The organism is Flavilitoribacter nigricans DSM 23189 = NBRC 102662, assembly GCF_002646595.1.
Classification (GTDB): domain Bacteria; phylum Bacteroidota; class Bacteroidia; order Chitinophagales; family Saprospiraceae; genus Flavilitoribacter; species Flavilitoribacter nigricans.
In genome coordinates this window covers 230,687-288,357 of sequence record NZ_PDUD01000010.1, presented here as the reverse complement: position 1 = coordinate 288,357, position 57,671 = coordinate 230,687, and the positions used below count along the sequence as shown (strand labels likewise).

Annotated in this window: 35 protein-coding genes (2 of these 35 running past the window's edge); 11 read left to right on the top strand and 24 right to left on the bottom strand. The window is 53.3% G+C overall.

Translation table 11 applies throughout. The annotated features are described in order from the left end of the window. Positions 1-1,780 carry the 3' portion of a DNA topoisomerase (ATP-hydrolyzing) subunit B gene (gene gyrB, locus CRP01_RS07305; protein ID WP_099149360.1) on the top strand. 197 nt of this gene lie to the left of the window's left edge, so 1,780 of the gene's 1,977 nt are visible here — the last part of the coding sequence; its start codon lies off the left edge, out of view; its stop codon occupies positions 1,778-1,780. Between the two features lie 115 nt (positions 1,781-1,895). Here gyrB and CRP01_RS07300 read toward each other — a convergent pair whose 3' ends face one another. Both CRP01_RS07300 and CRP01_RS07295 read right to left on the bottom strand, forming a co-directional pair. Continuing rightward, the gene (locus CRP01_RS07300; RefSeq protein ID WP_099149359.1) at positions 1,896-2,870 is read right to left on the bottom strand and encodes a polyprenyl synthetase family protein; all 975 of its coding nucleotides are present in this window, start codon (positions 2,868-2,870) and stop codon (positions 1,896-1,898) included. Between the two features lie 181 nt (positions 2,871-3,051). Then, complete coding sequence (locus tag CRP01_RS07295) at positions 3,052-4,941, bottom strand: purple acid phosphatase family protein (protein ID WP_099149358.1); 1,890 nt, start codon at positions 4,939-4,941, stop codon at positions 3,052-3,054. Positions 4,942-5,671: 730 nt separating this feature from the next. Here CRP01_RS07295 and CRP01_RS07290 point away from each other — a divergent pair. After that, complete coding sequence (locus tag CRP01_RS07290) at positions 5,672-6,955, top strand: serine hydroxymethyltransferase (protein WP_099149381.1); 1,284 nt, start codon at positions 5,672-5,674, stop codon at positions 6,953-6,955. A 143-nt stretch (positions 6,956-7,098) separates the two neighbouring features. Here CRP01_RS07290 and CRP01_RS42965 read toward each other — a convergent pair whose 3' ends face one another. The 4 genes from CRP01_RS42965 to CRP01_RS07275 all read right to left on the bottom strand — a co-directional run bounded on the left by CRP01_RS42965 (position 7,099) and on the right by CRP01_RS07275 (position 11,717). Next, entirely contained in the window at positions 7,099-7,221 is a 123-nt protein-coding gene (locus tag CRP01_RS42965) for an autophagy-related protein 27 (RefSeq protein ID WP_233752641.1), read from the bottom strand. A 130-nt stretch (positions 7,222-7,351) separates the two neighbouring features. After that, positions 7,352-9,493, bottom strand: coding sequence for a peptidylprolyl isomerase (locus CRP01_RS07285; protein ID WP_099149357.1), 2,142 nt, complete (start codon positions 9,491-9,493; stop codon positions 7,352-7,354). Between the two features lie 190 nt (positions 9,494-9,683). Beyond that, positions 9,684-10,376: a response regulator transcription factor gene (locus tag CRP01_RS07280; protein WP_099149356.1), complete on the bottom strand. Its 693-nt coding sequence runs from the start codon at positions 10,374-10,376 to the stop codon at positions 9,684-9,686. Between the two features lie 66 nt (positions 10,377-10,442). Further along, positions 10,443-11,717: a sensor histidine kinase gene (locus CRP01_RS07275; protein ID WP_099149355.1), complete on the bottom strand. Its 1,275-nt coding sequence runs from the start codon at positions 11,715-11,717 to the stop codon at positions 10,443-10,445. A 188-nt stretch (positions 11,718-11,905) separates the two neighbouring features. On the opposite strand from CRP01_RS07275, the gene CRP01_RS07270 reads away from it, so the two are divergent. Both CRP01_RS07270 and CRP01_RS07265 read left to right on the top strand, forming a co-directional pair. Then, positions 11,906-13,675, top strand: a complete 1,770-nt coding sequence (locus tag CRP01_RS07270; protein ID WP_099149354.1) for a helix-turn-helix domain-containing protein — start codon at positions 11,906-11,908, stop codon at positions 13,673-13,675. Positions 13,676-13,747: 72 nt separating this feature from the next. After that, positions 13,748-14,395 (top strand): CatB-related O-acetyltransferase, encoded by a 648-nt coding sequence (locus CRP01_RS07265; protein WP_394337757.1) that lies wholly within the window; start codon positions 13,748-13,750, stop codon positions 14,393-14,395. A gap of 34 nt (positions 14,396-14,429) precedes the next feature. Here CRP01_RS07265 and CRP01_RS07260 read toward each other — a convergent pair whose 3' ends face one another. The 5 genes from CRP01_RS07260 to CRP01_RS07240 all read right to left on the bottom strand — a co-directional run bounded on the left by CRP01_RS07260 (position 14,430) and on the right by CRP01_RS07240 (position 21,283). After that, positions 14,430-15,959 carry a SulP family inorganic anion transporter gene (locus tag CRP01_RS07260; RefSeq protein ID WP_099149353.1) on the bottom strand — a complete coding sequence of 510 codons (1,530 nt, stop codon included), beginning with the start codon at positions 15,957-15,959 and terminating at the stop codon, positions 14,430-14,432. A 205-nt stretch (positions 15,960-16,164) separates the two neighbouring features. Further along, the gene (locus tag CRP01_RS07255) at positions 16,165-16,884 is read right to left on the bottom strand and encodes a M15 family metallopeptidase (RefSeq protein WP_233752640.1); all 720 of its coding nucleotides are present in this window, start codon (positions 16,882-16,884) and stop codon (positions 16,165-16,167) included. 116 nt (positions 16,885-17,000) lie between these two features. After that, entirely contained in the window at positions 17,001-18,836 is a 1,836-nt protein-coding gene (locus CRP01_RS07250; RefSeq protein ID WP_099149352.1) for a cation:proton antiporter, read from the bottom strand. Between the two features lie 63 nt (positions 18,837-18,899). Next, positions 18,900-19,565, bottom strand: coding sequence for a 16S rRNA (cytidine(1402)-2'-O)-methyltransferase (gene rsmI, locus CRP01_RS07245; protein WP_099149351.1), 666 nt, complete (start codon positions 19,563-19,565; stop codon positions 18,900-18,902). 50 nt (positions 19,566-19,615) lie between these two features. Next, positions 19,616-21,283 (bottom strand): UxaA family hydrolase, encoded by a 1,668-nt coding sequence (locus tag CRP01_RS07240; protein ID WP_099149350.1) that lies wholly within the window; start codon positions 21,281-21,283, stop codon positions 19,616-19,618. Positions 21,284-21,444: 161 nt separating this feature from the next. Here CRP01_RS07240 and CRP01_RS07235 point away from each other — a divergent pair, with 161 nt between their 5' ends. Further along, positions 21,445-21,690, top strand: a complete 246-nt coding sequence (locus tag CRP01_RS07235) for a hypothetical protein (RefSeq protein ID WP_099149349.1) — start codon at positions 21,445-21,447, stop codon at positions 21,688-21,690. Between the two features lie 80 nt (positions 21,691-21,770). Beyond that, positions 21,771-22,505, top strand: a complete 735-nt coding sequence (locus CRP01_RS07230; RefSeq protein ID WP_170110266.1) for a class I SAM-dependent DNA methyltransferase — start codon at positions 21,771-21,773, stop codon at positions 22,503-22,505. 17 nt (positions 22,506-22,522) lie between these two features. Here CRP01_RS07230 and CRP01_RS07225 read toward each other — a convergent pair whose 3' ends face one another. The 8 genes from CRP01_RS07225 to CRP01_RS42745 all read right to left on the bottom strand — a co-directional run bounded on the left by CRP01_RS07225 (position 22,523) and on the right by CRP01_RS42745 (position 41,991). Further along, a complete protein-coding gene (locus CRP01_RS07225) occupies positions 22,523-23,143 on the bottom strand; it encodes a DNA-3-methyladenine glycosylase I (RefSeq protein ID WP_099149347.1) in 621 nt (206 codons plus the stop codon). After that, positions 23,144-24,229 (bottom strand): LptF/LptG family permease, encoded by a 1,086-nt coding sequence (locus CRP01_RS07220; RefSeq protein ID WP_099149346.1) that lies wholly within the window; start codon positions 24,227-24,229, stop codon positions 23,144-23,146. Positions 24,230-24,334: 105 nt separating this feature from the next. Then, positions 24,335-25,423: an LptF/LptG family permease gene (locus CRP01_RS07215; RefSeq protein WP_099149345.1), complete on the bottom strand. Its 1,089-nt coding sequence runs from the start codon at positions 25,421-25,423 to the stop codon at positions 24,335-24,337. A 90-nt stretch (positions 25,424-25,513) separates the two neighbouring features. Continuing rightward, positions 25,514-26,776, bottom strand: a complete 1,263-nt coding sequence (locus CRP01_RS07210) for an N-acetylmuramoyl-L-alanine amidase (protein WP_099149344.1) — start codon at positions 26,774-26,776, stop codon at positions 25,514-25,516. Positions 26,777-26,833: 57 nt separating this feature from the next. Further along, positions 26,834-27,403 carry an aspartyl/asparaginyl beta-hydroxylase domain-containing protein gene (locus CRP01_RS07205; RefSeq protein ID WP_099149343.1) on the bottom strand — a complete coding sequence of 190 codons (570 nt, stop codon included), beginning with the start codon at positions 27,401-27,403 and terminating at the stop codon, positions 26,834-26,836. A 159-nt stretch (positions 27,404-27,562) separates the two neighbouring features. Further along, complete coding sequence (locus tag CRP01_RS07200; RefSeq protein ID WP_099149342.1) at positions 27,563-28,579, bottom strand: PorP/SprF family type IX secretion system membrane protein; 1,017 nt, start codon at positions 28,577-28,579, stop codon at positions 27,563-27,565. 69 nt (positions 28,580-28,648) lie between these two features. Beyond that, on the bottom strand, positions 28,649-31,186 hold the full coding sequence (locus tag CRP01_RS07195) for a T9SS type B sorting domain-containing protein (RefSeq protein ID WP_099149341.1): 2,538 nt from the start codon (positions 31,184-31,186) through the stop codon (positions 28,649-28,651). Positions 31,187-31,209: 23 nt separating this feature from the next. Continuing rightward, positions 31,210-41,991, bottom strand: a complete 10,782-nt coding sequence (locus CRP01_RS42745; protein WP_099149340.1) for a Kazal-type serine protease inhibitor domain-containing protein — start codon at positions 41,989-41,991, stop codon at positions 31,210-31,212. A 610-nt stretch (positions 41,992-42,601) separates the two neighbouring features. On the opposite strand from CRP01_RS42745, the gene CRP01_RS07185 reads away from it, so the two are divergent. The 3 genes from CRP01_RS07185 to CRP01_RS07175 all read left to right on the top strand — a co-directional run bounded on the left by CRP01_RS07185 (position 42,602) and on the right by CRP01_RS07175 (position 50,207). Further along, positions 42,602-45,763 carry a SusC/RagA family TonB-linked outer membrane protein gene (locus CRP01_RS07185; RefSeq protein ID WP_099149339.1) on the top strand — a complete coding sequence of 1,054 codons (3,162 nt, stop codon included), beginning with the start codon at positions 42,602-42,604 and terminating at the stop codon, positions 45,761-45,763. An 84-nt stretch (positions 45,764-45,847) separates the two neighbouring features. Continuing rightward, the gene (locus tag CRP01_RS07180; protein ID WP_099149338.1) at positions 45,848-47,386 is read left to right on the top strand and encodes a RagB/SusD family nutrient uptake outer membrane protein; all 1,539 of its coding nucleotides are present in this window, start codon (positions 45,848-45,850) and stop codon (positions 47,384-47,386) included. A 442-nt stretch (positions 47,387-47,828) separates the two neighbouring features. Beyond that, the gene (locus tag CRP01_RS07175) at positions 47,829-50,207 is read left to right on the top strand and encodes an APC family permease (protein WP_099149337.1); all 2,379 of its coding nucleotides are present in this window, start codon (positions 47,829-47,831) and stop codon (positions 50,205-50,207) included. A gap of 122 nt (positions 50,208-50,329) precedes the next feature. On the opposite strand, the gene CRP01_RS07170 is transcribed toward CRP01_RS07175, so the two are convergent. The 5 genes from CRP01_RS07170 to CRP01_RS07150 form a co-directional block, all read right to left on the bottom strand. Then, entirely contained in the window at positions 50,330-52,021 is a 1,692-nt protein-coding gene (locus tag CRP01_RS07170; RefSeq protein WP_099149336.1) for a hypothetical protein, read from the bottom strand. 276 nt (positions 52,022-52,297) lie between these two features. Then, positions 52,298-53,266 carry a threonine ammonia-lyase gene (locus CRP01_RS07165; RefSeq protein WP_099149378.1) on the bottom strand — a complete coding sequence of 323 codons (969 nt, stop codon included), beginning with the start codon at positions 53,264-53,266 and terminating at the stop codon, positions 52,298-52,300. A gap of 79 nt (positions 53,267-53,345) precedes the next feature. Further along, positions 53,346-54,368: a N(4)-(beta-N-acetylglucosaminyl)-L-asparaginase gene (locus CRP01_RS07160; RefSeq protein ID WP_099149335.1), complete on the bottom strand. Its 1,023-nt coding sequence runs from the start codon at positions 54,366-54,368 to the stop codon at positions 53,346-53,348. Positions 54,369-54,424: 56 nt separating this feature from the next. Continuing rightward, the gene (locus tag CRP01_RS07155; protein ID WP_099149334.1) at positions 54,425-55,156 is read right to left on the bottom strand and encodes a YqjF family protein; all 732 of its coding nucleotides are present in this window, start codon (positions 55,154-55,156) and stop codon (positions 54,425-54,427) included. A 117-nt stretch (positions 55,157-55,273) separates the two neighbouring features. Further along, positions 55,274-56,200 carry an OmpA family protein gene (locus tag CRP01_RS07150; RefSeq protein WP_099149333.1) on the bottom strand — a complete coding sequence of 309 codons (927 nt, stop codon included), beginning with the start codon at positions 56,198-56,200 and terminating at the stop codon, positions 55,274-55,276. 154 nt (positions 56,201-56,354) lie between these two features. On the opposite strand from CRP01_RS07150, the gene CRP01_RS07145 reads away from it, so the two are divergent. Together CRP01_RS07145 and CRP01_RS07140 are read left to right on the top strand one after the other, a co-directional pair. After that, entirely contained in the window at positions 56,355-57,536 is a 1,182-nt protein-coding gene (locus tag CRP01_RS07145; RefSeq protein WP_099149332.1) for a carboxypeptidase-like regulatory domain-containing protein, read from the top strand. Between the two features lie 77 nt (positions 57,537-57,613). Then, a protein-coding gene (locus tag CRP01_RS07140) for a hypothetical protein (RefSeq protein WP_099149331.1) crosses the window boundary here: on the top strand, positions 57,614-57,671 show its beginning. 158 nt of this gene lie beyond the right edge of the window; the window shows 58 of its 216 coding nt (coding positions 1-58); it begins with the start codon at positions 57,614-57,616; its stop codon lies off the right edge, out of view.

Here is a 57,671-nt window from a genome sequence, read left to right as displayed (position 1 = left end):
TTGCAGCAAGATCATCGTGATCATCCATCCGGATAATTCCATAAGTGTACAGGACGACGGCCGGGGTATTCCTACGGGCATGCACAAGAAGCTGCAAAAATCAGCTCTGGAAGTGGTAATGACCGTACTGCACGCCGGTGGTAAGTTCGATAAAGATACCTACAAGGTTTCCGGTGGTCTGCACGGGGTAGGGGTATCCTGTGTAAACGCACTGTCTTCCCACCTGCGTGCCGAAGTGCACCGCGAGGGCCAGATATTCGTACAGGAATACGCTATCGGTAAGCCACTGGCTGACGTGAAAGTGATCGGAGAAGCCGATGATACCGGAACGAAGGTGACCTTCAAACCGGACGCAGATATCTTCGAGACGCTGGAATACAAGTTCGAGACCCTGGCTCATCGCCTGCGCGAACTGGCTTACCTGAACCGCGGTCTGCAGCTGGAGCTGATCGACGAGCGGGTAAAGGAAGATGACGGTTCTTTCAAAAAAGCGTCCTTCTACTCCGAAGGTGGTCTGAGAGAATTTGTCGAGTACCTCGATGAAGGTAAACAGGGCCTGATCGATAAGCCGATCCACGTCGAAGGCGAGGAAGACAACGTAGAAGTTGAAGTAGCGCTTCACTATAATACGTCCTTTAAGGAGAATATTTACTCCTTCGTTAACAATATCAATACGCGCGAGGGCGGTACCCACGTACAGGGCTTCCGCCGGGCGGTTAACCGGGTGTTCTCCAAATATGCCGAAGACAACGGCATGTTCAAGAAACTGAAATTTAAAGTTTCCGGTGAAGACTTCCGGGAAGGCCTGACGGCGATCGTTTCGGTCAAAGTGCCCGAACCGCAGTTTAAAGGTCAGACCAAAGGCGAACTCGGTAACTCGGAAGTGAACGGTATCGTTTCCCGGACGGTTGGGGAGATCCTCGGCCACTACCTGGAAGAGAACCCGACGGCTGCCCGTAAGATCATCGATAAGGTGATCCTGGCGGCTACGGCCCGCCACGCTGCCCGCAAGGCCCGCGAAATGGTACAGCGCAAAAACGTGCTGACCGGTGGTGGCCTGCCGGGTAAACTGGCTGATTGTTCGTCCAAGGATCCCGGCGCCAGTGAGATCTTCCTCGTGGAGGGTGATTCGGCCGGTGGTACCGCCAAGCAGGGTCGCGACCGGACCTTCCAGGCTATCCTGCCGCTGCGCGGTAAGATCCTGAACGTAGAGAAAGCGCTGGAGCACAAGATCTACGATAACGAGGAGATCAAGAATATCTTTACCGCCCTCGGGGTGCGGATCGAAGAAGCGGAAGACGGCGACCGGAAGCTCAACCTGGAAAAACTGCGTTACCACAAGATCATCATCATGTGTGATGCCGACGTCGATGGTAGTCACATTACTACGCTGATCCTGACTTTCTTCTTCCGGTACATGCACGAACTGGTCGAGCAGGGCTATATCTACATTGCAGCCCCGCCGCTGTACATGGTGAAAAAGGGTAAGCAATTCCGGTACTGCTGGACCGAAGAAGAGCGGAAAGCGGCCATTGCCGCCTACTCCAAAGGAGAGAACGATACTTCCGTGAAGATCCAGCGATACAAAGGTTTGGGTGAGATGAACGCCGAACAGTTGTGGGAAACGACCATGGACCCCGAATCGCGTATTCTGAACCGCGTAACCATTGACGATGCAAAAGAAGCTGATCGCATTTTCTCCATGCTGATGGGGGATGAAGTACCGCCGCGGCGTGCCTTCATCGAAGCTAACGCTAAATATGCGAAAGTAGATGTATAAAAGACCGGCCGGATAGCCCCGTAGCGGGATAGCCGGCGGATAAATAAAAAGCGCCACGTGAGGACATCCTCCGTGGCGCTTCTGTTTTTTAGGGATATAGATAGCAAAGGGTTGTTTATTTTTCCCGGTCCGTGACGAATATTACCAGGTCTTCCAGGGATTGGCGGACTTCCGATTCCGGGAATTCGTGCAGCAGTTCAAAAGCTTCACTTCGGAAGCGCAGCATGGCTTTCTGGGCGTATTCGAGCCCGCCGCTATTGCGGACGAAATCGATAACTTCCCGTACTTTTTCCTGGTCCTCGTTGTGCCGCCGGATCATATTGATGATCTTCCTCCGCTGGCTTTTCTCCGCCTGGTTGAGGGCGTAGATCAGCGGTAGGGTCATTTTCTTTTCCTTGATGTCGATCCCCAGCGGTTTGCCCACATCATCGGTGCCGAAGTCAAAAAGATCATCGCGGATCTGAAAAGCGATCCCGATCTTTTCCCCGAAGATCCGCATCCGTTGGATGAGCGCTTCTTCATTGGTGGTAGATGCCGCTCCGGCCGCGCAGGCGGAAGAGATCAGAGAGGCGGTCTTCTGGCGAATGATCTCGTAGTAGACCGCTTCGTCAATATCCAGTCGCCGGGCTTTTTCCAGTTGTAACAGTTCGCCTTCGATCATGGCTTTGACCGCTTCGGTCAGTATCTCCAGGAGGTGGAATTGTTTATTTTTTAGGGAGACCAAAAGTCCCTGGGATAAGAGGTAATCCCCGACCAGTACGGCGATCTTATTTTTCCAAAGTGCATTGATCGAAAAGAAACCCCGCCGCTCGAAGGAATCGTCCACCACATCGTCGTGGACCAGGGATGCCGTGTGGAGCAATTCTACCAGGGAAGCGGCCGTGTAAGTGGCTTCGCCTACTGCTCCGCAGAGTTTGGCGGAGAGAAAAACGAACATCGGCCGCACCTGTTTCCCTTTCCGGCGAACGATGTAATACGTGATCCGGTCCAACAGGGGTACAGGGCTGCGCATGGCCTCACGAAAATGCTCTTCAAAAGCCTGTAGTTCTTCCGCGATCGGTTCCTGGATACTCTGCAGGGAATTTCCCATACCTCTTAGTTTAAGCTGTTCAGCTGGGCCTGTCCGCCGGTTTTAGTTCAATAAGTGATAATGAATACGATTGAGAACGAGGAAAGTTCGTTCTATTCGGGCGAATAGCTGTATTTCGGAGGCCAAAGCTACAAAACTTAAACTAATACTCCGGCGAAGTTGCCTGCGGCAAGCAAGTGGATTACCGGACGACCCTAAACCTGCGGATGACTTTTCCTTCTCCTTTTACCACCAGCAGGTATTGTCCACGGGGTACCCGGCTGATATCGATGGTTTGGCTGGCCGCACCCGTCGATTGACCGGGAAAATTGAGGCGGGATACCTCCCGGAGCTCAGGGGTCATTAGGATAACTTCTACCGCACCGGGCCGTTGCAGGTTGTAAGCAACTTTCACCGTCCCCTTATCACTGATGTTGAGGGGGATGATCGGGGGCAGACCGGAAGCATCCGTGCTGTTGCCCGCCGGCGGAGCGGCAGCTGTACTGATCTGTATTTTGGGTTCCTGCCACTGGCGGCCGCCTTGTTTATCTTCGTAGGAAAGCCGGTATTTCAGATCCTTCAGCTTGTACCTACGGGCTACGTTCAGATCCGGGCAATGATAAGTGGCCGTTCCGGTCTTTTTAGCCCGGTAATCGGCAATGGTGGTGAACTTACTACCGCCGTCAACGGACCGCTGTACCTCGTAGTTCATGCCCAGTGCATCGTTGCTGACCGTCCAGCTGATGATAATATCGTCGCCGTTCTGTTTGGCGGTACAATCGAGGATCTCCATGGGCGGCCCGGCGATCATCGGCGGTTCGGGCTCGGAGGTCGCCACGTTATCGTTGACGATGGTCACGACCGATCCGTTACTGGGATTCCAGAGGGAAAGCCCACGCGGCATGTCGAAAACATTATTGACATCGGTATCTTCCACGCCGCTGGAACCGTCAATGATGACGGTGCGAACTTCGATCTTCCGGCGATCGACAAAGATCCATTTGAATTGATTGAAACTACCGCTGTTGCGGGTCCAGGATTTATCATCGTTGTTGGAACGTAGCGGCGCTCCCCAGCATCCTTCACCGACGTAAACGGTGCCGTCTACATCGTCGCGAATAAAACCCATCTGACTACCCGGCGCCCGCGAAGGCTTGATGGGATAGGTCCATTTCACCACATGGGCATCGGATTCAACTACCAGCCGGAGTTTATATTTATTGAAAAGGGTAGACCAGTTCAGGAGCAGCTCGTCCCGTTCGGGTTTGCTACGGGTATGGGGGCGGATGGTATGGTGGTACTGAGCCATTCTCCAACTGACACTTTGGTTGGCGGCCAGGTCCTTCTCGAGCCAGGTTCGTTGGTCTCCTCCCGATGGGATCAGGGTATTGAGGGTGTAGATGCGCACCAGGTTGCCGCCGAAAGTCAATGCGTAGTACAAGCTCGGTTTTGCGACATCGAAGATCTCTACCAAAGAAGTATTGGAAGCTTCGTGGTTGCCCCGGGCCACTACGATCGGTGTCAGCCGGCCGTCACTGGTAATAGTATGTTGCCAGTCGTCCAGCCACTCCACCCACTCGGTCGGCGTATCACCGGCCGTCATATCTCCACCGAACATCACAAAATGCGGCCGCAGCTTACCGACAATGCGGTTGCCGGAAATGCGGGCTTTCCGGTGATTACGCGAATCGCCTCCGGCAATTATGGAAAGTTTTAAATTAGGATTATCCGGAGTGGTACGGAAAGACATGCGCTTGCTTACGCCTTCCGTATCCTGGATCACGAAGTAATAAGTCGTATTGGGATTGAGGTGAGTAAGGCGGGCGAAGTGATTATTCATGCCCTTGGCGGATACCTTAGCTGCCGGTTTGGCCGAGTAGCGGTAAGAACGGGCGTCCGTACCGTGATCCACCACATCGTATTTTATTTCGGCATTATAACCCGATACCTGATCCCATCCGATGACCATGGTAGTGGATGGCTCTTCCCGCCACATACAGCGATAACGCGCTGTTTTGGACCACAGGCTTAACTGCAGCAGAAACAAAAAGAAGATTATCCAGCCCGATCTTAGAATTTGTCGTCTATGCATTATTAATCTTAAAATAAAAATAGGTTCAGTTCCGCAAAGTTATGAAAGTAGCGAAGGGGGATCATTAAGTCGTAAGTCATTAACGGATTATAAACCTACGGATAGTATAAATGCCGTATATATTTTACCAAATCCGGCAGAGGTTTAAGTTTTACTGCCAATATGTTAAAGAAATTATGTCTGCGGCGAAGTGGTTTAGTCCTGGCGTATTGTGACCGTCAGAATTTCCAAACGGCTTCGCGTCCGTTTATGCGGTACTCAAATTGATCCGGATTCCAAAATCCATTTTACAGCAGTATAGCCCGGAAAATTATTCCGTCCTCTGCCCGTAGCCATGCCCTTCGGTCTGATCCTTTCCCGCTAATACCGTTCACTACCAATTTTAAACAGGAAGTAAAATACTTTTCGGACCTCGGCCCCCGGCTGAGTAAATACACCTTCAATAACAAACGGTAAAAAGAGAAAAAGTTTGCACAATGGAGGGGATAATATCAACTATTCAACTGAGCATTAATGACTAAAATCGTACCTTTGCCCCTTCTTGGGAGACCGTTCAGACTGCTTCCCGGATTTTGCCTATACCAAATGAAACGGTTTTAGTAACTGTAGATACCGGATCGGATCACGCTGCGGAAAAGAACATCCGGACGCCGCCGTTTCTGATCCCCGATCCCGGCCTGCACCATTTTTAAAACGAATTAACTTACCGTTTCTAATAATTCTTATGGCTATGCATACAGATAAACAAGTTTTTGATCTCATCCATAAAGAACTGGAGCGCCAGAGAAAGGGCATTGAGCTCATCGCTTCGGAGAACTTCACCAGCCAGGCGGTGATCGACGCCATGGGCACCTGCCTGACCAACAAATACGCCGAAGGATACCCCGGCAAACGGTACTACGGCGGTTGTGAGGTAGTGGACGAGATCGAGCAACTGGCGATCGATCGCCTGTGCGAACTTTTCGGTGCCGAGTACGCTAACGTACAGCCTCACTCCGGCGCTCAGGCCAATGCTGCGGTATTTCTGGCCACTCTGAAGCCGGGAGATCCCATCCTGGGATTCGATCTGGCTCACGGCGGACACCTGTCGCACGGATCACCGGTAAACTATTCCGGTAAGGTCTACAAGCCGCATTTTTACGGTGTGGAAAAGGACAGCGGTCTGATCGATATGGATAAAGTAGCCGCTAAAGCCCGTGAGGTGCAGCCCAAACTGATCGTGTGCGGGGCTTCTGCCTACGCACGGGACTGGGATTACGCCCGTTTCCGGGAGATCGCCGATGAAGTTGGCGCTCTTTTGCTGGCGGATATCGCCCACCCGGCCGGTCTGATCGCCGGAGGATTACTGAAAGATCCGCTGCAGCAGTGCCATATTGTGACTTCCACCACGCACAAGACCCTGCGCGGTCCCCGCGGTGGTATCATCATGATGGGTAAGGATTTTGAAAATCCCTGGGGACGTACCACCAAGAAAGGTAGCCCGATCAAAATGTCTTCTGTACTCAATAGTGGGGTATTCCCAGGTATGCAGGGCGGTCCGCTGGAACACGTGATCGCCGCCAAAGCGGTGGCATTCGGAGAGGCGCTACAGCCGTCATTCAAAGCCTACGGCCAGCAGGTGATCCAAAACGCCCAGGTGATGGCCCAGGCTTTTGTGGAAAAAGGTTACCACGTGATCTCCGGCGGTACGGACAATCACCTGATGCTGATTGACCTTCGCTCAAAAAATGTGACCGGTAAGGCCGCTGAGAATACGCTAGTGCGCGCGGATATTACCGTCAATAAGAACATGGTTCCCTTCGATACGCAATCTCCTTTCGTCACCTCCGGTATGCGGGTCGGTACGGCCGCCATCACTACCCGGGGCTTCAAAGAAGAGGATTGCCTGCAGGTAGTGGACTGGATCGATGCGATCCTGTCGGACATCGAGAACGAGCAGAAAATTGATCAGGTCCGCAAGGATATTAACCAATACATGGAGCGTTTCCCACTTTACGAAAACGTAAGTGTGTAAAGCTTCGCAGAACTTAAACAATAAAAAATCCCGAATTTTCCATACCGGAACATTCGGGATTTTTTTATGTAAGTTATTATTCAGTGGTCTCTCCGTGTGACCTCCCGTACGCGTGGCATACAGGTATAGGTGTAGATCGCTTCTTATCCGATAAAACGTCCGTTATACTGGTAGATGCCGACAACGAGAATGACAAACAGTAATAAGAAAATGAAAAACCACATTAAACAATAGCCTTTATTGCCGGCATTTTCAATCTCAGACATTGCTTCTTTATTTAGTGAAAGAAAGTATTTTCAATAATTGCACAAAGATGAATAAAAAAACCAAAAACGAAAAAGCCGGAGAGCTGTTTTCAAAACTCTCCGGCTTTTCCCGGCTAATTTAAATCCAATATCAATAAAATACGGATCGGTAATCCTCTATATCGGCGTTTTTCTTCATAGCCTGTACCAGTGCTCCGGCTACTTTGGAACGCTGATCAGCGTGCAGACGCTGACGAACCTGCGGTAGGTTGGTCGGCGTGGCCAGAGTCGGCTTACGCAGCATCTTCACTACGAATACGCCCGTCTGGCCCACGATCGGCCCGGAAACCTGACCTTCTTCCAGCCCGTAGGCAGAAGCGATCACTTTGGGTTCGTTGCCCAGGCCGGATACCAGCGTCTGGTTGAACGTGATATTGGTAGCGGTATCAACCTGCGTGCTGAACTGATTGGCGATGGCCATCAGGTCAGAACCCTGGATCTGAGATTTCAGCTGAGCGCCTTTTTTCTCATTCATGACCAGCGGTTCGATCTCACTCTTGATGTTGGCTACTTCCGGCAGACCGGCGCGTTGGACATTATCCAGCGCAGCAACTACGTATTTGCCGTCGAAGTAAGAAGCCTGATCTTTGAATACATATACCGTACCGGATACATCACCCTTGTCGGCATTGAACGCCCAGCGGATCATTTCGCGGGCATCGTTTCCGTCTCCAACCGGGTTGATGGTAAAGTCATTGGTCGTGAACATCTGCGAGCTTTCCAGCTGTACGGAAGGATCCGCTTCGGCGGCAGCTGTCAGATCCGCCGCACTTTGGTTGTTGGCGATGAATGCAGAAGCAGCATCGTAAGCGTTATCCTGAGTTTCCTTGGAAGGAACGATCTCTTTGGCCAGGAAGGCTACTTTGGCTCTTTCCGTCTGAGCGGCGCTGCGGCTCAGTACTTCTACCAGGTGCCATCCGTAAAGTGTACGCACTTTGTACAGTTGACCGATCTCACCGGTTACAAACAGTACTTTATTGAAAGCCGGTACGAACTGGTTCGGTGTTACGTTCTCGTAAACACCGCCATTGGTGTTGCTACCGGGGTCTTCGCTCAGACGTTCGGCCAGGGCTTCGAAGGTGTCACTGCCTGACTCGATAGCGTTCTTGATACTGTCGATCCGGGTCTCTACCTGGGTAAACTGGGCCGGAGTGCTGGCGGACAACAGGATGTGACGGGTATCCGCCGAATCCGAGATCATGTGGCGTTCCAGCAGTTTTACCATGCGGAAGGTGTTGGCCTCGGCGTAAGGACCGTAGACATCACCAACTGCCATGCTGAATACCTGATCGGCGATCGGAACGATGGCCGCATCGGTAGCGCTGTAGTAAGCGTTCAGCAGCTGACCTTCGTTACGCAGTACGTAGGTAGAGTCGTTTTCCGCCGTGCGGAAAGCTTCTTTTTTATCATTCAGCTCCTGACGCAGAGCGGCAGAGTCCTGCTCGGTCGGTTCAACGGTAAAGATCGCCAGTTTCAGTCCGCGGGTTTCCTCGTCCTGCTCGTAAGTAGCACGGTGCGCCTGCAGATAGTTGCGGTAATCGTCGTCGCTCAGGGCGATCTCGGAGTTATCGATCTCGTCAAAAGGTACTTTTACGTAGGCGATATCCACCGGCTGGTTCGCTTCGGCGTAGCCCATTTCGGCCATCCAGGTCGGAGCGTACATCCCTTTAGATACGAGCGCGTTCAGTTTCGCCTGCAGGCGTTCCTTAACGAGCTCTTTGCGCTGGTGGCGCCAGTATTCAACGAAAGACGGGCTCAGCTGGCCAGTTTCAATAGCCTGCTGTACATTGCCGTTCTCAATAGTTTGCTTGATCAGCGCCAGTTGCTGCTCGTTCACCTGGCGGGTAGTGGGATCCATGAAACGGGTCGTTACGATACCGCTCCGACGGGTAGGGCTGAATTCCAGTTCATTGATCTCCGCTCTGCCTACACCGAGGCCGATCTCTTCGGCTTCTTCCTGCAGAATGCTGTTTTCCACGTACCAGTTCCACAATTGGGTGCGGTTGGCCATGGCGCTGGTGGCGGAGTTGCCGTAGAGCAGGCTATAGGCACGCTCAAATTCTACGCGGTCTACTTTCTGACCGTCAACCTCTCCCAGGTCTCGCTGCGCGTTGGCACCGCCGGGGCCGCTGGCGGAGTTCATCATATCCATTACCACAAAGCCGCCCAGGCCCAAGCCGATAAGGACTACCAGGAGCCACGAATTCTTTCTGATTTTTCCTATTAATGCCATCTGTTTCTAGAATTATTTAGCATATGTTCCAAGGATCGGGCCGGATCAGTGGATTTTCACACCTTCCAACCTCCTTTCATGGTTTTAATAATCAGTGAGTTATGTCTTACTGAATTTTTTGGAAGTGCAAAGATAAGGCCCCTGTTGAAAAAAACCTCCTAAAGTTCTTTGATTTTTCTACAAACATTTGTTAACCGGCTCCTTCTTCCACCAAACGGAAGCCTACACCGTGAATATTTTCGATCTTTAACTGCTGGTCCTGCTGCAGATATTTTCGTAAACGGGAGATAAAAACGTCCAGACTGCGGCCCATGAAATAATCATCTTCGCCCCAGATCTGCTGCAGGATGCGGGAGCGCTTGACCACCTGGTTGCGGTTATCGACAAAGAATTTCAGCAGGTCAGCTTCCTTCTGGGTCAGCCTTTTTTCTTCCTCTCCAAGCTTCAGTTTGAGGTTTTTATAATCAAACTCGAATTTCCCCAGACGGAAATGGGAGGGTTGTTCGGGTTGGGAGATCTTGCTGCGGCGGAGAAACACTTCAATCTTCAGGATCAGTTCCTCGATGCTGAAAGGTTTGGTGATGTAGTCGTCCGCTCCCAGGCGTAGTCCCTGAATGCGGTCCTCCTTCAGCGAACGGGCGGTGAGGAAAAGGATCGGCACCTGGGTGTCGAATTTCCGGATCTCCCGGGCCAGGGTAAAACCGTCGATCTCCGGAAGCATCACGTCCAGAATACAGAGGTCAAACCGGTGGAGGGAGAGGGCATCCAGCGCCTGTCGCCCGTCGGGGCAGTACGTGATCTTGTAACCCTGCAATTCGAGATTGTCCCGGGTTACAAAACTCAGGCTTTCATCGTCTTCAACGTACAGTAAATGAGCTTTCATGGTATTTTGTGAGTCAGTAGTCAGTTAAATAGTGGTCGTTAAGTGGTGTCTTGAACCGCAAAATGATTACCCGACCGGAATGCGGATGGAGACCTGGGTGCCTTTACCGTTTTCACTTTCCAGTTGTAATTTCCACTGGTGGGCATCACAAATGTTTTTCACATAAAAAAGGCCGAGGCCAAAACCTTTTACGTTGTGGACATCACCGGTAGGAACGCGATAGAATTTATCAAAAATGTGGGGGAGATGTTCTTTTTTGATACCGACACCCTGATCCGCGATCGTCAAGTGGGCCCTGCCTTTCTCTTCGGTCAATTCGACCCTGATCTGCGGATATTCACAACAGTATTTGATCGCATTGTCCAGCAGGTTATGCAGAATGTTGGTCAGGTGGAATTTATCGGCCCGGATCATAATGGCGTGTTCGGGAATGCTGTAATCCAGTTTGCCATTGACGTCCTCTACCCGGAGTTTGGTACTCTCCAGGATGGGCAGCAGCACTTCGGTCAGATCGAGCGATTCTTTTTTCAGCTCAAAATTGTCTCCTTCCACTTTGGCCAGTTGTAAAACCTTCTCTACCTGATGATTCAAACGAAGATTTTGCTCTTTTATGATACCGGCGTAGCGGAGCAGGCGCTCATTCTGCCGCACATCGGGATTATTCAGGAAAACATCCGCCGATATTTTGATTGTGGAGATCGGCGTTTTGAACTCGTGGGTCATATTGTTGATAAAATCCTTCTGCATATCGGACAGGCGCTTCTGCCGCAGGATGACGCTCATGGCGTAGCCGAAAAAGGCGACCGTGATGAACAGGATCAGCGTGAGAAAAAGAAAGAGCTGGATCTTATTGAACAGATAACCGGCCCGGGTCGGGAATTTCACCCCGAAGTAGTAGTTGGATTCATTCTGATTATCCTTCGGCAGGTTGCCCAGTTCGAGGTTGGCCTTATCCACGGGGCGGTCGGTACAGTAGGCCATATACTGCATCTCGTCGGTATAGCAGTCGTAGACAGCGTATTCGAACGGGATATTGAGGCCAATGGCTTCCAGTTCCTTGTGCAGGGAGGCTTCCAGGGAGATGGAGTTGATCTCGTATTCTACATTGACCAGATAATAATTATTGGTGCGCTGCTTGATCACTTCCCGGGGTGGGAGGGTGGCTCCGCTGAGCTTAGCCATGTCTTTCGCCACATTGAACAAAGCCTGACTGGCCTTCTGGTGAAACTCTTCCTCGTTGATATTCCAGGTGCTGATGCCCCAATAAGACTGCACGGCCACAATGCCCAGAATGGCCACTGCACCGAAGATCAACACGCGCCGGATTATCTTATCGTTCATTGCGAAATGCTAATTTGGAATCCAAAATTAAATTAAAAAACGAGCCCCTCTCGCCGCTTAACAGCTTATTAACAAGAATTTATGGGCCATTAACAAAGCTATCAGGCGCTGGCCGGAGAAATTATATAAAGTTCAAATATCGACCTTTTAAGGAGAAGTAATTACCTTTAGCAGCAGTAACCTTTCTCATGCAAGAGCAAGAAAAATCGGTGGCTGTACTTCCCTTTGTTAATATCAGTTCCGACCGGGACAACGAATATTTCAGCGACGGAATTACGGAAGAGATCATCAATGCCCTCACCAGAGTGAAGGGATTGAAAGTGACGGCCCGTACCTCCTCTTTTGTATTCAAGGGAAAACATATTGACGTGCGCCGGATCGGTGAGCAACTGGGCGTTCGCACCCTGCTGGAAGGGAGTGTGCGCCGGTTTCGGAACCGGGTGCGCATTGCGGCCCAACTGATCCGGGCGGCCGACGGCTTTCGGTTGTGGACCAAAAGTTTCGATCGTGAAATGGTGGATATCTTCGATTTGCAGGATGAGATCAGTCTGCTGATCGCCGAACAGATCCGGGAACATTTCGGCCACCTCGACATCCAGGACCAACTGGTGCAGGCCCCGACTCAGGACATTGAGGCTTACCAATTGTACCTGAAAGGTCGTTCCTTTCAGTTGCAGTGGAGCAATGTCAATTATCCGCGGGCCATCGAATATTACGAAAAGAGCATCCAGCTGGATGCCCGGAACCCACTGCCGTACTACGGTCTGATCCGATGCCACGCTTACCTTACCTCCTGGAATATAACGCCATTGGCAGAAGGCCGCCGGCAGACCGCCCAATACCTGCAGATCGTTTCCCAACTCAAGAACGACTGGCCCGATTACTACCTGGCGGCGGCTACCTGTAGCATCCTGCTGGACTGGGATGTCGCTCAGGGGATGGAGCAACTGGATAAAACACTGGCTATTCAGCCCAATCACAGTGAGGTCCTCGAGGCCAAGGCCGGCCTGCTGATCACCCAGGGGCGTTTTGCAGAGGCCCTGGAGTGTATCGACCGGGCACTGGTGGTCAATCCGCTTTCGGCGAATCATATCTTCATGAAGGGAAATATTCTCTTCTTCGCCGGCGATCACACCACATCTAATGAATATATGGACCGGGTGCAGGAACTCGATCCCAACTGGCAACTGGCCCTGCAGGTGAAAGCGGCCAACCTCATTTTACTCAAAGAACCGGATGCGCTGAATAGCCTCCTGGAAAAACACCGGGATAAGTCGTTCGCTCCTTATTATCAGCTCCTGTACGATCGCTACCATGGGATCGATCGGAGCCCGGTAGCGGACAGTCCGGAATTGGATGGCGGATTTCGACCCTGGCGGGTATATTTCGATCTGTATGCGGGAAAAAAGGAGGCCGTAATGCAGCAGTTGCGGGAAGGTATCGCGGGAAGGCACGGACGGTTCTTTACCTTGTTTCACGATCCTTTCCTGGCGCCCCTGCGGGACGATCCGGCATTTGCCGCTCTGGAAAAAACCGCCTTCGGGGATATGCCGAACCAGACCTCCACGCCACCACCGGCAGAGGACGTACCGAAAATGGATGAGGAGGAAATTGCCCGTTACCGGCAGTTACTGAGTGAACTGCTGGCCGGCGAATATCCCTACCTGGATCCGGCTCTTTCGCTCAAAGACCTGGCGGAAATGTTGTCCCTGCATCCGAATAAACTATCCTGGTTCCTCAACGAGCAGATCGGGAAAAACTTCAACGAATACATCAACGGCTTCCGCCTGGAAGCATTCTGCGAAAAAGCCAAAGATCCATCGAATGCACATCTGACCATTCTGGGACTGGCCTACGAAAGCGGCTTCAATTCAAAAACCGTATTCAACGCTTTCTTTAAAAAACATATGGGACGCACACCTTCGGCCTGGCTGAACGCCCAAAAGCAGGCTCGCTGACCGGCGGGGCCGTTTTTCTGGTTCGGAATCTCACCGGAAGCTGATTAATTGTAATTGCGGACGACAAAGCGGATGCAATGGCGCAACTTTGTAGAAAAAAAGAACATGCAAGGACCTGATCGCAATACCCTCTTTCCGCTGCCCCATTACGACCGTCTCTGCTTTTTGAAAAATCTGGTAAAAAATCCCAATATTGAAGTGGGGGACTATACCTATTACGATGACTTTTCGGATGTGCACAATTTTGAAAAAAATGTGAAGTACCACTTCGATTTCATCGGAGACAAACTGATCATCGGCAAGTTCTGTATGATCGCTTCCGATGTCACTTTCATTATGAACGGTGCGAATCACCTGTCCGATGCCGTTTCCAGTTATCCTTTTGCCATATTCGGCAACGGTTGGGAAAAAGCCATGGACGGCAAAAGTTATCCCAGTAAAGGGAATACCGTTGTGGGCAACGACGTCTGGATCGGCTACCGGGCTACCATCATGCCGGGCGTGCAGATCGGCGACGGGGCCATCATTGCCGCCAATTCTACGGTCACCAAAGATGTGCCGCCCTATACGATCGTCGGGGGCAATCCGGGCCGGGTGATCCGCCGGCGATTTCCGGACGCACAGATCGAAAAACTGCTGCAATTAAAGTGGTGGGACCGGGACCCGGAATGGATCACAGCCAATGTGGAATGGCTGACGGGAAAGGAGGTGAAGGAGTGAGGAAGTAACTCTGCACTTCCTCACTCGCTTGCTGTTAGATCTGGTCTACAACCAGTTTGTAGTTTGGATCTTCCATGACGTTCACATCGATGATCTCTTCGGCATTGGCCAGGAGTTTGCGGCAATCCGGACTGAGATGTTTCAGGTGAACTTTTTTGCCCACCTTCTGGTAGCGCTCGGTGATCTTGTTGAGCGCTTCAATTGCGGACATGTCGACCACCCGGCTTTCGGCAAAATCAATGATCACTTCTTCCGGGTCATTCAGCACGTCGAACTTCTCGTTGAAAACGGTGACGGAACCAAAAAATAGCGGTCCGTAAATTTCATAGTGTTTGATGCCGTCTTCATCGATCCGTTTGCGCGCGCGGATGCGTTTGGCGTTGTCCCAGGCAAAGACCAGCGCGGCAATGATCACTCCGATGATCACCGCCAGGGCGAGATTGTGCAGGAGCGCGGTAACGGCCGTTACCAGGACCATGACAAAGATGTCGGATTTGGGCATTTTGTTGAAGGTCTTCAAACTGGCCCATTCGAAGGTACCGATCGCCACCATGATCATCAGTCCGGTCAGCGCCGCCATCGGCAGTTTTTCGATCAGGCTGGCTCCGAACATGATGAAGATGAGCAGCATCACTGCCGCCACAATGCCGGACATTCTGGCCCGGGCGCCGGAAGAAATGTTGATCAGGCTTTGTCCGATCATCGCACAGCCGCCCATGCCGGAGAACAGTCCGGAAAGGATATTGGCCGTGCCCTGCGCTACGGCTTCCTTATTACCGCGGCCGCGGGTTTCGGTGATCTCATCGATAATGTTGAGGGTCAGCAGGCTTTCGATCAGGCCTACCCCCGCCATGATACCGGCGTAGGGAAGGATCAGCATGAAAGTCTCCAGGTTTATCGGCACATTGGGCAAATGGAAGGGCGGAAATCCACCCTGAATAGATGCCATATCTCCAACGGTTTTGGTATCGATATTCAGCATAACCACCAGACCGAAAATAGTCAGGATCGCCACCAGGGAGGCCGGGATCGCCTTGCTGAGTTTGGGCAGTCCCCAGATGATCAGCATGGTCAGCAGTACCAGTCCGAGCAGAACATACAGCGGCGTTCCGGTCAGCCATGCGCCCGAAGCATCCTTAAACTGATCGAGTTGGGACATGAAAATGATGATGGCCAGTCCGTTGACAAAACCGAAGATCACGGGATGGGGCACCAGCCGCATCAGTTTTCCGAGCCGGAGCATACCGGCACCGACCTGCAGGATACCCGCCAGAATCACCGTTGCGAAAATATACTCCACACCGTGGGAATGCGCCAGCGCGGCGATCACGACGGCTACCGCTCCGGTCGCTCCGGAGATCATGCCCGGACGTCCGCCCAGGATGGAAGTCACCAGACCCATTACAAAAGCGGCGTACAGGCCGGTCAGTGGAGAAAGCCCCGCCATGAAAGCAAAAGCAACTGCTTCGGGGATCAAGGCCAGCGCTACGGTCAGTCCGGAAAGGAATTCTGTTTTATAATCGACTTTTTGTGAGAGGTCGAAAAGGTTGAAATATTTCTTCATTTGCAATAAAAAAAAGTTAGCCCGTTACGGAAATGTCGATTTCCGAGCCAGGAAAAAATTTGAGATATAAAATTGCTGAAGGTTATGGGTATGACTAGGGCCTTGCGTTAAGGGGCCGCAAAGGTAGTGAAAATTTTAGGTTATTCGAGGGGTAGGATAAATGTTCCGCCATCCGGTAGCGTTGGAAGTAACATCAGGACCAAGCTTATTCCGGGCAATCCCACTCCCAGTCCGCCAGCGCATTTCCCCGGCCGGTATAGGCAAAATGCCACCATTCGGTACGGATGGCGCGGAAACCGTGACGGATCATTGTTTCGCTCAGGAGCTTGCGACGGGCCAGGATACTATCGGGATGTTTGGTGTAAGCCGGATAAGCTTCCGGGCCAAAGAAGTCGAAAGGAGTGCCCATATCCAGTTCGTTGCCGTCGGGATCGGCCAGGGTAAGGTCCACGGCTGCGCCGCGGTTGTGCATAGAGCCTTTCCGGGGGTCGGATACAAAGCGGGGATCCGGCACTTTATTCCAGAGCCGCCACTGAACGGGCCGGGGGCGGTAACAATCCAGCATCATGAGCCGGTATCCCTGGGGGCGTAGTTCTTCCTGTGCAGCCAGTACCGCCCGGGCCACGGCCGGTCGCAGGAAGCAGCGCCCGCATTCGTACATGATGGTATCCACAAAATTGCTGTCGGTGGCATAGCGCAGGTCGATCACAAAACTGCTGTCGAGCCGGATCAGTTCTGTCCACTGACTGGTATCGTAATCGATCGGAGGCGGAGGTGGTACCGTATCCCGGATCAACTGGGGAACCACCGGCTGGACAACTTCTACCGGAAAGGCCGTGATATCTGGAGCGGATGAGTTGCCGGAAGAGACCAAATTGCAGGCTACGCAGGAAAAAAGGATCAGAACGGTACCTAAGAACTTCATGAATATGACTTATAATGAGGGATATGGTAGCAGCCGGCTGCTGTCGGATGCGCGGCAAAAATACCCGGATCGGGCGATAAAATAAAAGTGCGCAGGAAAAAGCCGGGTGATCTCTTTTAGTTTTCCATCTCTTTACCCAAATAAACGAGCATATTTCCTTCTTCAACCTCCATCTCCTCTGGTTTGGCCTGCAGGATCTCCAGTTGGCCTTCTTTATTTTTTATAAAGATAGGAATACTCTTTTTCTCGGCATTCAACCGGCGAAGTAAGGCCGTAAGCTCGTCGATATTGTTGACCGGCGTTTCGTGAATAACGGGATAGTCCCGGGCCACTTCACTGAGGTTGATAAAATCATCGGTGAAGGAAAAAATGCCCTGCTGGGGAATCTCGGACGGATCCTGCTGCATCTCATCGGGTGAGATGAGCCGGTAAGTACCGTTTTCCCCGAACAGTCGTTCGTAGTGGCGGGCAGCATATTCATTGACGTCCGGACTGCTCGTCATGGCGATCAGGTAACCCGCATCGAGCAGATCAAACTGCTCGGAGAGATCATCCGAATATATGTTCAGATTAAAGGCTTTGAGTCCCATGCTGACGGCCTTGCGCACGTTGTAATCATTGTTGTCGATAAGCACTACATGCCGGCCGTTATCCTGCAGGTATTTTCCGATCACCCGGCTGGCGGTGGAGGATCCTACAATCAGAATGCCCTCGCTCGTATCCTGAATGACCTTTAGCAGCCGGGCAACGATCCGGGCGGTGGCCGCGTTGAGCAATACCGTCCCCAGAACGATCAGGAATACCAGAGGCGTGATGTACTCGGCCCCCTCCACATTCTCCCGGGTCAGGGTGATCCCGAACAGGGAGGCAATACCGGCCGCCACGATCCCCCGGGGACCAACCCAGGAGATGAACAACTTTTCCTTGACTTTCAGGTCCGAGCCCCGGGTACTGAAAAATACGCCCAGGGGCCGAATGACAAATGCCACAAAACCCAGGAGTGCGAAGCTGCGCCAGTCCTTCAATACCATTTCCAGTTCTCCACGGTCGATATTAGCGGCCAGGAGGATAAAGAGGATCGAGATGAGCAGTACGCTGAGCGATTCCTTAAAATCGAGAATATCCTTGAGCCGGGGCACGTCCATATTACCCAGTACCATGCCCATGATCACGACGGAGAGTAGCCCGGATTCGTGGGCGATGAGATCCGAAAATACAAATACCGCCAGTACGAAAGCCAGGGTAAACACATTGAGCAAATAATGGGGTATAAGATCGTGTTTGATCAATTGGTAAAGCGACCAGGCGGCTACCGCCCCCAGGGCCAGACCGATAAAAATGATCTGAGTAAAGGTGACAAATGCGTGCGAGGTATAGGCCATACTGCCTTCCGTGGAGCGAATGAACTCAAATACGATGACGGCCACCAGCGCGCCGATGGGATCGATCAGGATCCCTTCCCATTTCAGTACGGTAGCTACGTTGCGATTGAGGGGCACATTCTGCAGGATCGGAGCGATAACGGTCGGGCCGGTAACGATGATCAGGGCCGCAAAGAGGAAAGAAATAGCCCAGTTGAGACCCATGATAAAGTGGGCCGCCAGGCCGGCACCGAGAAAGGTAATGGCCGAACCAACGGTGATCAGTTTGAGGATGACGGGGCCGACATCGGAGATCTCTTTCTTTTTCAGGGTCAGGCCACCTTCAAAAAGGATGATCCCGATAGAGAGTGCCACAAAATAGAAAAGGTATTCCCCCGGGAAAAGTCCGGAATCCGTCCTTCCATCGTACACTGGTTCCAGCAGTTTGGTCCCATCAGCGGTAAAATAGGCAGATAGGGGACCAACGATCAGTCCGATCAGGATCAGCGGCAGGATGGCCGGTACTTTGATCCTCCAGGCCAACCACTGAGCCAGAATGCCTAAAATGATGATTCCCGCGAGTTCTACCATACTTGTGTGTGCGAAAGCTTTTAAATAAGAATGGACAATGATACAAAAAGGTTAGGTCAAAGTTTACTTGCCGCCTACTACAATGACAATTTCCCCTTTCACTTTGTTTTGTTCCCGGTAATGATTTGCTAAACTTCCCAGGGTAGCGCTACGAACTTCCTCGTGTAATTTGCTCAATTCCCGGGCTACGGAAGCGGGTCGATCCTCGCCGCAGTGCTCGATCAGTTGATCGAGGCATTTCACCAGCCGGTTGGGCGATTCGTAGAGCACAAAGGTATTCGGCAATTCGGCCAGATGCTGCAGGCGCGTCTGCCGGCCCTTTTTGTGGGGGAGGAAACCCTCAAAATGGAAACGGTCGCAGGGCAGTCCCGATGCCACCAGCGCCGGTACAAAAGCAGTCGCTCCGGGCAGGCACTCCACCCGGATACCGGCCTCGTGGCAGGCTCTGGCCAGCAAAAAGCCGGGGTCGGATATCCCGGGCGTACCTGCGTCCGACACCAGGGCCATCGTGGTGCCCGTTTCCATTTGCTGTACGAGTTGCGGTGTGGTGCCGTGCTCGTTGTGGGCGTGGTGGGCCCGGATGGGCGTCGTGATATCGTAGTGCTGCAACAGGCGCTTGCTGACCCGGGTATCTTCCGCCAGGACCAGATCGACCTCCCCCAGAATGCGCAGGGCACGCAAGGTAATATCTTCGAGATTACCGATGGGGGTAGGTACGATATAGAGCATAGAATATTTGCTTTGTTTTAGAAGTCAGTGGCCGGTTCGCTTATCCGTTTTTACAGAGAAACGCCCCGTTTCCACGGAATGAAGTCATCCTGTCCGAGCCCCACGGCCTTAGCCGTAGTTTCACCGCTGGCTACTGAAACTATCAGGTCCAGCAATTGTTCACCGATCTCCTCGATGGTCGCTTCTCCCGATATGATCGGTCCGGCGTCCAGGTCGATGATATCCGGCATACGCACCGCCAGTGGGGTATTGGTAGAGATCTTCAGTACCGGAGCGATGGGGTTGCCGGTAGGCGTACCCAGGCCGGTAGTGAACACTGCGATATTAGCTCCGCTGCCGATCATCGCCGTTACGGACTCTACGTCTCCGCCCGGGGTGCACAGTAGATTGAGACCCGGCTTGTTGACTTTTTCGGGATAATCCAGCACGTCCTGGATCGGAGAGGTACCCCCCTTCTTCGCCGCTCCGGCGGATTTGATCGCATCGGTGATCAGTCCGTCCTTGATGTTACCCGGAGAGGGGTTGGCGTCAAAACCGGAACCTACTGCTTCGGCGCGGTTCTGGTAGCTTTCCATCAGATGCAGAAAGCGATTGGAAACGGCATCCGTAATGCAGCGGCTGCTGAGTTCGTCTTCCACACCACAGAGCTCGGGGAATTCCGAGAGGATAGTGGTACCGCCCAGCGCTACCAGCATATCGGAAACATGGCCAACGGCCGGATTGGCGGAAATACCCGAAAAGCCATCGGAACCGCCACATTCCAGGCCCAGCGTGAGTTTGCTCAGCGGAGCCGGCCGGCGGTAGACCTGATTGGCCTTGATCAAACCTACGAAGGTTTCGCGGATAGCTTTGCTCAGCAATTGCTGTTCCGTGCCTTCCTGTTGTTGTTCCAGAACGACCAGTGGTTTATCAAAATTCGGGGCCCGTAGCTGGATCTCTTCCTGGAGAATACTGATCTGTGCGTTCTGGCAGCCCAGACTCAGCACAGTAGCGCCGGCCACGTTCGGGTGGGTAATGTACCCGGCGAGCAGGCCGCAGAGCGTACGGGCATCATCCCGGGTACCGCCGCAGCCCATCTGGTGGGTCAGGAATTTGATCCCGTCCACATTGGGAAATACTCTTTCGTCATCCGTATTTTCTACCAGCGTTTCCAGGTCTGTACCCAGGAGGGCTTCGGCCGGATGGCCGTCTTCATACAGCTCAACCAGACGGCGCACCTGTTTGCGGTACGGCTGCGGCCGGCTGTATCCCAGCTCCTTCAGGAAGGCCTGGCGCATGGTTTGCACGTTGCGGTTCTCGCAAAATACCAGCGGGATCACCACCCAGTAATTGGCCGTACCTACCTGTCCGTCGGCCCGGTGGTAGCCCATAAAGGTGCGATTTTGCCAGCGGCTGACATTGGGCGCATCCCAGTCGGTCTTGCGGGAACCGTTTGCCTGACTGTCCGTAGCGTGTACCAGGTTAGCGGTGGACAGGAGGCCACCCAATGGAATGGCCTGGGTGGTTTTACCGACCAGTACACCGTACATGAAAACTTTGTCACCTACCTCCAGGGACTCTACCGCGAATTTGTGCTTGGCCGCTACCGCTTCGGGTAGGGTGATCTCTTTACCTTTCCATTGTATCTGCTCACCGGCGGCCAGATTGCGGAGGGCCACCAGAACATTATCCTGCGGATGGATCTGTACAAAGGCTTGTTTAGTATATTCTACGGACATGATTTTCGTTTATTAGAAGTATCTTACAAAGGTATTCGCCAGCGTTGAGTTCAACAAGAGAAGTAGCTCGTTTCTTAAGAAAACAACTAAGCCAGGATACAGTTGTTTCTAGTTTTGACGCGATAGCAGCGGCAAAACCTTAAATTAAAGATAACATTCTAATGATCATTTTACGTTATCCGGCAGCAACCGATGAGACGAAAGAATGGGTGGAAACCTTAAAAGATCTGTCCCTTGCGCATAAGTTGGAAATTGATGAGGACCTGGAAAGCCCCCGGCTTTCCCACAGCGGAACGGATTACGACGGGGCAAAGCCCATCGGCGATTATCTCGATAAGCTTTACGCCGAACGGGAGCAGTGGTGGTATTGTACCTGCGACCGCCCCCGCGGAGAAACCGATGAATGATCCGTTGTTCCACCTATATCAACGAGATACACTGTCTTTAGGCCGGCGAGCGAACTATTCATCATAAAATTATCCACAACGTGCAGTACCGAGGCCCCGAAGTTTACGATGATCCGGAATTTTCCCGGCAGTATCACCACAAGCGGCAAAAAGTCGATAATCCGAATGATGCGCTGGAAAAACCGGTTATTGAAGCACTTCTGGGATCTGTGGCGGGCAAAACCATTCTGGATCTGGGATGCGGTGACGGGAAATTTGGTCGGCAATTGCTGGTAGAGGGGGCTGCCCGGTATTACGGAGTGGACGGTTCGGAGCAAATGGTCCGACTGGCGGAGGAACAGTTGAGCGGGCAATCCGCAGAAGTCTTTCGGGCGGACCTGGTCCACTGGCCTTTTCCTAACCTCAAGTTCGACACCATTTTATCCCGTTTGGTGCTGCATTACCTGGAAGATCTCCGGCCGTTGTTCCAAAAAGTTTACGATCACCTGCTGCCCGACGGCGAGTTTATCTTTTCCGTAGAACATCCGATCCTGACCAGTTGCTACGAATCCTACAACAATGTGCCCGGAAAACGCGGCAACTGGATCGTTGACAACTATTTCGAAGATGGCCTGCGCGAAAATATCTGGCTGGATAAAAAAGTCATCAAATACCACCGTACGCTGGAAACCTACTTTCGCGTCTGCCAGGATACAGGATTTAGGGTGGAATCCATTCGGGAGTCGCGTCCGCAGCGCAGCAATTTTCAGTTAGAAGAAAACTTTGTACGCAGAAAGCGCATCCCGCTGTTTCTGTTTTTCAAGCTGAGCCGGTAGGCTCCTTTTCCACGCTGCTATCTGGCGTCCTTCACTTTTTCCCGGATCACACAGCCTTCCAGGTGATCGTTTACGAGACCCATGGCCTGCATAAAAGCGTAGGCCGTAGTGGGGCCGATAAAAGACCAGCCTCGTTTTTTTAGGTCCTTGCTCAGTGCTTTGGAGGTAGGTGTCTGACTCAGTTTCCCGAGCTTTTCGTAGGTCATTTGATCCGGCCGTTCGCCAGCCGGCGGCACAAAACGCCAGAAATATTCCTGTAAAGAACCTTCCTGCTCCACCAGTTCACAGGCGCGCTGGGCGTTATTGATCGTGGATCGGATCTTACCCTGGTGACGGACGATCCCGGTATCCTGCAGGAGGCGCTCGACGTCCTGCTCTCCGAAACGGGCAACTCGTTCGAATTCAAATTCGGCGAAAGCCCGGCGGAAATTTTCCCGCTTGCGTAGAATGGTCAGCCAACTCAGTCCGGACTGGAACCCCTCCAGACAGATCTTTTCGAACAGTCGCCGATCATCGTAGACCGGAAAACCCCATTCCGTATCGTGATAATGTTGGTAATCTTCGTAGCCGCCGTGCCACCAGCAGCGCAAATGGCCGTCCGTACCGGCCAGTAACCCTTTGGGTGATTCCGGATTCATCTATTGTTGTGCTTTGAGCATCAAATATAAGGTTATCCCGCCAAAAATGAGGTTGGGCATCCAGATCCCCAACACCAGCGGAATGATCTGCCCGCTGGCGAATACAATGGCAAAACGGGAGAGGAACAGAAAAATAGCTCCCAACCCCAGCCCGAGTGCCATGTGCCAGCCGGTGCCACCGCGGGATTTCCGGCCGGCGATGACCATGCCGAGCAGGGTCAGCACATAAATGGTGAAGGCGTCGGCAGTACGGCGGTACCTTTCGGCCTCATACTTCGCGGTATTATTGATGCCCCGGGCTTTTTGCCGGTCGATATAGCGCTTTAATTCGGGAGTAGTGAACATGAAGTGCTGGTCTTTGTAATCCACAAAGTCGTCCGGAACCAGATTGAACGAGGTATCGAGCGGCAGACCGGAATGCTCTACTTCCTGGTGCAATCCCCGGAGCAGGTGGGTTTCCGGATGGTGGAGCCGCCAGCGATCGGGCGGACCGATCCATTCGATGTTGCGGGCCTTTATGAGGCGGACCAGTTCCTGGTTCTGATATTCTTCCAGCCGAAAATGGGTGCCGGTGCTATCCCTCTTGTTGTACTGGCGGAAATATACCTTTGAATCCGGAGCGATAAACAGGTGAACGTTCTGGGTCTTGCCTTCATCCTCATCGGGAGTCAGGTAGGTATACTGCAAAGTGAGCCATTTTTTATTGCCGTTGGGAATGAGGTAATGGTTGGCTGCCAGACCAAAGGCGGCGATCAGCGTAGCGCAAAGCAGGTAGGGGAGGAGCAACCGATGCAGGCTGACCCCCATATTGAAAATAGCCAGGATCTCGTTATTGGCCGACAGGCGGGAAGTGAAATAAATAACGGCGATGAGGGTATACAGGGGCCAGAGCAGCCCGTTGATAAAGCCTATGAAATTCGGGTAGTATTGCCGGAGTAGTTGGTCTGCTGAAATGGACGCCTCCGTAAAATCACTCACTTTACTGCTGAAGTCCACCACGGCTACGATAAGACTGAAAAGCAGCACAATGAAAAGAAAGGTCTGCAGGAACTTTCGAATGATGTAGCGGTCCGCGAGCTTAAGCATGGGTAATACCTTTGGATTTATCCAAAAGTAGTAGCCCCTGTGGATACCTCCGGTCTGCTTAATCTTTCGTTAACGGCTTTGACTTTTAAAAGGACTTTCGACAGATTATTTCTGCGCCCGGGACATCAGCCAGATCGCAATGGCGGCAAAAATGATGTTCGGCAGCCAGATCCCCATAATGGGCGGAATGGACTGCCCCGTGGCAAACACGATCGAGAAACGGGAAATGAATATAAAGATGGCTCCCAGGCCGATACCGAGAGCCAGGTGAAGCCCGATCCCACCCCGCACTTTCCGGGCGGCGATGGATACTCCGATAAAGGTGAGGATGAAAGCGGTGAACGGATCGGCCGATCGTCGGTAGAGTTCGATCTCGTATTTGGTCGTATTGCCGATGCCGCGTCCTTTCTGCTTATCGATATACTCCCGCAACTGGCCGGTGGTGAGCATTGATTGCTGCTCTTCGTAATCCACAAAGTCGTCCGGCATCAGATTAAAGGTGGTATCGATCTGATCGCCCCGGCCGACGACAAGGTCTTCTTCCAGGCCATTAAAGGTGCGGATCTCGTAATTGCGCAATCGCCATTTGTCGGGTGGCCCGACCCATTCGGCGGTCGTTGCTTTGATGAATTTGATGAGTTGGTGGTCCTGGTACTGTTCCAGGCGGAAATTGCGGGCCGTGCTGTCCCGTTTCCGGTAAAAGTTGATATAGATCTTGGTATCCGGCGCGACGAACATGTGCACATCGCGGGTCTTCCCTTTGTCTTTGTCCTTATCCAGATAGGTATACTGGATATCGAGCCGCTTCTTATTGCCCAGCGGAATGAAGTAATGGTTGCCGATGAGGGATAAGAAGGCGATGAAAGCCGCGGAAAGCAGGTACGGACGCATGAACCGGCGAAAGCTGACCCCGGCATTAAGAATGGAAATGATCTCCGAATTGTAGGCCATCCGCGAGGTGAAGAAGATCACGGAGATCAGCGTAAACAGCGGCCACAGCAATCCGTCGATAAAAATGATGAAACTGGGATAATAGTCCAGTACAATCTCCTTGGTGGTGATCGGTTCTTCGATAAATTTCTCCACCTTCTCACTGTAGTCGATCACTACGGAGATCATCGTAAAGATGAGGACCACAAAAAAGAAGGTCGACAGAAATTTCTTAATGATATACCGATCAAGGATTTTCAGCATGCCGGATTACTGCATTCAATTTTTGCAAAAGTAAGGGTTCTGCGGTTTTTTTGGTCATGCTTAAGCTTTTATTAACCGATGCTGCCCCGATCAACGGAAGATGTTCACCTTTTTTACGCCGACCAGACGGCCCTCCGATTGAAGCGATAGAAAATAAGTCCCGTTCGGAACATCGGTATGGAAGTCCCACTGCCGGTCTGCGGTGGAAGACACTGTAGCGTTCACCCGTTGCCCGAGCAGGTCGTACAGAACCGCCTCCAGTTCAAACGGACCGGATTCCGGAAGCAGGATCTGGAAATCACCCGGACTGGGGTTGGGATAGACCCGGAAATCCAGCAGCGTATTCCGGTCGTTCACGGCGGTAGTCTGGTCTTCCGTCAGCGTCGTGCGGATATCGGGAAGTTGCGGATAGAAGAGATCGCCGGGGCAGGCTGTAGCGCAGCCGTCCCGGTGGCCGATGACCGTCGGCAGTGTTTTTTGGGAAGAGGAGTGGTAGACATTCGTCAGTGGATCAATATCGTTTTCACAGGCTTTCCAGGCCAGTAATTTTTTCAGGGAGCTCAGCGCTTCCGGTTGCGGGCTTTGTTTGGTAAAGTCCCCCAGCATGCAGATGCCGATCGTACCCGTATTGGTCCCGCAAAAATGGGCACCGATGGCATCGTTACTGCGGCCGGTATAGATATTCCCTGCGGGATCGATCAGCCAGTTGTAGCCAATATCCGACCAGCCCCGTCCGTTGACGTGGTAATCCCAGATCGAACGCACTACCGCGGGCCAGTCGCTCGACTGATTGGTGCCGGCGGAATGGTGCACAACCAGATGCGTAGCCGTGGCGTAGGCCGGATTGGGATGCTCGGCACAGTTGCCGGCAGGGCACCAGTCGGAGCGACGGATGTATTCCGGGGTCAGATCCGAACAGGAGCGGCCGCTGCCTCCGGTGTAGGGAACGGGTGCCCGCTCCGTAGCCCGGGGATTATAAAAGTGGCAGGCAATACGACGGATCCTGCTTTCGGTACTGCCGTTCCCGATCTGGAAGAAACGCATTTCGGCCCCGGTAGATCCCAAAATACTCAAGGGAAGTTCCGGACTGTGTTCGTCCCGGGGCATCAAATGCCATTCACTCCAGCTTTGACCATCTTCGGAAAAACGAATGCTCAATGCGGCTTCGGGGCCTTCCCATTGCAGGAAATAGGACAGGAAGGGAGTCGCCTCCGCCAGGGGGATCTCGTAAACCGGCGATTGCCAGCGGCCGTTTTCCTCGGCCGGGAAAAGCTCCACTACCGCCCGGTCGGACTGGGCCCAAAGTGGGAAATACAGGAAGCAGATGAATAAAGCTGGTAAAAGGTTTTTCATCGGGGGATGTATTGATTAGAATTTAGCCCTATAACGCAGCCCAACGGAGTTGTAGTGTTACCGTGCGGGACTCATTATCGTCCGGAGCCAGTCATTCACCTGCATATCCAGCACCAGATGAATACGATCGGGACCGGGATTATACACCCGGTGGGGATCGGATAGCCGTAGGTACCAGCATTCGCCGGCCTGCATCTGTACCCGTTTATCGTTGAGGTAAAATTCAACCAGCGGATTGGTGTGTACCGGAATATGGATCCGGGCATTACCCTGATCGTAGTCAAGATCGTGGTCGCAATGTTCCTTGATGCGGGAGCCCGTCGTCAGCTTCATAAGGCGTACGGCCTGTAACGGGCATTGGAAATAGCGGAGTACTTCCCGGAAATAAGGACAATGATCCAGAAACGGAGTGTCGGCATATTCGGTGACCGTAGGATTGGAATAGATCATCATCACCGGATGCTCGGCGCCTTTGGGGCCCCGCAGCGGTATAACGCTCCAGGATCCTTCATAATTCTGGCTGACGAAGTGATCGGTCCAGTCTTTGCGCTGCTGCTCCAGCTGTTGCAGATCCTGCTGCAGCCGTTGTTGGTCAAATTGGATCGGGAGTTGTAATCGATCCTGCATGGATGAAACTTAGATTAATCGATCTGAATACTTTCGACATACAGCCTGACGGTCCACAGCTAGGTATGGGGTCAGGCTATAAGTACCGGGAAGATCGTTCAAATTATTCGGTATTTCGGTACCCGATCGTAAATTAATGAGTTCTCCGAATCCTCCTGCTTACATCTCAAACTGATAGGCCAGATAGAATTCAAACCCCATGCCCCGGAATTTCCCGAACTGTCCCACATTAAAAGTGCCGGCGGTACCGATGCGCATGGTACCGTCACGGGTGAAATCATTGTTTAGGATCACTCCGGCCTGAAGCCCGATGGTTTGGGTAGTCGAATAATTCAGGCCGGCCCAGAACGCTTCCTGCTGTTCCAGTTTGAAGTTCAGGTTGGCTTCTACAATATTCGGTGCGCTGTAATTGACCCAGGCGGAAGGCTGGATGTAGATATCGCCGTTGACGATGCGTGTACCCAGAATGACATTACCGTGCAGGGCGCGCATGAGGTTGGACGATCCGCCGAAATCATCGAGGATCACGCTCAGGGGTAATACCTGGTTGATCGCCAGCCCTCCGAAGAAGAAAGTGCGTTCAAATTCATCCTTGCTGTAGCTGGTATAAAAAACACCGAATCCTAAATTCGGAGAGATCTTATTGTTTTCACCGGCCGGCAGTACGGCGTCATCCGGGTCGTTGGTTACGATCTCCAGGGCATTGACGTAGATGTGGCTCAGCGTGGCGTTGAGTCCCAGCGAAAGTTGCCGCCCGCCCCGGCGACGGTCGAGCTGCATGCGGTAAGCGTAGGCAAAACTGGCGGAGTTCATCGTGACCGGACTGGCGTTATCGTGGACAAAATATCCTCCCAGGCTCATGTTCTCCCGTTCAAACGGGTATTGTACCTGCAGCGTAGCCGTCCGTGGGGCATCCTGAAAGCCCAGCCACTCCTGGCGGTAATTGACGCCCATTTCCCAGTAATCCCAGGGAGCGGTCATCGCCGGATTCCAGATGAAACTGTTTTCGGAAAAGGGACTGCGTTGACTGAGCTGCTGCCCGGAAAGGGAAAATGCGGACACCAGGCTGATCAGTAACACCAGGGAAATGTGCCTATCACTCGTAAAGGAGCGTCCGGAGAAAAATGAACTCGGGCCGGGGTGAGCCTGAAATATGGAAGGTTGAGGTTTTTGCATGCTATTTGTTTTTATCGAGCCCAAAGGGGTTTCTAAATGCACGGCAGGCCGGAGCCTTTACCGGCAATGCTAGCGAAGTATCGTCAGTTTTTGTTTGATCTCTCCCGAACGGAAGGATAGCAGGTAATAGTAAGTACCCGCCGGGAGTTGCTGACCGTTATACGTCCCGTCAAAGCGTTCGTCATCACTCTGGTAATTGACCTTTTGGTAAATGACATTGCCCCAGCGATTAAAGACTTTCAGACTATTCTGCCCGAACTTGCTGATATTGGGGAAATACAATACATCGTTTTTTTCGTCGCCATTGGGTGTGATCATATTGACCGCTGTAATGGCACCCTCGGGATCGTTAGCTACCAGTACCAGCACTGAATCCCGGACCACGCATCCCTGAAAATCCGTAATGGCCACCAAGTAGGTTGTCGAATCCTCCGGGCTGGCGGTAGGCATGGGACTGGTCGGATCACTAACGGGATAGCGGTTACTTTCCCAGAAGTAGCTCACCCCACCAAAGGCCATGAGTTGGGCTTCCGTGCCGGGGCCGATGCAGGTGTCCGGTCCGGCCATAGCCATGGTCTGATAAACATAGACTTCCAGATCGACGGTATCCGATCCGCAGGCGCTGGATCCAATGACGCGGTAGCCCGCCGTAGTGTCCGGACTGGCCATCGGATTAGCAATGTCCAGTGCACTCAGACTGTTGGACGTATCGGTCCAGACGTAACTTTCGGCACCGGAAACCAGCAGTTCTATACTTTCACCCGGGCAGAGATCGAGAAAATCATTTTCAACCAACAACTGCACCTCTTCTCCGGCAGTGACGGCAATCGCATCGGAGGTTTCACAGCCATTTGCATTGGTCACGGTAAGCGCATACGTGCCCGGTTCGCTCACCACGATATTGGCCGCCGTGGATCCGGTAGACCAGTTATAAGTGGAGAAGGAACCGGCGCTCAGCGAAAGGGTTTCTCCGGCACATAACTGAGTGTCCGGACCGAGGTCCAGGTTTATAGGCTCCCCTTCCGAACGGATCACCACTACATCCGACGCTTCACAGCCACCGGCATTGGTTACGGTGAGGCCGTAAGTGCCGGGCTCGCTCACTACCAGAGTTTGACTGCTGGCACCAGTAGACCAATTGTACGTCACGTAGGCGCCGGCGGAAAGGGTGACCGACTGACCCGGACAGATCTCCAGATCGGGACCGAGATCCGGTGGAGTGATCTCCCCCCCGGTTTGCACCTGGATGCTCCCGGTACCTTCGCAACCCGAAGAATTGGTAACCGTCAGCCGGTAGGTGCCCGGTTCGCCTACCTGGATGACCTGCGTCGTTTCTCCGGTAGACCACAAATAGCTATTATAGGTGCCGCCGTCGAGCGTGGCCATTTCGCCCGGGCAGAGCGCCACGGCAGGTCCGAGATCTACCTCCGGCAGATCATCCGGAAACTGTACCAGGATCTCATCGGAACCCTGGCAGCCCTGTTGGTCGGTGACCGTCACACTATAAGTGCCCGGGTTGCTCAGAGCAATAACGGGACTGGTGGACCCGGTAGACCAGTTATAAGTTTCATAGGTTCCCGGGGTGAGGGTAGTCGTTTCGCCCGGACAGATGACCCGGGTGGAGCCGAGGTCTACATCCGGTGGAGTAGGGCCGGCAATGGAAAAACTGGAACTGGTGGTACACCCGTTGGCATCGGTAATGATGAGCGCGTAAGCTCCGGGATTCAACTCTTCCAGCTGACTTAGATCGCCCGGACCGTTACCGATATCGTAGGTGATGGGAGCCATACCGCCGGTTAGGCTGAGCGAGGCGCTGCCCAGTCCCGAAATACAGCTGGCCGACTGCGTTTCCAGGCTGGTGACCGTGATCGCTTCGGGTTCGGTGATCTCAATGGCGGATTCGTAGAGGGGATTATCATCCGTATCACTGATGCGTAGATTGTAGGTGCCGGGGCCCAGATCGGTGATGGTCGTTTCGGAACTGGTAAAATCGGGGCCGGTCCAGCTTACCGAAAATTCATCATCGTAAGTGATGTTTAGTTCGATCTGGCCGTCCGCCGCTCCGGCACAGCTTACATTGGTTGGGATCTCCGCTACACTGATCCCGGAAGGATTGGCTAACTTCACGAGTCCGTGTTCCGGGTTGAATTCGACTTCAATGAACTCTCCGGGGTTTTCGCCCGCGCGGTGGATCTGGATTTGCAGGGGGCTATCCACAAAACTTACGGGAGTGCTATCGCCTTCAGCGCCGCGGGCCAGGAATTGCAGATAGGTGATCACGGTGCCATCCGGTAAGGTTTGACCCATACCTTCCACATCAAACCAGGATACCCTGAGCACTCCGGAGCCGGCCTGGAAGTCTCCAACGGCTACATTATCCAACTGGCCTTTCTCCGTATCCTGGTAAACGATCACGGTCGTATCCCAGCTAATGGAAAATTGCATACTCACGATCTCATCGAATCCGCGACAACTCATCGGCAGATTGATAGTACTTCCGGGGGCGACGGTAGTATCCGGCATACTGAGTGTAAGGGTCTGGGCCTGCGTATTGGAAAAGGGAGCCCAAACTATTGCAGTCAGCAATATTAAAACAAAGTTTCTCATAGAGATGAACAGCTTTTCATCGGTTATTTTACTACGATCATTGAACGGGTAGCCGTATGGGGCCCGGCTTTTAAAGTGTAATAAAATACACCTCCCTGCAATGGATCGAGGGGTAATGTCAAATAATTGGTACCGGCAGCAAAATCGCCCGCACGGCGGTCGATAATACGGCCGAAGTTATCGTGCAGGATCAGTTCACCGGAATACGCCTGGGGTAGATCAAAGCGGATCCGGGTCTGTTTCCTGGCGGGGTTGGGCACGTTCTGGTACAAGCGGAAGTCGGATACTTCCGGAATTACTTCCTCTCCGGTCCAGTCCAGCCGTATCTTATAACGCTCTCCGTTCTGGTTATGCGCCTCCGCCCGCACGGGCAGCTCTTTTACGGCAAACAGTTCCCGCAGATCAGCAATATCCCGCAGCGCTTCGAAGCGGATGGTAAACAGCGCATCGTCCGTTTTCGCATCGACCCCCATTCCCCGCTGGCTGAACCAACTGATCGCGAGTTGTCCTTTCTCTGCCAGCTGGGTACCGGCAACCGCACTGGCCAGGTCCGACAGTGCTGCTTTCTCGAATCCGCTGAATCGCAGCGCCTGTTGGTCAAAGTCGAGACTAAACTGATAGCTGACGATATCGGCAAAGCCGGCACTGGTCACGCGTAGTTCCAGACTTTCACCGGCCCGGATCGATTGGTTCTCCGCCAGCAGATCGAGATAGACCGGATTGCGTATTTCTATTTCCGGTTCGCTCTTCAGCGCTTCCGGATTGGCTTGTCCCAGGATGTCACCTACTTTAACGCCTACAAAATTGGCAATGCTGTCTCCCTGCAGGTTCAGGGTCTTTTCGTCCAGATACGGGAAGACGTTGTAAGCGTCAAAATCCGTAGGCATCGGATTATCCTCCGAAATAAATACCCAGGAGGGGCAGTAATTGAAATCATCGGTAGCGCCCACGATCAACTGCTGGATGATGAAAAGGTCCAGCGTTGTAAAAGATCCGTTGCAGTTGGCATCACCGGCAATGATCTGATAGGGCGAGGACACCTGCTCCGGCTCCATACCCAGGATAAATCGCTGTCCGATAAACAGCGCGTAGGTAGAAAGCCCGTTGAACGGGAAATTATTTTTTCCGGCCCGTACCGTATAGGATTGATTAAGGTCCAGGTCCGGCAGGCGGTAATTACCACTCGCATCCGTATTGGTGGTGGTATTGATATCCGGTCCGGTGAGCGCAATTTCCGAATTGGGAATGGGCGCTCCCCAATAGGTGGATACTTTACCAGCAATACTGCCGAATTCGGCGACAGTAACTGATCCCTTGAGGGTGAAATGAGGAACGGTTACGGCCAGGCCGTTATCGATACTGCCTACTTCCAGAGACATCGGATCGTTTACCAGACGAATGAAGGTCCGGGTGCCCGGAGCTCCACTGATCTGGAGGTCGATGTAAAACAGGATATCACCATCCAGCAGCGTAACGCCTTCCTGATCATTTTGATAGAAGGTGAAGCTTTGACTCTGACTAATGTATTGCGGGGAGATCACGCCCGGTGACAGACCGGTGATCTGAGCCACTCCGTTATTCTCAAGGGCAATACTGCCCTCCAGCGAAATAAGCTGCTCCAGATTGTTAACCGTCACGGGAACCTGTACGCTTCCACCCACGGAGCCGACGCGCTCGCCGACATTCAGCAGGACTACGTCATCCGGGATGCTTACCGTAATGTTCGTGCAGTACTCATCGGCTCCACAGCCGTTCGTGACCGTCAGACAGACCTGATAGGTGCCCGGGTCGCAGAATTCGTGCACCGGATCGGCTTCCGTGCTGCTTTCGCCGTCGCCGAAATCCCAGGCGTACGCTCCGGTAGAGGCACTGTGATCAAAGGTGACGGTGAGATTATCCTCCGTATGGTTGAAAAAAGCATCAGGACTGCCGGATACATTGTTGAGGCTGGCGGTAGTGGAACGACTACAGCCGTTGACGTCACTCACCACAATGGTATAATCTCCTTCTTCCAGATCGGGGATGGTATAATTTCCGCGGCCGGCTACGGCACTACCCGTACTGGCCCCGCTCCACTGGATCGTGAAGTTGGGGAAATCCCCGTCGATATTCAGCGTAATGGATCCCTTGGTATCACAGGAGGGGTTCACTACCGAACTGCTGAGTGAAACGGTATTGATGTGGGTCACGAGTTGCACCTGTTCCTGCGTCGTACAGCCGGTCGCATCCGTAACATCTATGGTATAAAGACCTCCGGGTAGATCGGCGATCAGATAATTATCCGCAGTAGTGGCCGACCCCTGAGCATTTACACTGTTCCATTCGATGGTGTAACCGGGCTGTCCGCCGTTGATGGCCACCTGAATGGCACCCGGCTGATCGCAGGCTCCGGTTTGCGTCGTGAGGTTTACGATCACGTTGTTCGCCGTATTTTCGATGTCCACCATTCTGGTGAAGGAGCAGCCTTTGGAGTCCGTTATCTTCACTTCGTAGGTGCCGGTGATCAGGTTGGCGATATTGTAATTATTACCGTTGACGACCTGGGAACCACTGCGGGGCCCGGTCCAGTCCAGCGTGAAGGGCGGCTGCCCATTGTAATCGACATCGATACGGCCCAACTTTCCGCAGCCTCCCTGTATACCCGTGATCGCTGCATCGATCTCCGAAGTATTGACGATCTCAACCTGGGCGTTTTTCACGCAGCCGTTCTGATCCGACACGGTCAGAGCGTAAGTGCCGCCGGGTAATTCGTCGATGGTGAAGCTCGATTCGGAAGTATTCGCACTGCCCGAAACCGGTCCGTCCCATTCAATAGCGTAATCGGGAGCCCCCGCCGTAATATCCACGGTAATGGCCCCGTCCGTGCCGCAAAGGCCATCCTGGCCGCTGGTTTCAATTTGCAGATTACCGTCGTTCCCCTGCAGGTTGACGGTTTCTTTGTATTCACAGCCCCGTCCGTCGATGACCGTTACTTCGTAACTTCCGGCGATCAATCCGTTGATGCGATAGGAGGTGTTAGACGTATTTACCGTACCGTTGAGGGGCGGTGGCCCCGCCCAGCTTATGGAATAACCCGGCGAGCCGGCGCTGATGTTTACACTGATAAATGCCGGGGCATTGCAGGTGGCATCGCCACCGGTTACGGTCGCTTCCAGCGGTGCGGAAGAAGGTTGTAACTCGACGGACCTGCTAACGACACAGTTGTTGATATCTTCCATCCGGACCACATAATTGCCGGGAGGCAGATCGGTAATGAAATATTCCTGCTCGTTAGTGGAAGCGGAGCCGTTTACCGGTCCCGTCCAGCTCAGGTCATAGCCAGGTTCTCCACCGTTGATGGTGACCCGGATCTGCCCCATTGCTCCGCAGGTGCCGGCATCCGCACGCAGCCGCAGGATGTTGAGTGGTTGTTCGACTACTTCTATGGTACCGATTGCCATACAGCCGTTTTGATCGGTAACACTGATGGTATAATCTCCTTCGTCGAGATCCTCGATGGTAAAGCGATTAACGGGAGTGGCCCCGGTACCGGTTTCCGGTCCATTCCATCTTACCGTATAACCAGCTTCGCCACCGCTGATATTGACCCGGATATTGTGTAGCTGACCGCATTGATTGGTAGCCAGTTCCAGTAGAATATCCAGTTCACCCTGAGTGGTGATCACTTCTACTTCTCTGGTACTGGAGCAACCGTTGGCATCCGTTACCATCACCGTATAGGTACCGTCCGGTAGATCCGGGATCATGTAATTCGTATTGTTGGTAGTCGCGGAACCATTTACCGGGCCCTGCCAGCTAATATCGAAACCGGATGTACCCTGACTGATGGCCAGCTCGATCTGGCCGCTGCCGCAGGCCACATTGCTCGGTGTGGCGGAGAAGTCCAGTTTTCCGGTATCGGTCAGGACGATATTCTCTTCCACTACACAGCCGAAATCATCCGTAACGGAAATCAGGTAATTACCCGCCGGCAGGTCCGTTATGGCAAATTCCTTCACTCCGGTATTACTGACGCCGTTAACCGGGCCCTGCCAACGGACCATGTAATTAGGTCGTCCGTTGTTGATGCTTACATTAATGCGGCCCGCCTGGTCGCAGATGGGATCCAGCCCCCGGAGGGTAACTGCCAGATCCCCACTTTCACCGGCAATAATGGTGGTAATTGTACCCGAACAACCGTTCTGATCGATCGCAGAGATCTGATAGGTGCCGGCCGTCAGGTCCGGAATATTGAGATTACCGTCGGCATCCGTTTCGCCCGCTCCGGAAACCGGGCCTTCCCAGGAAACCTGGTACGCGCCCATCCCTCCGTTAACATCGATCTGAATGGCTCCGGGTTCCTCACAAATAGCGTTCTGGGATGTCGCTGAAATTACGAGCATTCCACCGGTACTGACGATGGTTACATTGTCTTCAGCCGTACAGCCACGGGCATCCGTAACGGATACCTGATACGCGCCGGCCGGCAGGTCGGCAATGTCATACGTTGCTTCGCTGGTATTGGCCGAGCCATTTTCCGGTCCGGACCACCTGATGGCATAGTCTGCCGCTCCCTCCGTCATCACGACGCGGATAGCACCGTTCTGGCCGCAGCTGCCGTCAGTTCCGGTCAGGGAAATATTTAATTCCGACTGGTTCTCAATAGTAACTTCCGCGCTTTGCGTACAGCCGTTCTGATCGGTGACGCTAAGCTGATAGGTGCCGCTGGGTAGGTCATTAATATTGAAACTCGACGCAGTAGTCGCGTCACTACCCGAAACCGGTCCGGTCCAGGTAATGGCAAATTCGGGGCTGCCTTCGAGCACGTTCACGGTGATACTACCGTTAGCTCCACAGAGGCCGTTCTCACCGATAGCTTCGATCTCCAGGTTATTGTTGTTCGCTTCCAGCGTCACCGATTCGGTGTGTTGGCATCCGCGGGCATCGATGATGGTTACTTCATAATTTCCCGGGATCAGATCCGCGATCTGGTAGGACGCGTTGGTCGTGGTCACGGAACCGTTGGCGGCTTGCGGACCGGTCCAACTGATGGAGTAACCGGGAGAACCGGCGGCAATGCTGATGGTAATAAAGGCCGGATCGGTACAGGTTTCATTCGTACCGGAAACCGTTGCTTCCAGCGCGGTGGAGGATTGCAGGTTTACCGTTCTACTGGCGGTACAGCCGTTGTTATCCACCGTCGTTACCTCGTATTCTCCGGGAGGAAGATCGGTGATGAAGTATTCCTGATCCCCGGTAGTTACCGAACCGTTCGCGGGGCCGGACCAGCTGATGGCAAAGTCGGGTACGCCTCCGTTCATAGTAACGCGGATCTGGCCCAGTTCACCGCAGGTGCCCGGCTCGGCGCGTAATCGCAGCACATCGAGCGGCTCTTCGGTAACGGCAATGGAGGCGGTGGCCATACAGCCATTTTGATCCGTGACCACTACTTCGTAAGTGCCTTCGGGCAGTTCTTCAATGATCAATACATCGGTCGGGCTGGCTTCGGAACCATTTTCCGGACCCGTCCAGTCTACGGTATAAGCGGCGGCTCCGCCGCTGATGTTGACCTGGATATGGTGTAACTGACCGCATTCATTGGGCGCCAGTTCGAGGGTCATTTCCAGATCACTCTGGTCGTTATTCAGCTCAATTATTTCCGTTTCGGAACAGCCGTTCGCATCGGTAACCACCACGGTATAAGAACCGGAAGGCAGGGCATCGATAATGACGGTTTGCTCACTGCTGGTCGTAATCCCCGAGATGGGCCCTTCCCAGTTAACCGTGTAATCCGGACTGCCATCCGTGATCTGCACTTCGATAGCCCCCAACTGCCCACAAATACCGGGCTGAGCGCTCAGGCTCAGCAGTTCGATAGGCGTGACCGGCACATTGATGGCGTCCTCCACCGTACAGCCATTCGCATCGGTGATCGTGATCTGATAATCGCCGGGCGGAAGTTCCGGAATGGTCAGGCTGCTGTTGCTGCTGTTTCGGGTTCCGTTCTGTGGCCCGGTCCAGTCGATCACAAAATCCGCCACTCCTCCGGAAATGATCACCTCAATGATGTTCTGCTGTCCGCATTCATTCTCATTCAGTCCGGTTGTCACCCCGAGGTCGGTAGTGCCGTTGATGAGTTCAATGGTGGTCAGATCCGTACAACCGTTATCATCCGTCAGTTGAATGTTATAGGTGCCGCTCGGCAGATCGGGAATATTAAAGAAGTTGTTACTCAGTACGCGGGAACCGTTGCTTGGTCCGTTCCACTGGACGGTGAAATCGGGAGCTCCACCGGTGATGCTGATGCCGATCGATCCGTTCTCACCGCAGCTACCCGGTTGCGGGCTGGCCGTGATACCGGGCTGACTGCCGGAAAAAATAGTCACCTCCATAGCGTCATTACAGCCGTTGAGGTCGGTAACGGACACATCGTAGGTGCCGTCTGGCAGATTTGGAATGACGTAGTTGGCATTATTGGTGGTGATGGACCCGTTAATGGGACCCTCCCAACTAATTTCAAAGGCAGGCGTTCCGTCGCTGATCGCCAGTTGGATCTGGCCGAAGCCACAGGCCGCATTCGCCGCATTGGCGATCAGGCTCAGTTCACCCGTAGCGGTAAGCGTAATATTGTCTACGGCCTCGCAACCAAACTGATCGGCAACGGTCACTTTATAGGTGCCCGCCGGCAGATCCACGATCGCGAACTCGGACGCTCCGGTAGAGCTGACTCCGTTCACCGGTCCTTCCCAGCTGACGCTGTAATCCGGACTGCCGTTGGTAATGCTGACATTAATACGTCCCGGTGTGGTACAGATCGGATCCTGGGCGCTCAGGCTGATGCCTACATTCCCACTATCGGCCTCGACTACTACCGTTGCGGTCCCCGTACAGCCGTTCTGGTCAGTTGCGGAGATCTGGTAGGTGCCGGCCAGGAGGTCCGAAATAAGCAGGTCGCCGTCGGCATTGGTTTCGTCTGCTCCGGAATCGGGTCCTTCCCAGCTGATCTGGTAGGGCGCCGCACCATCGGTCACATTGATGCTGATGGAACCGGGCTGGTCACAGGTAGCGGTTTGGGGCGTAGCGTTAATGCCCAATACCCCTTCGGCATTCTCGATGGTCATGCTTCCCGAATCGGTACAGCCCCGTGCATCCGTGACGGAAACCTGGTAGGTGCCCGATGCGAGTCCGGTGATATCGTATTCTTTTTCGCTGCTATTGGCCGAGCCGCTGGTGGGGCCGGTCCAGCTGATGATGTAATTGGCCTGGCCCGTGGTCATATTGACCCGGATGGCTCCGTCCTGGCCGCAGTCTCCGTTCAAACCGGTAAGGTCAACGTTGAGAGCGGGGGCAATATTGACGAAAGCAGATTCTTCGTCCTGACAATTATTGTTATCGGAAATGATCAGTTCGTAGAGCCCATCCGGCAAATTCGGAATGGTATACGATTTGGCGTTGATCTGGGTTTGGCCGCTGACCGGTCCGGACCAGTTGATCGTGTAGGGCACCATCCCGTTATTGATCGTTATTGAAAGCGAGCCGTTCTGTCCGCAGGTGCCGTCGTTGGGCTGGACGGTGGTGGAAAGATTTTCACCGGTATTATTCACTTCCGCCACATCAAAACCGGTACACTGATTGGCATCCTCCACGTCGATCTGATAATCGCCGCTGGGCAGGTTCTGGATCAGGTAATTTTCGGAAGAAGTCGTAATGGAACCATTCGCAGCTCCGGACCAGCTAATGAGGTAATCTCCCGTACCGTTGGTGATCTGGACGAGGATCTCTCCCGGGCGGCCGCAGATCCCGTTCATAACGCTGGTAGTCACTTCCAGATTGATGTCTCCGATCGTAAAATTACTGGTGTGAGAACAGCCATTAGCATCCTGCACGGTAATACTATAGGTACCGCCGGGCAGTTTGGTGACTTTGAAGGCGCTGCTCTGCTCCTGCGCATTGCCGCTGACCGGACCGGCTATCTGAATACTGTAGGGGCCCGATCCGTTCTGGGTCATCACCTGGATGTATCCCAGCTCTCCACAACCCGCGGGGAAAGGCGTTACAGAAAAAGTGAAATTGCTTTGGGCTTCCTGAACGGTGGCTTTTTTGGATACCGAACAGCCCCTGGCGTCCAGGATATACAGGTCGTAGGCCCCGGGGTCGAGTTCGTTAATGACGAAGTTGGGGGTATTGTACAGTAGTTCCGCATTTTCGGGGCCGGAAAGGAATACCCGATACGGGGCTTCGCCGCCCTGCATGGTAACGGATAAACCACCGGGTTCGTCGCAAATGGCATTATAGGGAACCACCTGGGCGTTCAGCGTGCCGGTAGAGTTGATCGTCACGGTTTCTTCTACTTCGCAGCCTTTCGCATCGATCTTTCTGATCTGATAGGTGCCGGATGGCAGGTAGTAAATAGCGCAGGTATTACTGGAAGTAGAAAAACTGCCCGAAACGGGACCGGAATAATAGACGATATAACTCGGAGTGCCGCCGGAGGAAGTGATCTCGATCGTTCCGGTATTGGTGGCACAGTTACTGGGCGTGGTGGTTATGCTGGTGAATTCCAGCTCACAGGTATTTTCACAATCCACCTGCAGGGTATAATCACTGGTCGCTCCGTTGTAGCCGTCCACTACCACGTAATAAGTACCCGGTTCGAGATAGGTAGAAATAATTTCGTTGGAGGTACCGGGATTCTGACTGTACTGCATACATTCCCCCCGATCACAATCCCGCAGCAGGAAGAGCTCTAGATTGGCGGAAAGCCCGGAAAGCTGAATGTCAACATTCCCGGCAGTCGTGGTGGTAAAGTAGTGTACCACCTCCGGACCGTTGTTCTCAACATTATATACATTGGGGCCGCAGGTATAGAGCGATACATCGTCTTCCCCGAGACTGTTGTTGTATTTAAAAGGCGTGCCGCAATCCAGCTCGAAAGCGTCGCCGCAATAGAGGTAACCGCAGTTGACTTCCAGGCGGAAGCGACCTTCAACGTCCGCAAACTGGGCATCCACTACAATGTAATAAGTCCCCAGCGGAGCGTCCTCCAGGACAATCCCTTCATTATTTGATTTTTTATTGTTCGTAGTACTGGCGCCGAGGCAAACCACCTCATCACAGGTGCCTTTGAGCAGGAAAAGGTCCAGATCGATATTGGGGGTCAGGATCTCCAAACCGATCTGCAGGTCGCCGGCTGTTTTTTTGTCGAAAACGTATACCCGGTCGGGGCCGAGGAAGGATTGTGGCAAACAGTTGGGGTAATTCGTGATCTGATTACCGTATCCAACCGTAGTTTCCTGGGCCAGGAAATCACCACACTGGATCGGCGTGGCTTCTTCACACCAGTCGGAACTCTGACCGCAGGGGCCCGGCGTATAGTCGATCACCCCGGAAGCTTCGGCGATGCAGGCGTTCGTGTACGTAATTCCGTTACAGCCGCAGACCGGCTCGTATTCATATTCGCAGATGGGATCCGGTTCCATGACCTCGGGATCAATACAGATCTCGTCACAAACACCGGGAGTATAAAAGGCAATGCCGCTGGCTTCGGCCATACAGGCATTGTCGTAGGTGATGCCGTTGCAACCGCAAACCGGATCTATCTCGGCCGGACAGTCAACGGTGATCTCGCCCGTATTCTCGTTCACACTGGTCCCGCTGCTCTGAACGACCAGAATGGGATCGTAGCAACTGCGATCATCCGGACCTGTGGCACAGGGGCCGGACGTATAACTGGTGACCCCGGCGGCTTCGGCAAGGCAGGGGTTGGAGTAGGTAATATTGTTACAACCGCAAACCGGATCAATGGTAGTCGTTTCACATTCGGAGTCCGGCCGCATAATGCCTGGATCGATACAATCGCTGTAGCAAACGCCCTGTGTATATTCCGTGATGCCGGCCGCTTCGGCGTAGCAACTGTTGATGTAGGTTTTCCCGTCGCTGCCGCAAACGGGATCTACCACTTTGGGGCAACTACTGGCCTGATCGTCATCGGAGATAACGATGATCACGTTCGGATCGTAGAACACTGGAATGATCTCCATTTCCGAATTGATCATCTGGACGAGGTCTACTTCCAGATTAAGTGCGCCGGGCAAGGTGATGTCGATATTTCCCCGGAGGATCAGGGAAATATGCCCCAGCAGGCCGTGACCGTCAACCCCTTCCTGGTTGGTCCGGGTGACGGCGATCTCGACCGTTCCGCTGCTCACTTCATTATGGAAGAAAGAATAACTTGACGCATTGGCCGGATCGTACCAGCCTCCGTCATTCGGTGTATAGGTAACTGCTCCCGGCCGGATGATATCGCGATTGTATTTCAACTGGAAAGTAATGCCGTAGAAATCAACGGCGGGAATATCCTCGGTACCCAGCCAAACCTCCAGTTCGATGCGGGCACCCGTTCCGTAGGTTTCCTTATCGGCAATGAACTGTAGTTGCGGGGAGTTCTCCTCATCGCCCACCGGGCAATAATCCGGTTGTACAATGCCATGGGTGAGACCGAAATGATTGGTAATCGGTCCGCGTACATCTTCCAGGTCGATCAGGCCGCTACCGTCGCAGTCGCCGTAGGAAAAATTCGTTTCTCCGGGGAAATTTTCGCTCCAGGGCAAAGAGAGGTTGAGGAAGGTCCAGACAGAACCGTCATCCAGACGGCCCGGCCCGGTAGCGCCGTTCGCATAACCCCACCGGAGTACATCTTTACCGTTTACAATGCCATTATCGTTGATATCACCCGGCCAGAGAAAGAGCTGAGCGGAGATGGTTGAAACGGAAAAAAGGAAAATACCTGTTAGAAAAAAACAAAGAAGCGTAGACGTTTTCCTCATAATAATTTCTCATTAGTTTTGGGTTGTGTCGACTGTCTGGTCACTTTTCAGACGTTGACATCTCAAAAAGTAATCCCTCCTTGACACATTTTTACAGTACCAGGTGTGTTGAATTCTAATAGAGGGCTCTCTGATCTACGTGCCAGCTGAGCTGGAGTATTTGTTAGTTTGAAAGGGAGTATTACTCTGCAGGGAAAGAGTAGTTCAGACGTAAAAAAGTATTAGGTCTTAATTATGATTTGATAGCTACTATGAATTTCAGGTAGTAAAGTTAAAAAATTATGGGGCCGCAAACCAGCCTGAGCGTGCCATATTTTTAATCTTAATACTAATAATGTTAAAATCTTACAATCTTGGAGAAAATTCAGCCGTTAAGGAATTGCACGGATCGGGCCTTTGATCGCTCGTGCTATCGGGTAGCGGGCAATTTTCCTGGCTTGATTTTTGCAGTAGTTTTTTGGGCCTTCGGTTGATGGGATGCTCCTGCGGTCTACCCGGGTAGTTTCGCCGGCTTGCCGTCAATTGTACCGCCCGCGAATTTTTGCGCATTGAAACTCCAGGAAGTAACAAGCCGTGAGGCCTGGCTTCCCCTTTACAACCAAATTACCGAATGATCAAACAGTTACTCCTAGTACTGCTAGTTGCTTTTATTACCCCGCTTTCCGCCCAGCAAATTATCCAGGGGCGGGTCACCGACGCCGCCACCGGCGAACCTCTCGTAGGGGTCAATATCCAAATTAAAGATACCAATTACGGCGCCGTTACCGATCTGGACGGCAATTACGAACTCCGCATTCCCGGCTCGGGAGGTCAGTTCTTTTCCCGCAAGGCATCGCCACCGGTGCTGGTCTTTACCTATACCGGTTTCGAGACCCAGGAAATAGATTCGAAAGACCGGGACCGCGTCAATGTGGAACTGACCACAACCGCTTCCGAACTCCAGGAGGTGGTGATCACCGGCACGGCTACCGGAAGGTCGCCTAAACTGATGAGCTATTCTGTGGGGCGCATCGCCGGGCCCGCTATCGGCCGGGTGCCGGCGGACAACCTGGGGAGTAGCTTACAGGCGCGAATACCGGGCCTGCGGGTATCCCGACCCGGCGGGCAACCGGGGCAGGAGGTCTATTATCAGATCCGTTCGGCCAATTCCATTGCCAACGGGCAGCAACCGCTCGTCATCCTGGACGGAATATTCCTGAGTGAAGGCTCGCTGGCGGATATTCCGGTGCAGGACATTGACCGCATTGAAGTATTAAAAGGTTCCGCGGGGGCTTCCCTCTACGGTTCCCAGGCGGCCAACGGGGTGATCCAGATCTTTACCAAAAGGGGAAAGGACCTGGAAGTAGGTAAAACCAAAGTGACCTACCGCAATGAAACCGGTTTTTCGGAGGTAGTTGATCAATATCCGGTCAATACCCTGACCCAGCGGGAGATCATCGACAGCGGTGAACCTCAGCCCATTTTGGGGAATCCCAACGAGGGGCAGTTGTTCAGCCAGGAATTACCCAATCTGCAAAACTACCAGGAGGACTTCCTGTTTCAACGTGGTGTCCGGCAATCCCACGCTTTGATCGTAGAGGGTAAAACCAACGCTACGAACTTTCTCGCTTCTTACCAGCGGCTGCAGGATAAAGGCGTTTTACAGGGCCTGGACGGCTACACGCGCAATGCATTGCGACTGAACCTGGACCATCAGGTGAGCAATAAGTTCAGCGTATACCTCAGCTCGGCCTATACGCAGTCCGAACAGGACCTGATCGAACCGGTGGCCAACGGGCCGAACAATTTTTTATCCTCGACCCTCCTCATGACGCCCATGTTCACCCTCGATGCCCCGAACGAAGAGGACGGAACGGCCTTCGACTGGGATATCGATAATACCGGCGCCAATATTACCAACCCACTTTATACGCGTGAAAATATCAGCAATCGCCTGGGCCGGAATCGTCTGCTCGGGCAGGCCGGCGTGAGCTATTACCCGAAGGAATGGTTGAATATCTCCTACGCGGCGGCTCTGGACCGGTCGGTACGAAACTTCGAACAATACCTGGAAAAAGGATACCTGAGCACCACCCTTCCCGATGGATTTGGTACCCTGGCTACGGCTAATGTGCAGGGCAGCAACGGCGGCGGTATTCTCCAGCGGGATCAGGTGGATCAAACTTTTATTTCTCGCTTGAACGTAAGTGCCCAACGCGGCTGGGGTGGATTTAATCTGGCTACCCGGCTGGGCTTTTTGTACGAGGATATTACCCAGGAGATCCGGGAGGGCAAAGGCGAAGACCTGGCCGTCCGGAACTTGAATTCTCTGGACAATGCGCGTTCGAATATTACGATCAGTTCGGCGGCACAGGAGATCGTTGCCTACAGCGGATTTCTGGTCGCGGATGTTGATTACAAAGAAAAATACCTGTTTAGTGGATTGCTGCGTCGGGAGGGGTCTTCTCTTTTTGGCCCGGAAAACCGCTGGGCGAATTATTACCGGGTTAGCGGAGCCTACCGGATCACCCAGGACCTTAAGATCAAACCTTTCCAGGAGTTGAAGTTGCGGGCATCCATGGGTACGGCGGGTATCCGGCCTACCTACGAGCAACGCTTCGAGGCTTTTAGCCTGGTGAACGGAGAGCTGACCAAAAATACGCTGGGCAACGAGTTGCTGAAACCGGCCCAGTCTACCGAGCAGGAGATCGGTCTGGATGCCACCATCGGCCGCTCGCTTCGTCTGGAGTTCAACTTCTCCCGGATCAATACCGACGATCAGATCCTGTTGGTGCCGTTGACGGCCGCAGCGGGTTTCCGGGGACAGTGGCGCAATGCCGGCAGCCTGGAGGCGAAAGTGTACGAAGGCGGACTAAATATTGATTTTGCCCGTCTGTTCCGGTTCAAGGGCACCGCTATGCGCTGGGAACTCTTTACAACTTTCAGTCGGGTACAGCAGACGGTAACCAGTCTCGACGTGCCGGCCTATTATACCGGACCGGGAGCGCAACAGGCATCACTTTTCGTTATTGAAGAGGGCCGCACCCTGGGCCTGATGGAAGGGGAGATCTTTGCGACCAGCCTGGAACAGCTTCAGGGGCAGGAAGGGATCAACCCGGCGGATTTTATGATCAATGATCTGGGCTATGTGGTGCGAACCGATCAGCTAGGAACGGCGCAGGAAGCGCCCTACAAACTGCGTGATGCCGGTGGTAACCCCATCGTAGATGTGATCGGAGATATCAATCCTGATTTCCGCATGGGCTTTGCCCATACGCTGGCTTTTCGCAGTCTGGAACTGTATACGCTGTTTGACTGGAAGAAGGGTGGCGATATTTACAATGCGACCAAACAGTGGTTGTACAAGGACCTGCGGCACGCGGAAGTAGGCGATAATCCAAATATCAGCGCCAATTTTTACGGCAGCAACGGGCTGTACAACGCGCTGGTGGCCAATAATCATTTCGTTGAGGACGGCAGCTTTTTTATGCTGCGCGAAGCTGCTTTGACGCTGATGATCCGGCAGCAGTCGCTGGGCGGTCTGTTCAAGAAATTCGATCACATTCGTCTGAGCCTGATCGGCCGGAATATTTTCACCAAAACTGATTATTCGGGTTTCCATCCGGATGTGAGCAGCGTGCCGCGCAGCGAGAGTTTGCTATCGACCAGCGCACCCGACGCCCGGGGCAGCGACCTGACTACGCCCAACGGGGATCCCAGTCTGTTCCTCGTCGACAGTTTTAATTATCCCTTGCCCCGCAGTTTCACGTTTAGCGTGCAGTTCGGTTTTTAATTTTTCTATGCTAAATCGCCGTTACCATCAATATAGAGCGGCCGGACAACCACAGAAATTCAAAAATTTTGACATTCGATTATTATGAAAATAAACTTTTACCCAGCATATATCCTGTTCCTCATTTTTTCGCTCACTTCCTGCAAAGAGCTGGATACCGTAAACTTAAATAATCCCGATCGCCAAACGGTCCTGACTACCGGAGGAGACCTGATCGCCGCCCTGGAAGGCGGCTACATCAACTGGTGGCAGGGCGTGCACGGCGATCATCCGGCGCTGGCATTATCCGTTGCCGGCGATGCCTACGGTATGTCCTGGGCGGATTTTGGCGCCCAGCGAATGGGCATGGAACCCCGAACCGCTTACAACAACCGCACAACCGAAGAAAGTGATTACCGTCAGGTCGTACAGGAGCCCTGGTTTGGCTGCCTTTCGGCCGTAGCTACGGCTAATGATATTCTGGCCGCTCTGGATCGTGGCGTTTCCATCGACCGGGACGGACCGCAGGATCAGGGGGTGCGGGCGGCAGCTTATTTCCTGCGCGGTGTCAGCTGGGGCTACCTCGGGCTCATTTTTGACGAGGGCCTCCTGGTCGATGAGTACACCGATCTGGAACAGGAACTGAACTTTGTACCTTATCCGGAAATGATCGCCGCCTCGGTGGCCGAACTGGAGCTGGGCATTCAGACCGCTACGCCGCTGGGCGAAGATTTTGTGCACAATTATTTCAACGAAGTGCGACTGAATACGGATGAGTTCGTGCAACTGAGCCACGCTTACGCCGCCCGTTTTCTGACGCAATGGCCCCGCACTCCGGAAGAAAATGAAACGGTGAACTGGCAGGCCGTACTGGATCACGCCGAAAAGGGACTGACCTACAATTTCGCCCCCGAGGCCGACGGTGAATCCTGGCAGAGTTACCACCAATGGGTCTTTGCGGAAACCGGGCAGGGGCCGTTCTGGGCCCGGGTGGATCAGCGACTGGTTGCGGCCATGGATCCCAGTCAGCCCAGCCGCTATCCGGAAACGGCAGCTAAAGGCGAAGCTCCCCTGGGCAAAACCGAAGCCCAATCCAATGATCAGCGCCTCAAGACGGACTTTGTCTATCTTCCAAAAAATAACTTCCCGGTAGATCGTGGCGAATGGCACTACTCTCATTACAAGCACAACCGGAACCTGACCGATCCGGATTTCGCGGGCGACGGGTCCAGTACCGGTCCCATGCCGGCTTTCCGGGAAGCCGATAACGAGCTCCTGCGCATTGAAGCCCTGCTGGAACTGGGGCAGAAATCACAAGCTATTTCCGCCCTGAATGCCGGTACCCGGAAAACCCGGGGACAGTTGCCGAACCTCCCCTCACAGGCGGGAGAACAGGAAGTACGGCAAGCCATTCTGTACGAAAGAGCTATCGAATTACTGAGTACCGGTCCGGCCAGTCTGTGGCTCGATCGCCGCCGGATGATGTCCCGCGAAGACTACCTGGAGGTGACGCCACTGGGCGGTTTGCAGACGGGCACGCCCGCGCAGTTGCCGGTTCCGGCCGAAGAATTACGGATCCAGGGTGAAATGCCCTATAATTTTGGCGGCCCCAACGATCCGGAAGGGATCGTCGCCGTATTTTAGGCTGACTGTTGGGAGGTAGACTATATTTCATCTGAATCAGGGGTTAAACTTGAAATCAATGTGCCTTTAGGCCTACGGGACTTTTAACTCCTGATTCGCATATTTCATCTACCTTCCAACTGGCCAAACTTCCTATCCTCCAGGCTCCCGAATAATTTCTCCAAGAATTCGGAACCTTTGTCGCTGATCTCAGTACTATACTGACGTAAAATTGATTTGGATTTCCCAGACCATTTTGAGCGCAGCATTTACAGTCTGAAACACTTCGCCACAAGGATACATTTTCGCAGGTAGCCGGAAAATTCTTTTTGATCAGAGAAAAGTTTCTTAGTTTTCACTTATATAATCCGGCTCAAGCTTTGCCCTATCCGGAAGATACCGGCAATAGGCGGCAAAGCAGCAGATTGATAACCTAAACACTACGAGCTAATACACGAACAGCATGAACGGTAACACAGCGAATAAATTTGGTACGGCTCCGGTCTTTTTCACGGCGATATCTACCATTTTGGGAGCGGTGATGTTCCTGCGGTTTGGATTTGCCGTAGGAACAGTAGGATTATTCGGAACCATTGCGATCATCCTGATCGGACACGCGGTCACCATCCCCACGGCCATGGCCATCGGAGAGATTGCTACCAACCAGAAAGTAGAGGGCGGCGGTGAATACTATATCATTTCCCGTTCGTTCGGACTGGTGATCGGGTCTTCGATCGGTATTGCCCTTTTCTTTTCCCAGGCTATTAGTGTGGCCTTTTACATCATTGCCTTTTCGGAGGCTTTTGCTTCGCTGTTCGAATACCTGCTGAGTAATTATGAACTGCATCCGTCACTGATCTGGCTGCTGGAGAAGAAACAGACCGTGAGCATTCCGGCTTTGTTTTTGCTGACTGCGATCGTACTTTCCAAAGGCGCTGAGCTGGGGGTAAAAACCCTCTACGTGGTGGTGGTTACTCTATTCCTGTCGCTGGTGGCATTCTTCCTGGGAACGACGGCCTACCAATCACAACCATTCGATCCCTTTGCGACCGTTTACAATACCGAAGTTATCGACGATACCACCGTGGCCCGGAAGGACCTGCTACCGCCGGTGGACGACAGTACCACCGTACTGAACGAATCTCCGGTGATCGAACCCCGGCAAGCGGATCCGGATCCGGTCAATAATAGCTCGGAATTGCCGATCAGCTTCTTTACGGTATTCGCCATTATCTTTCCGGCCTTTACCGGCATGACGGCGGGAGTCGGTCTGTCCGGCGATCTGCGGGACCCCGGGAGGTCCATTCCACTGGGGACCCTGGCGGGAACGCTTTCCGGTATGGTGATCTACTTTTTCATTGCCTATAAACTTTCCGCATCGGCCAGTCCGGAAGATCTGGCGGATACCAGCCGATTGGTTATGGCCGATATCGCCTGGCAGGGCTGGTGGATCATTCCCGTTGGTCTGGCGGCGGCTACGATCTCTTCGGCCTTGGGCTCCATACTGGTGGCGCCGCGTACGTTACAGGCCATTGCCCGGGACCGGCTGTTGCCTTCTACACCGATCAACTACTGGTTATCCCGGGGGCGCGGGAAAACGGACGAACCTTTCAATGCCACCCTGGTGGTGATCGTGATCGCTTTCGCTTTCATCATGATGGGCGGGCTGGATTTTGTGGCGGAGATCATCTCCATGTTCTTCATGGTGACCTACGGATCACTCTGTCTGATCTCCTTCCTGCAGCATTTTGCGGCGGATCCGTCCTATCGGCCTACCTTCCGTTCGCGCTGGTATATTTCGCTCTTCGGGGCCATCGCCTGTTTCGGTCTGATGTTCTTTATGAATCCCGGCTACGCGATCCTGGCGCTGGTCTTCATGACGATCATCTACCTGGTGGTGAGTGCCTACAATCCGGAAAAGAAAAATATCGCCGTGATCTTTCAGGGGGTAATCTTCCAGTTAAGCCGGCAGTTGCAGGTCTTTTTGCAAAAAGCGGACAAGGAACAAACGGCCAGCTGGCGCCCGTCGGCGGTCTGTATTTCGGAATATTCGTTCGACCGGCTGGCGGCTTTCGATCTGCTGCGCTGGATTGCCCAGCGTTACGGATTTGGCACCTATATCCATAAGATATCGGGCTACTTATCCAAAACCACCCACCTGGAGGCTCAGGAAGCCCAGGACCGGCTGATCCGGATGGCGGAAGCCAGCAAAAGTAATGTGTATATCGACACCCTCATCAGTCCGAGTTACACTTCGGCGATTGCGCAGGTGATCCAGCTTCCGGGCATTTCCGGCACGGAAAATAATTTGCTGTTACTGGAATTCTCTAAGCACAAACCTGACAATCTGGAGGACATCGTAGATAACTTCAAGCTGGTCAAATCTGTTGATTTTGACGTTCTGTTGCTGGGTAGCAGCGAGCGGGGATACGGACTGAAACAGAGCATTCATATCTGGATCACTTCCAACGATTATGAAAATGCCAGTCTGATGATCCTGTTGGCCTACGTCATCCTGGGGCACAAAGAATGGAACAGTGGTTATATTAAGATCTACGCCCTGTATCCCGATGAGATCTGCGACCGGGAACGGGAGCAGTTGGGCAAAATGATCGCGGCGGGTCAGTTGCCGATCGCTCCGAAAAACATTCAGGTTATCCCCCGTAAACCGGATATCGATCCACGGACTGTGATCAACGAAAAAAGCAAGGATGCGGACCTGACGATCGTCGGTTTCCGCGATGAAGTGCTCAAGCACGATGGGGTAGACGTCTTCTCCGGCTACGAAGAGATCGGCAATACGCTGTTCGTGAATGCAGCGGAGCAGAAGAAGATTAAGTAAAGTCGTGGTTACCGTTGACGGTCTCTTTCACCCGCCCGGGTAAAAAAGACCGTCGATGCGTGTTGATAAACGGAACGGTATGGACGTTCAGCCTTTCGGTAAAATCGTCAAAGATCTTTATGTTATTTCAACCAGCTACGCTGAGCCTGGTACAATTCAAACTGATCTTTGGAAAACTGGATAAAAGATCCCGCTTGGTCCAGCTGTGGGAAATTTGCCATATCGGGCGTACCCCGATAGTCCCGTAAATGTTCATAATGTCCTTTACTGTGTAAAAAGACCGATTGCGTGAAACCTGCACGGGCGGGTTGGGCCGGATACCAGATGCTGACCTGGTGGCCGCCGGACGGCTGTTCCAGGTATTGATCATCGTCCCGGGCCAGGGTGCCGGTATAGACCTGTTGGTCACTGGCAATGGCGTAGCCGGGTTGATATTCGCTGATCTGTACCTCTGACGGATTCGGGCTGAAATCAGCCGCAGCGTAATCCAGTTCCCAGAATAAATGACCACCCTCAACTTTAAGGCGAACTTCGTCACCCCGGTGGGTACTCAGATCGATCGGTACCACCAGATCGCGGAAGGCGATGGGGCCGACGTTTTCGATCCGGTTCACCAGCTGCCACTGGTCGTTTTCCCAAAGATAAATACCCAGGCGAAGCCCCTGGTCATCCATCATCCGGCGTACGTTTTCGGCGGGTATATCGGCCATCTGGGCGGCCCACTGAGTGTAATTATCCCCGAGCATTTCCGTCATGGCACCGAACATCATGGTCGACCAGTAAGAGCTCCGGGCATTCAGCACCAGCTTCATTTCCCGGCTTGCCTGCGGCTTTTGGAAGCGGAGGTCCACGTAGTTTTGCAGGAGTTCACCCGCTTCGTAGTAATACGCCAGCTCGTCTTTGGCAGTCATTAGAGGGAGCAGATCTTTACCGTCCGGGGCTAAGGCCGTGATTGGCCGTTGGGGCGCGACAATAGTGTGGGGCCGGCCGGTTTGATCGAGCAGTACCGTGCTGTTCTTCGGGTGTTCGACCACTACCAGACTCGTCAGGTTGATATGGTGGAATTCATTCTGTTCATTCGTGAGCCGGATCTGGTAACCGTGATCTACCGGTGTAATGTCCGGGAGTGGAAGATAGTCGTGTCTTTCCAGCTGCGGGAAAATAGCGCCGGCAAAAACCTCACCCTGCAGTCGGAAGGTCTTCCCGTCGTGTGCATACACGAAAGGACAGGAAGCCGACTGGTAGTGACTCGATGTGGTCATCTGAAAGCTGGGAGGTCTCTCTCTCGATTCGGCAATGGCGGCCCCGGTAATAACCAGCGGAATACTCAGCCCCAGAATACTGGCGGCGTAGGAAGCGCTCGTGGCCTGTTTATCCTTGTCGTAAACGTGTACTTCTGTGATCGCCCAGTCGGGAACGAAATAACTTCCGATCTCCAACGGAAACTCGGCGTCATCATTGATAAAGATATGGACTTCTTCCAGGATGTACTTTTCGGTCGGACGGTACCGGGTAGGTTTTTGGTAGTCTTTCGGGTTGCGGTTCCGGTAGGGTGGGAGAGCGGATAGGTTACCGTGCAGCGAGCCCTCCTGAAAATACGGATCGACCAGGTGCATAGCGACTCCCTGGTGGTGTAATACGTAATAATCGGCCCGCTGGATCGTACCGGTCTGGACGGTAGCTCTGAAGTTTTTCAGGCTGGTGTTCTGCACTTTATAAAATTCGTGGAAACACCCGGCGGAAAAGACAAACATCAGCAGGGCGAGGAAATAGACGATACTTCCCCGGATCCTTGGTTGGTGAATGAATAGCATAAGGCAAACTTTTTGGGTTAGAGAAAAGATTGCTATTCAGTCAGGAAAATTGTAAACCCGACGCGAAGGAGTACGGAGAAAATCCCCGAACTTCCGGTAGGTCGGTATAGCTAAATATCCGGAAAAGATGGGAATAAAGTAATGACGGCTGGGGGGGAGTCGTGTGATTTTGGTCAGGTTCCATCGCTCCTGGTGATCGTCTACAACCCGCGAACGATCACAGCAAGATGCCAACTTTGAATCCGTGGACAATTGCTTAATGCTTACCGATCCATTCTAAAAAGGCAGTTTCTCCAGGTCCACATTACCGCCCGTCAGGATCATCCCCACTCGCTGGCCGGCAAACACTTCCGGATAGGTAAGCACGGCCGCAAAAGGTACGGCACAGGACGGTTCAATAACGATCTTCATCCGCTCCCAGATCAGCCGCATGGCCCGGATGATCATTGCTTCTTCTACGGTGTTGATGCGTTCGACGTGTTCGCGGATGATAGTGAGGGTCTTCTCACTTAGGTTGGTGCGCAGGCCGTCCGCTATGGTGTCGATCCGGGTATTGGTTTCCACCCGGCCACTTTCGAAAGCACGGGCTGCGTCATTCACTATTTCGGGTTCGGCCCCCATGATGTGGGAGTCCGGAGAAAAATACGAGCTACTCAGTGCGGTACCGCTCATCAGTCCGCCACCACCAACGGGAGCCATAATGATGTCGAGCGCAGGTGCGTCTTCGATCAGTTCTTTGGCGGCGGTAGCCTGCCCGGCGATCACGTGGTAATCATCGTAGGGGTGGATAAAAGTAGCTCCAGTTCTGGCCACTACCTGATCCAGGGTTTCCTGCCGCGCTTCGATCGTGGGCGCGCAGGAGATCACTTCCGCTCCGTAGCCCAGGGTGGCGGCCCGTTTACTGGCCGGAGCGTTTTCCGGCATCACGATATAGGCCGGCACGCCGAGATACTGTGCCGCCCGCGCTACGGCCTGAGCGTGATTGCCACTCGAATGGGTCGCAATCCCTTTTTCCAGTTCCGCTTTGGTCAGCCGCAGCGCCGCACTGGCCGCTCCGCGCATTTTAAAAGCGCCGACTTTCTGAAAATTTTCACATTTGAAAAAGAGCTTGGCGCCGGAGATCTGATCCAGACTGTCGCAGGTCATTACCGGTGTCCGGTGGATTAGATCAGCGATCGCCAGATGGGTGGCCTCGATATCGGCCCGGCTGGGCACCTGTTGCAAAACGGGAAGTTTGGGAGACATATGGCTTGGTAGTAAGGCGGTGAGACGGAAAGTCGCCGCGGGCATTTGGATAATCCCGGCGGCGACTTTCCTAAGTGCTTTATTTTAATTCAAATTCCGAATCAATGACCTGATTGTCTTCACCCTGGTAGATGGTGTACTTAAAACCTTCGGACAGGGAATAAGCACCGTGCTCGCCCTTTTTGTTGATGGCGATAAAACCGACCTGGGGTGGAGTATCCATACCTTTCAGGTGTTTTTCGCTGATCCGGCGAACGGCTTCCTCGCAGGCGGCCTGCGGGCTGGCGCCGTTGCGCATCAGTTCAACGACCAGAAAAGATCCGAGGGTTTTCATAACCAGTTCGCCGAGACCCGTAGCGGTAGCCGCACCTACTTCGTTATCCACGAACAGTCCGGCACCGATAATGGGGGAGTCGCCCACCCGTCCCGGAAGTTTATAGGCCGCGCCGCTGGTGGTACAGGCACCGCTGATGTTCCCGTTCTTATCGATTGCCAGCATACCGATGGTATCGTGCTGGTTTTCGTCTACTTTCGGGTCCACATGGTCCGCCAGCCATTTCTCGTAGGCCGCTTTGGAACCTTCCGTCAGCAGGTCGGTTTCTTCGAAACCGTTTTCCTTGGCGAATGCCAGGGCCCCGGAACCGCTGAGCATCACGTGCGGCGTTTCGTCCATCACCAGCCGGGCTACCGAGATCGGATGCAGGATATTTTTCAGATAAGTAACGCTCCCGGCATTTCCGGTCTCGTCCATTATACAGGCATCGAGGGTGACGATTCCGCTGCGATCGGGCAGTCCACCGTAACCTACCGAGGTATCCTTCGGATCCGCCTCTACGACCTTTACGCCCATTTCCACCGCATCCACCGCGCGGCCGCTCTCGCCGATCACCCGCATGGCTTCTTCCGTTGCCGGGAGGTGGGGCCAGGTTGCGATCACCACCGGCGTACCCGCTTTAGAATTTGGATTGACGGGATCCGAGGGCCCCTGCTGATCGGTCGTGTCGGGTGTTTCGGTCGCCGTCGACTCACAGGCAGCAGCGGCGCTACTGATAGCAATGGCCCCAAGGAGGCCTTTTTTGATAAATTTTCTGCGTTTGAACATTATAATTGGTTTATTCCAGTAGTTTTCCTTTTAACCGGGTATTTGGCTGGGATTGATCAGATACGTTTTCCTTCCCGTACGATCACTTTGGAGCCTTCCGCCATGAAGACGGAAAGTGGTTCGGCGGCCATCGCTTCCGCGAAAGGGGCACCGTACAAACGGGAGGCATCACACTGGATATCGTAAGAATGGACATTGTGGATCCGCCAGGAGGGATGCTCTACTTGGTACTCCGTAGTGCGGTCCGGCTTCTGGCGGACGTATCCCCAGTAGTGTTCGGTGATAAATTCGGCTTCTCCGCCTTCTTTCAGCGGTACCGGATTGGGATCGGCCTTAACCCCCAGATGCTGCCACTGCTGGTCCTGTTTCCAGCCGTATTCTACGTAGAGTTCCTGACTGGCATCTTCCCAGCGGTGGCGGGTGGGCATGGTAACGTAGTGTTCGCCGTAGAAGGTATTAGCGACCAGCGTGATCGCTGCTTTGGGGACGATCTCTTTGATGAACACCGTGCCTCGCTTCCAGCCCAGCTCGGGGTCTTTGTAGCGAACGTAGAAGCGTAAGTTGATCTCTTCAAAATTTTTGTGGAAAGGGATGGGGATCCCCTTGAGGCGTGTATCGAGAAACATAAAGCCGACCAGGCTCACGTAGTGACGCTCCTTCCAGGTATCCAACTCCGTTCCGAACGGTACGAAAGGTTGAAGAACCTTCGGATCAATTTCGTAATTGGCCATGATCAGGCGACGCCATTCGGCCGTGAGAAAGACTGCTTGTGGCTTTATCGGTTGCATCTCGCAATTAAGCAAGAAAGGCCGAAAATATGGAATAATGGCGGCACTTTTTGATGTTCCGGTCGGATAATGACCGGCTTGCAGATCCGACCAACTCCCCAAATGACTGACTGCGTATCAGTAATACTCGATCTCGATGACCACCCGCCGGTTGCGGGCTCTTCCGGTTTCCGTATCGTTACCGGCAATGGGTTGGGTTTCCCCCCGTCCTTCGACCGCGAAAGCAACCTGACGATCGGTGAAATGTTTTTGCAAGGCGGCCTGTACCGCCTGGGCCCGCTCCCTGGAAAGACGGGCATTGTAGGCCGGAGTACCGGTATTGTCGGTATGACCGGTAATGGAGATCCGTCGGACGGCATTCAGCCGGAGTTTATCGGCCAGACTGTCGAGTAAGTGTACCGCCGGAGGCAGGAGTTGATTACTGTTGTGCGCGAAGAGCAGCTGCTCCTGGCTGAGGGTCACGGTATCCCGCACCAGCCCTTCGTCCTCCGAGCCCAGATCGTGGTAATACCGGCCATCAAGCTGGACGCCGTAGCGGGTTGGGTAAGCCTGGTAGTACCACAGACGTACCGGATAGGTACCGGCCCGCAAGGCCACCGAATCCACTCGCAGTCGCATCCGGTGGTCTTTATCATTATCCACGATCTTTTGGCCGTCGATCCACAGAATGGTCCCGTCGTCCGACTTGGTGGCGAACTGGTACCAGCCGGTCTTGGGAATTTTCACCGTGCCGGTAAAAATGATCCCGAAACCCTGGGTGAGGTTTACGCCGGGAAAAGGCGTTTCCTTAATGTCACTGTCGGGAAAGTCGATGCGATCCCAGTGGATGGTATCCACAACGGGCAGCTTGAGGATATCGTTGCCGTAGCCGAGTTTGACCCGTTTGATGGGGATCTTATAAACGACTCCCTCAAAAGCGGAGAAGACAGGGATCGGCAGGCTATCCTGGAAAGCTGCTGTACCGGATAAAGGTATCTCGGCAACGGCTTGGATTAGCGTAAAGCAAAATAGCAGAGTACAGAGCGAAGCGCATATGGATCTCATCGGACGTTGGATTATGAATGAAAGTTTGTGATCATAATGATCGGGAGCGGCAAAAGTCACAGGGATAGGGCTTCTGCCAATATTAGCAAAAACCAAGGTCAGGGCTCAGTTGTTGGATGTACAAAATGATTTCCCGACATGTAAAATTCAGCCTATGCGCGCTTTAATGACACTCCTGGCCCTGGTGGCCGGCCTGCATTTCCTCTGCGGCCAATCCGTCTTATCCGGACGGGTAACGGAAGCCGGCAATCAGCAGCCGGTACCTTTCGCAACCGTTTATTTCGATGGGACAACCACGGGCCAGACTACCGATGAAGACGGGCGTTTCCAACTTTCGGTATCCGGCATTGAATTGCCGGCCGTGCTGGTAGTCAGCCATGTCGGTTACGAAACGCTGACCCTGCCGGTAAAGGACACGAAAGAAGAACTGCAACTGGAGATCCGCATCCGGGAGCAAGTAATGAGTACCGTGGTCGTCCAGGATCGCAATCAGCGGCAGAAGAACCTGCAGGAATTCCGGCAGCTGTTCCTGGGGAGTGACGCATGGGGGCAGGCAGCCCGTATCCTCAACGAAGAAGCGCTGGTCTTTAACCGGGACTACGTAAACCAGAAGCTCGTGATCCGGAACGATTATATGCGAAAGATGGTGCAGGATGCCAAACGGCCGAATATCCAATGGGCAGCTGACGGCAGTTACGTGACTTTCGATCAGGCGGTCAACCTGGAAGCGACCGCCAAAGTGCCTCTGGAAGTCGAATTGCCGGACCTGGGCTATACCGTGCGGGTGGACCTTAAGAGCTTTGAGACGATCTATAAGCAGGGAACGACCTCCTATTTCGGGCATTTCTTTTTTCAGGGAAAAGAAGGCGGGGATGCGAAACGAAAAAGACGATTCGAGAAGAAACGAGAAAGGGCTTATTACAATTCCTCCCTCCATTTTCTGCGCGCACTGTACCAGGGAGCCTTAGCGGAAAACGGCTATCGCCTACTGGAAGAGGAGCGAAAGGGCGATGGGAGAAACACGGCTATCGTCCCTTTTGATATCCAGCCTTATCTGAAACCGGTTGGTAACGATCAGCTGGAGATCACCGGTCTGGCCGGCCGCAATCTGATCGTTCTCTACTATGGTGACCGCAAAGGCCAGCCGCTGCCGGAGTCCAGGTGGAAGAATAGACAACCCGTACAGTCCGGCCTGCATTTCGGGGATCAGGAATGCGTCATTCGGGCGGATGGGACCACCGGGGAAAGCAGCCTGTATTTCAGTGGTAATTTAGGCAATCGCGGGGTCTCCTGGCTTTTGCCGAGCGACTATCAGACGGAGGCTGAAAATAAGTAAGTTAAAATTGCAAAACCAGTTCCACGCTACCGAACCTTTAGGGCTTGACGGATAGTTATTTATCTAAAACAAAGCCCATGAAATACTTAGTATATATCATCATAGTCTGGCTGCTGAGCCTCTGGGCCTGCACCC

Coding starts and splice junctions, on each gene's coding strand:
- CRP01_RS07300 (WP_099149359.1), bottom strand. CDS start 2,870: ATGGGAAATTCCCTGCAGAGTATCCAGGAACCGATCGCGGAAGAACTA.
- CRP01_RS07295 (WP_099149358.1), bottom strand. CDS start 4,941: ATGCATAGACGACAAATTCTAAGATCGGGCTGGATAATCTTCTTTTTG.
- CRP01_RS07290 (WP_099149381.1), top strand. CDS start 5,672: ATGCATACAGATAAACAAGTTTTTGATCTCATCCATAAAGAACTGGAG.
- CRP01_RS42965 (WP_233752641.1), bottom strand. CDS start 7,221: ATGTCTGAGATTGAAAATGCCGGCAATAAAGGCTATTGTTTAATGTGG.
- CRP01_RS07285 (WP_099149357.1), bottom strand. CDS start 9,493: ATGGCATTAATAGGAAAAATCAGAAAGAATTCGTGGCTCCTGGTAGTC.
- CRP01_RS07280 (WP_099149356.1), bottom strand. CDS start 10,376: ATGAAAGCTCATTTACTGTACGTTGAAGACGATGAAAGCCTGAGTTTT.
- CRP01_RS07275 (WP_099149355.1), bottom strand. CDS start 11,717: ATGAACGATAAGATAATCCGGCGCGTGTTGATCTTCGGTGCAGTGGCC.
- CRP01_RS07270 (WP_099149354.1), top strand. CDS start 11,906: ATGCAAGAGCAAGAAAAATCGGTGGCTGTACTTCCCTTTGTTAATATC.
- CRP01_RS07265 (WP_394337757.1), top strand. CDS start 13,748: ATGCAATGGCGCAACTTTGTAGAAAAAAAGAACATGCAAGGACCTGAT.
- CRP01_RS07260 (WP_099149353.1), bottom strand. CDS start 15,959: ATGAAGAAATATTTCAACCTTTTCGACCTCTCACAAAAAGTCGATTAT.
- CRP01_RS07255 (WP_233752640.1), bottom strand. CDS start 16,884: ATGAAGTTCTTAGGTACCGTTCTGATCCTTTTTTCCTGCGTAGCCTGC.
- CRP01_RS07250 (WP_099149352.1), bottom strand. CDS start 18,836: ATGGTAGAACTCGCGGGAATCATCATTTTAGGCATTCTGGCTCAGTGG.
- rsmI (WP_099149351.1), bottom strand. CDS start 19,565: ATGCTCTATATCGTACCTACCCCCATCGGTAATCTCGAAGATATTACC.
- CRP01_RS07240 (WP_099149350.1), bottom strand. CDS start 21,283: ATGTCCGTAGAATATACTAAACAAGCCTTTGTACAGATCCATCCGCAG.
- CRP01_RS07235 (WP_099149349.1), top strand. CDS start 21,445: ATGATCATTTTACGTTATCCGGCAGCAACCGATGAGACGAAAGAATGG.
- CRP01_RS07225 (WP_099149347.1), bottom strand. CDS start 23,143: ATGAATCCGGAATCACCCAAAGGGTTACTGGCCGGTACGGACGGCCAT.
- CRP01_RS07220 (WP_099149346.1), bottom strand. CDS start 24,229: ATGCTTAAGCTCGCGGACCGCTACATCATTCGAAAGTTCCTGCAGACC.
- CRP01_RS07215 (WP_099149345.1), bottom strand. CDS start 25,423: ATGCTGAAAATCCTTGATCGGTATATCATTAAGAAATTTCTGTCGACC.
- CRP01_RS07210 (WP_099149344.1), bottom strand. CDS start 26,776: ATGAAAAACCTTTTACCAGCTTTATTCATCTGCTTCCTGTATTTCCCA.
- CRP01_RS07205 (WP_099149343.1), bottom strand. CDS start 27,403: ATGCAGGATCGATTACAACTCCCGATCCAATTTGACCAACAACGGCTG.
- CRP01_RS07200 (WP_099149342.1), bottom strand. CDS start 28,579: ATGCAAAAACCTCAACCTTCCATATTTCAGGCTCACCCCGGCCCGAGT.
- CRP01_RS07195 (WP_099149341.1), bottom strand. CDS start 31,186: ATGAGAAACTTTGTTTTAATATTGCTGACTGCAATAGTTTGGGCTCCC.
- CRP01_RS42745 (WP_099149340.1), bottom strand. CDS start 41,991: ATGAGGAAAACGTCTACGCTTCTTTGTTTTTTTCTAACAGGTATTTTC.
- CRP01_RS07185 (WP_099149339.1), top strand. CDS start 42,602: ATGATCAAACAGTTACTCCTAGTACTGCTAGTTGCTTTTATTACCCCG.
- CRP01_RS07180 (WP_099149338.1), top strand. CDS start 45,848: ATGAAAATAAACTTTTACCCAGCATATATCCTGTTCCTCATTTTTTCG.
- CRP01_RS07175 (WP_099149337.1), top strand. CDS start 47,829: ATGAACGGTAACACAGCGAATAAATTTGGTACGGCTCCGGTCTTTTTC.
- CRP01_RS07170 (WP_099149336.1), bottom strand. CDS start 52,021: ATGCTATTCATTCACCAACCAAGGATCCGGGGAAGTATCGTCTATTTC.
- CRP01_RS07165 (WP_099149378.1), bottom strand. CDS start 53,266: ATGTCTCCCAAACTTCCCGTTTTGCAACAGGTGCCCAGCCGGGCCGAT.
- CRP01_RS07160 (WP_099149335.1), bottom strand. CDS start 54,368: ATGTTCAAACGCAGAAAATTTATCAAAAAAGGCCTCCTTGGGGCCATT.
- CRP01_RS07155 (WP_099149334.1), bottom strand. CDS start 55,156: ATGCAACCGATAAAGCCACAAGCAGTCTTTCTCACGGCCGAATGGCGT.
- CRP01_RS07150 (WP_099149333.1), bottom strand. CDS start 56,200: ATGAGATCCATATGCGCTTCGCTCTGTACTCTGCTATTTTGCTTTACG.
- CRP01_RS07145 (WP_099149332.1), top strand. CDS start 56,355: ATGCGCGCTTTAATGACACTCCTGGCCCTGGTGGCCGGCCTGCATTTC.